The sequence below is a fragment of the Pseudomonas sp. FG47 genome (assembly GCF_057809115.1).
Map to the genome: position 1 here is coordinate 1 of NZ_JBMDJI010000016.1, position 55,664 is coordinate 55,664.

Annotated in this window: 54 protein-coding genes and 1 riboswitch (1 of these 55 running past the window's edge); of the genes, 26 read left to right on the forward strand and 28 right to left on the reverse strand. The window is 65.1% G+C overall.

What is annotated here, in order from left to right; genetic code table 11:
* Positions 1-248: 248 nt before the first annotated feature.
* Entirely contained in the window at positions 249-1,238 is a 990-nt protein-coding gene (locus ACODS5_RS13840; protein ID WP_489108944.1) for an asparaginase, read from the reverse strand.
* A 75-nt stretch (positions 1,239-1,313) separates the two neighbouring features.
* Positions 1,314-2,756, reverse strand: a complete 1,443-nt coding sequence (locus ACODS5_RS13845) for an alanine/glycine:cation symporter family protein (RefSeq protein ID WP_134692762.1) — start codon at positions 2,754-2,756, stop codon at positions 1,314-1,316.
* Positions 2,757-2,937: 181 nt separating this feature from the next.
* Between ACODS5_RS13845 and ACODS5_RS13850 the strand changes: the two genes are divergently transcribed.
* Positions 2,938-3,750: a helix-turn-helix domain-containing protein gene (locus ACODS5_RS13850; protein ID WP_134692765.1), complete on the forward strand. Its 813-nt coding sequence runs from the start codon at positions 2,938-2,940 to the stop codon at positions 3,748-3,750.
* A gap of 126 nt (positions 3,751-3,876) precedes the next feature.
* Here the strand turns inward: ACODS5_RS13850 and ACODS5_RS13855 are convergent, their stop codons facing one another.
* A complete protein-coding gene (locus tag ACODS5_RS13855) occupies positions 3,877-4,719 on the reverse strand; it encodes an alpha/beta hydrolase (protein ID WP_489108945.1) in 843 nt (280 codons plus the stop codon).
* A gap of 180 nt (positions 4,720-4,899) precedes the next feature.
* On the opposite strand from ACODS5_RS13855, the gene ACODS5_RS13860 reads away from it, so the two are divergent.
* Both ACODS5_RS13860 and ACODS5_RS13865 read left to right on the forward strand, forming a co-directional pair.
* Positions 4,900-5,784: a sugar nucleotide-binding protein gene (locus ACODS5_RS13860; RefSeq protein WP_134692760.1), complete on the forward strand. Its 885-nt coding sequence runs from the start codon at positions 4,900-4,902 to the stop codon at positions 5,782-5,784.
* The gene (locus ACODS5_RS13865; RefSeq protein WP_134692759.1) at positions 5,777-6,709 is read left to right on the forward strand and encodes an NAD-dependent epimerase/dehydratase family protein; all 933 of its coding nucleotides are present in this window, start codon (positions 5,777-5,779) and stop codon (positions 6,707-6,709) included. The genes ACODS5_RS13860 and ACODS5_RS13865 overlap by 8 nt, the downstream gene beginning before the upstream one ends.
* 36 nt (positions 6,710-6,745) lie before the next feature.
* Here ACODS5_RS13865 and ACODS5_RS13870 read toward each other — a convergent pair whose 3' ends face one another.
* A complete protein-coding gene (locus tag ACODS5_RS13870; RefSeq protein WP_489108946.1) occupies positions 6,746-7,186 on the reverse strand; it encodes a winged helix-turn-helix transcriptional regulator in 441 nt (146 codons plus the stop codon).
* A gap of 99 nt (positions 7,187-7,285) precedes the next feature.
* Here ACODS5_RS13870 and ACODS5_RS13875 point away from each other — a divergent pair, with 99 nt between their 5' ends.
* The gene (locus ACODS5_RS13875) at positions 7,286-8,503 is read left to right on the forward strand and encodes an MFS transporter (RefSeq protein WP_489108947.1); all 1,218 of its coding nucleotides are present in this window, start codon (positions 7,286-7,288) and stop codon (positions 8,501-8,503) included.
* Position 8,504: 1 nt separating this feature from the next.
* On the opposite strand, the gene ACODS5_RS13880 is transcribed toward ACODS5_RS13875, so the two are convergent.
* The 5 genes from ACODS5_RS13880 to ACODS5_RS13900 all read right to left on the reverse strand — a co-directional run bounded on the left by ACODS5_RS13880 (position 8,505) and on the right by ACODS5_RS13900 (position 12,373).
* Positions 8,505-9,188 (reverse strand): OmpW/AlkL family protein, encoded by a 684-nt coding sequence (locus tag ACODS5_RS13880; RefSeq protein WP_134692756.1) that lies wholly within the window; start codon positions 9,186-9,188, stop codon positions 8,505-8,507.
* A gap of 109 nt (positions 9,189-9,297) precedes the next feature.
* Positions 9,298-9,834 (reverse strand): DUF3299 domain-containing protein, encoded by a 537-nt coding sequence (locus ACODS5_RS13885; protein ID WP_489108948.1) that lies wholly within the window; start codon positions 9,832-9,834, stop codon positions 9,298-9,300.
* An 8-nt stretch (positions 9,835-9,842) separates the two neighbouring features.
* Complete coding sequence (locus ACODS5_RS13890) at positions 9,843-11,108, reverse strand: ABC transporter permease (protein ID WP_134692754.1); 1,266 nt, start codon at positions 11,106-11,108, stop codon at positions 9,843-9,845.
* Positions 11,108-11,818, reverse strand: a complete 711-nt coding sequence (locus ACODS5_RS13895; protein WP_134692753.1) for an ABC transporter ATP-binding protein — start codon at positions 11,816-11,818, stop codon at positions 11,108-11,110. Before ACODS5_RS13895 ends, ACODS5_RS13890 begins: the two co-directional genes overlap by 1 nt.
* Positions 11,819-12,373, reverse strand: coding sequence for a DUF2796 domain-containing protein (locus ACODS5_RS13900; RefSeq protein ID WP_489108949.1), 555 nt, complete (start codon positions 12,371-12,373; stop codon positions 11,819-11,821).
* 135 nt (positions 12,374-12,508) lie between these two features.
* Here ACODS5_RS13900 and ACODS5_RS13905 point away from each other — a divergent pair, with 135 nt between their 5' ends.
* Positions 12,509-12,853, forward strand: a complete 345-nt coding sequence (locus tag ACODS5_RS13905; RefSeq protein ID WP_489108950.1) for a hypothetical protein — start codon at positions 12,509-12,511, stop codon at positions 12,851-12,853.
* 26 nt (positions 12,854-12,879) lie between these two features.
* On the opposite strand, the gene trxA is transcribed toward ACODS5_RS13905, so the two are convergent.
* From trxA to ACODS5_RS13920, 3 genes are read right to left on the reverse strand one after another with little or no spacing between them, the layout of a single operon-like run.
* Positions 12,880-13,767 carry a thioredoxin gene (gene trxA / locus ACODS5_RS13910; RefSeq protein WP_134692750.1) on the reverse strand — a complete coding sequence of 296 codons (888 nt, stop codon included), beginning with the start codon at positions 13,765-13,767 and terminating at the stop codon, positions 12,880-12,882.
* Positions 13,768-13,796: 29 nt separating this feature from the next.
* Positions 13,797-14,456 carry a class I SAM-dependent methyltransferase gene (locus tag ACODS5_RS13915; protein ID WP_489108951.1) on the reverse strand — a complete coding sequence of 220 codons (660 nt, stop codon included), beginning with the start codon at positions 14,454-14,456 and terminating at the stop codon, positions 13,797-13,799.
* Entirely contained in the window at positions 14,457-14,909 is a 453-nt protein-coding gene (locus ACODS5_RS13920; protein ID WP_489108952.1) for a hypothetical protein, read from the reverse strand.
* A 105-nt stretch (positions 14,910-15,014) separates the two neighbouring features.
* Between ACODS5_RS13920 and nrdR the strand changes: the two genes are divergently transcribed.
* The 12 genes from nrdR to ACODS5_RS13980 all read left to right on the forward strand — a co-directional run bounded on the left by nrdR (position 15,015) and on the right by ACODS5_RS13980 (position 23,838).
* A complete protein-coding gene (gene nrdR, locus ACODS5_RS13925) occupies positions 15,015-15,479 on the forward strand; it encodes a transcriptional regulator NrdR (protein WP_009685710.1) in 465 nt (154 codons plus the stop codon).
* Between the two features lie 2 nt (positions 15,480-15,481).
* Positions 15,482-16,609, forward strand: a complete 1,128-nt coding sequence (gene ribD / locus ACODS5_RS13930; protein WP_134692747.1) for a bifunctional diaminohydroxyphosphoribosylaminopyrimidine deaminase/5-amino-6-(5-phosphoribosylamino)uracil reductase RibD — start codon at positions 15,482-15,484, stop codon at positions 16,607-16,609.
* Positions 16,610-16,663: 54 nt separating this feature from the next.
* The gene (locus ACODS5_RS13935) at positions 16,664-17,329 is read left to right on the forward strand and encodes a riboflavin synthase (protein WP_217850603.1); all 666 of its coding nucleotides are present in this window, start codon (positions 16,664-16,666) and stop codon (positions 17,327-17,329) included.
* 18 nt (positions 17,330-17,347) lie between these two features.
* Positions 17,348-18,439, forward strand: a complete 1,092-nt coding sequence (ribBA, locus tag ACODS5_RS13940; RefSeq protein ID WP_134692745.1) for a bifunctional 3,4-dihydroxy-2-butanone-4-phosphate synthase/GTP cyclohydrolase II — start codon at positions 17,348-17,350, stop codon at positions 18,437-18,439.
* 91 nt (positions 18,440-18,530) lie between these two features.
* A complete protein-coding gene (gene ribH, locus ACODS5_RS13945; protein ID WP_103448796.1) occupies positions 18,531-19,007 on the forward strand; it encodes a 6,7-dimethyl-8-ribityllumazine synthase in 477 nt (158 codons plus the stop codon).
* Entirely contained in the window at positions 19,004-19,504 is a 501-nt protein-coding gene (gene nusB, locus ACODS5_RS13950) for a transcription antitermination factor NusB (RefSeq protein WP_134692744.1), read from the forward strand. The genes ribH and nusB overlap by 4 nt, the downstream gene beginning before the upstream one ends.
* Before the next feature lie 18 nt (positions 19,505-19,522).
* Positions 19,523-20,479: a thiamine-phosphate kinase gene (gene thiL / locus ACODS5_RS13955; RefSeq protein WP_489108953.1), complete on the forward strand. Its 957-nt coding sequence runs from the start codon at positions 19,523-19,525 to the stop codon at positions 20,477-20,479.
* Positions 20,476-20,979 (forward strand): phosphatidylglycerophosphatase A family protein, encoded by a 504-nt coding sequence (locus ACODS5_RS13960; protein WP_023632630.1) that lies wholly within the window; start codon positions 20,476-20,478, stop codon positions 20,977-20,979. Before thiL ends, ACODS5_RS13960 begins: the two co-directional genes overlap by 4 nt.
* A 16-nt stretch (positions 20,980-20,995) precedes the next feature.
* Positions 20,996-21,739: a substrate-binding periplasmic protein gene (locus ACODS5_RS13965; protein ID WP_489108954.1), complete on the forward strand. Its 744-nt coding sequence runs from the start codon at positions 20,996-20,998 to the stop codon at positions 21,737-21,739.
* 249 nt (positions 21,740-21,988) lie between these two features.
* On the forward strand, positions 21,989-22,606 hold the full coding sequence (gene ribA / locus ACODS5_RS13970) for a GTP cyclohydrolase II (protein ID WP_167659496.1): 618 nt from the start codon (positions 21,989-21,991) through the stop codon (positions 22,604-22,606).
* Complete coding sequence (locus ACODS5_RS13975) at positions 22,603-23,022, forward strand: MFS transporter (protein ID WP_134692740.1); 420 nt, start codon at positions 22,603-22,605, stop codon at positions 23,020-23,022. Before ribA ends, ACODS5_RS13975 begins: the two co-directional genes overlap by 4 nt.
* Positions 23,023-23,025: 3 nt before the next feature.
* On the forward strand, positions 23,026-23,838 hold the full coding sequence (locus ACODS5_RS13980) for a cobalamin-binding protein (protein ID WP_489108955.1): 813 nt from the start codon (positions 23,026-23,028) through the stop codon (positions 23,836-23,838).
* Here the strand turns inward: ACODS5_RS13980 and ACODS5_RS13985 are convergent.
* The 4 genes from ACODS5_RS13985 to ACODS5_RS14000 all read right to left on the reverse strand — a co-directional run bounded on the left by ACODS5_RS13985 (position 23,816) and on the right by ACODS5_RS14000 (position 29,020).
* The gene (locus ACODS5_RS13985) at positions 23,816-25,705 is read right to left on the reverse strand and encodes a TonB-dependent receptor domain-containing protein (protein WP_489108956.1); all 1,890 of its coding nucleotides are present in this window, start codon (positions 25,703-25,705) and stop codon (positions 23,816-23,818) included. The two genes, ACODS5_RS13980 and ACODS5_RS13985, sit on opposite strands and share 23 nt — an antisense overlap.
* A gap of 58 nt (positions 25,706-25,763) precedes the next feature.
* Positions 25,764-27,659: a 1-deoxy-D-xylulose-5-phosphate synthase gene (gene dxs, locus ACODS5_RS13990; protein WP_489108957.1), complete on the reverse strand. Its 1,896-nt coding sequence runs from the start codon at positions 27,657-27,659 to the stop codon at positions 25,764-25,766.
* A 234-nt stretch (positions 27,660-27,893) separates the two neighbouring features.
* On the reverse strand, positions 27,894-28,781 hold the full coding sequence (ispA, locus tag ACODS5_RS13995; protein ID WP_134692736.1) for a (2E,6E)-farnesyl diphosphate synthase: 888 nt from the start codon (positions 28,779-28,781) through the stop codon (positions 27,894-27,896).
* Positions 28,778-29,020: an exodeoxyribonuclease VII small subunit gene (locus ACODS5_RS14000; RefSeq protein WP_011531978.1), complete on the reverse strand. Its 243-nt coding sequence runs from the start codon at positions 29,018-29,020 to the stop codon at positions 28,778-28,780. The genes ispA and ACODS5_RS14000 overlap by 4 nt, the downstream gene beginning before the upstream one ends.
* 226 nt (positions 29,021-29,246) lie before the next feature.
* Between ACODS5_RS14000 and ACODS5_RS14005 the strand changes: the two genes are divergently transcribed.
* From ACODS5_RS14005 to ACODS5_RS14015, 3 genes are read left to right on the forward strand one after another with little or no spacing between them, the layout of a single operon-like run.
* The gene (locus ACODS5_RS14005; protein ID WP_489108958.1) at positions 29,247-30,650 is read left to right on the forward strand and encodes an MBOAT family O-acyltransferase; all 1,404 of its coding nucleotides are present in this window, start codon (positions 29,247-29,249) and stop codon (positions 30,648-30,650) included.
* A complete protein-coding gene (locus ACODS5_RS14010) occupies positions 30,637-31,761 on the forward strand; it encodes an SGNH/GDSL hydrolase family protein (protein ID WP_489108959.1) in 1,125 nt (374 codons plus the stop codon). The genes ACODS5_RS14005 and ACODS5_RS14010 overlap by 14 nt, the downstream gene beginning before the upstream one ends.
* Before the next feature lies 1 nt (position 31,762).
* Entirely contained in the window at positions 31,763-32,956 is a 1,194-nt protein-coding gene (locus tag ACODS5_RS14015) for an SGNH/GDSL hydrolase family protein (protein WP_489108960.1), read from the forward strand.
* A 47-nt stretch (positions 32,957-33,003) separates the two neighbouring features.
* Here the strand turns inward: ACODS5_RS14015 and ribB are convergent, their stop codons facing one another.
* From ribB to ACODS5_RS14030, 3 genes are all read right to left on the reverse strand, one after another.
* Positions 33,004-33,654, reverse strand: a complete 651-nt coding sequence (gene ribB / locus ACODS5_RS14020; RefSeq protein ID WP_134692732.1) for a 3,4-dihydroxy-2-butanone-4-phosphate synthase — start codon at positions 33,652-33,654, stop codon at positions 33,004-33,006.
* A gap of 80 nt (positions 33,655-33,734) precedes the next feature.
* Positions 33,735-33,876: riboswitch (FMN riboswitch) on the reverse strand.
* Positions 33,877-34,001: 125 nt separating this feature from the next.
* Complete coding sequence (locus ACODS5_RS14025) at positions 34,002-34,922, reverse strand: FecR family protein (protein ID WP_134692731.1); 921 nt, start codon at positions 34,920-34,922, stop codon at positions 34,002-34,004.
* Complete coding sequence (locus ACODS5_RS14030) at positions 34,915-35,442, reverse strand: sigma-70 family RNA polymerase sigma factor (protein WP_489108984.1); 528 nt, start codon at positions 35,440-35,442, stop codon at positions 34,915-34,917. The genes ACODS5_RS14025 and ACODS5_RS14030 overlap by 8 nt, the downstream gene beginning before the upstream one ends.
* A 178-nt stretch (positions 35,443-35,620) precedes the next feature.
* Here ACODS5_RS14030 and ACODS5_RS14035 point away from each other — a divergent pair, with 178 nt between their 5' ends.
* The 5 genes from ACODS5_RS14035 to ACODS5_RS14055 all read left to right on the forward strand — a co-directional run bounded on the left by ACODS5_RS14035 (position 35,621) and on the right by ACODS5_RS14055 (position 44,541).
* Positions 35,621-38,548, forward strand: a complete 2,928-nt coding sequence (locus ACODS5_RS14035) for a TonB-dependent receptor (RefSeq protein WP_489108961.1) — start codon at positions 35,621-35,623, stop codon at positions 38,546-38,548.
* A 227-nt stretch (positions 38,549-38,775) separates the two neighbouring features.
* On the forward strand, positions 38,776-39,900 hold the full coding sequence (locus tag ACODS5_RS14040) for a LuxE/PaaK family acyltransferase (protein WP_134692729.1): 1,125 nt from the start codon (positions 38,776-38,778) through the stop codon (positions 39,898-39,900).
* 1 nt (position 39,901) lies between these two features.
* Complete coding sequence (locus tag ACODS5_RS14045) at positions 39,902-42,310, forward strand: aldehyde dehydrogenase family protein (RefSeq protein WP_489108962.1); 2,409 nt, start codon at positions 39,902-39,904, stop codon at positions 42,308-42,310.
* 27 nt (positions 42,311-42,337) lie between these two features.
* Complete coding sequence (locus ACODS5_RS14050; RefSeq protein WP_489108963.1) at positions 42,338-43,630, forward strand: phenylacetate--CoA ligase family protein; 1,293 nt, start codon at positions 42,338-42,340, stop codon at positions 43,628-43,630.
* On the forward strand, positions 43,627-44,541 hold the full coding sequence (locus ACODS5_RS14055; RefSeq protein ID WP_489108964.1) for a GNAT family N-acetyltransferase: 915 nt from the start codon (positions 43,627-43,629) through the stop codon (positions 44,539-44,541). The genes ACODS5_RS14050 and ACODS5_RS14055 overlap by 4 nt, the downstream gene beginning before the upstream one ends.
* Before the next feature lie 252 nt (positions 44,542-44,793).
* Here ACODS5_RS14055 and ACODS5_RS14060 read toward each other — a convergent pair whose 3' ends face one another.
* The 9 genes from ACODS5_RS14060 to exaC form a co-directional block, all read right to left on the reverse strand.
* On the reverse strand, positions 44,794-45,492 hold the full coding sequence (locus ACODS5_RS14060; RefSeq protein ID WP_134692725.1) for a LexA family transcriptional regulator: 699 nt from the start codon (positions 45,490-45,492) through the stop codon (positions 44,794-44,796).
* 206 nt (positions 45,493-45,698) lie between these two features.
* Positions 45,699-46,226: an inorganic diphosphatase gene (gene ppa, locus ACODS5_RS14065; RefSeq protein WP_003255365.1), complete on the reverse strand. Its 528-nt coding sequence runs from the start codon at positions 46,224-46,226 to the stop codon at positions 45,699-45,701.
* A 93-nt stretch (positions 46,227-46,319) separates the two neighbouring features.
* Positions 46,320-47,135: a M90 family metallopeptidase gene (locus ACODS5_RS14070; protein ID WP_489108965.1), complete on the reverse strand. Its 816-nt coding sequence runs from the start codon at positions 47,133-47,135 to the stop codon at positions 46,320-46,322.
* A 7-nt stretch (positions 47,136-47,142) separates the two neighbouring features.
* Positions 47,143-47,790, reverse strand: a complete 648-nt coding sequence (locus tag ACODS5_RS14075; protein ID WP_134692723.1) for a DedA family protein — start codon at positions 47,788-47,790, stop codon at positions 47,143-47,145.
* 331 nt (positions 47,791-48,121) lie between these two features.
* Positions 48,122-48,580 (reverse strand): GNAT family N-acetyltransferase, encoded by a 459-nt coding sequence (locus tag ACODS5_RS14080; protein ID WP_134692722.1) that lies wholly within the window; start codon positions 48,578-48,580, stop codon positions 48,122-48,124.
* A gap of 107 nt (positions 48,581-48,687) precedes the next feature.
* Complete coding sequence (eutC, locus tag ACODS5_RS14085; RefSeq protein WP_134692721.1) at positions 48,688-49,506, reverse strand: ethanolamine ammonia-lyase subunit EutC; 819 nt, start codon at positions 49,504-49,506, stop codon at positions 48,688-48,690.
* 8 nt (positions 49,507-49,514) lie between these two features.
* Positions 49,515-50,909 carry an ethanolamine ammonia-lyase subunit EutB gene (locus ACODS5_RS14090; protein WP_134692720.1) on the reverse strand — a complete coding sequence of 465 codons (1,395 nt, stop codon included), beginning with the start codon at positions 50,907-50,909 and terminating at the stop codon, positions 49,515-49,517.
* A gap of 49 nt (positions 50,910-50,958) precedes the next feature.
* Complete coding sequence (eat, locus tag ACODS5_RS14095; protein WP_134692719.1) at positions 50,959-52,407, reverse strand: ethanolamine permease; 1,449 nt, start codon at positions 52,405-52,407, stop codon at positions 50,959-50,961.
* Between the two features lie 198 nt (positions 52,408-52,605).
* Positions 52,606-54,126, reverse strand: a complete 1,521-nt coding sequence (exaC, locus tag ACODS5_RS14100) for an acetaldehyde dehydrogenase ExaC (RefSeq protein ID WP_134692718.1) — start codon at positions 54,124-54,126, stop codon at positions 52,606-52,608.
* Positions 54,127-54,391: 265 nt separating this feature from the next.
* On the opposite strand from exaC, the gene ACODS5_RS14105 reads away from it, so the two are divergent.
* A protein-coding gene (locus tag ACODS5_RS14105) for a sigma-54-dependent Fis family transcriptional regulator (RefSeq protein ID WP_489108966.1) crosses the window boundary here: on the forward strand, positions 54,392-55,664 show its 5' portion. Its footprint extends 692 nt past the window's final position; only the first 1,273 of its 1,965 coding nucleotides appear in the window; it begins with the start codon at positions 54,392-54,394; its stop codon lies beyond the right edge, outside the window.

Here is a 55,664-nt window from a genome sequence, read left to right on the forward strand (position 1 = left end):
GCCCGTCACCTCCCTTCGCAAGGCCTGCGTTCGGCCTCCTGAAGTCGCGAAGTTACGGGCGGCGCCTGCACGGGCGCAGCTGTCGCTCGCCGAGTTAGGGGGTAACCTTCTGATAGCTAGAAGCTAGAAGCTAGAAGCTAGAAGCTAGAAGCTAGAAGCTAGAAGCTAGAAGCCGTCACTCGTAATTGTAGATCTTGGCTCGTTCGGGGGCGCGTCACCTTGCGCTGATGCGCTGCCAGCCAACGCGCTCAAGCCCGCTCCCCGCAAAGGTCCAACGCAAACCAATGCTCAGCCGAATCAGCATCCAACCCCGCCCCCAGCAACGCGAACATCTTGCCCAGCGCCGCCTCGCGGGTCATGCCGCCACCGCTGACCAGCCCCGTGTCACGCAGGCGGCTGCCAGCAGCGTAGGTGTCGAACACCACCGCTCCCTCCGGGCACTGGCTGATCGCCGCGATCATCACGCCAGCCTGGCGGGCATCATGCAGCACGTCGAGCAGCGCCTGATCGTCGGACGGGCCGGTACCGCTGCCGTAGCACTCCAGCAGCAGGCCCTGGATACCACTGTCGAGCAGCCCACGCACCAGCCCCGCCGCAAGCCCCGGGAACACCGGCAGCACAGCCAGGCTCACAGGCTGGCGCGGCTGGCGGTAATCCAGGCGAGCCGGCAGCTCTGCTGCCCGTTCACCGTCGCGCTGGCGCGGTAGCGCCTTGAAGGCGTCGAACGCCTCGCTGCGCAACTTGGACGCACGGCAGCCATGCAGCAACTGGCCGTGGAAGAACAGATGGACGCCCGGCGCCAGGCCACTTTCGAACAGGTTCAGGGCGCCGACCAGGTTGTCCCAGGCGTCGCTGTCCGGCGCGCCGGCCGGCAGCATGGAACCGGTCAGCAGCACCGGCACCGGCAGGCCCAGCAGCAGGAACGACAACGCCGCGGCGCTGTAGGCCAAGGTATCGGTGCCATGCAGCACCAGCACCCCGTCATGGCCATCATGCTCGACCGCCTCGACGATGGCATCGCGCATCGCCAGCCAGTTGGCCTGCTGCATGTTGGCGCTGTCGATCAGCGGGTTCAGCTCACGCAGCGACCACTGCAGCTTTGGCGCATCGCCGCAGGCGGCGAAGTGTTCGCGCATGCGCGCTTCGAAGCCACCGGCTGGGGCCAGGCCCTCGGCGGTCTGCAGCATGCCGATGGTGCCACCGGTGTAAAGGACGAGAAGATTCTTGACTGCACGCATGGAAGCATTCCGTAGCGATGTAGCGAAGGAAGAGGCAGCCGCCCGCGAGCGGGGCGGCTGTGGCAGGGCAGGGTATCAGTGCTGCGCTGGCGCCGGGGCGGCGGCTTTGTCAGCAGCTGTTGCAGCCTGCGGGTTGGCCGGCCAGGCGGCGCGGTCCAGGTCCAGGTCGGCGAACTTGCTGGAATCGAACACCGGTTGCTTGATACCGGCCTTGCGCTGGTCGTCGTAGTCGCGCATCACCCGCAGGCCGACCTTGAACAGCAGGGCCAGGGCGATCAGGTTGACGAACGCCAGGCAGGTCATGGTGATGTCGGCGAAGGCGAACACGGTCGACAGGTTCTGCACCGAACCCCAGATCACCAGTGCCAGCACCAGGCCGCGGAAGATCATCAGCACGATACGGTTGCGGCTGAGGAACTGCAGGCTGTTCTCGCCCAGGTAGTAGTTGTAGAGGATGCAGGTGAAGACGAACAGCGACAGCGCGACGCTGACGAACAAGCGCCCCCAGTCACCGACCACGGCGGCCAGCGAGTTCTGGGTCAGGACGATGCCGTCACCTTCGAAGCCTGGGGTGTAGAAGCCCGACAGCAGGATCAGCAGCGCGGTGCAGGTGCAGATCACGAAGGTGTCGAGGAACACGCTGAAGGCCTGGACCACGCCTTGGGCGCCCGGGTGCTTCACGGCGGCCACTGCGGCGACGTTCGGCGCGCTGCCCAGGCCTGCTTCGTTGGCGAACACGCCACGCTTAACGCCCATGACGATGGCGCTGCCGAGCAGGCCGCCAAACGCTGGGTCGAGGCCGAAGGCGCTCTTGAAGATGGTTTCCAGCATGGCCGGCACGTGTTCGATCTGGGTGCCGATCACATACAGAGTCACGCCGATGTAGGCCAGGGTCTTGACCGGCACCAGCAGGTCGGACACCGCGGCGATGCGCTTGATGCCACCGATGAAGGTAATGGCCAGCAGGACCGCGAGGACGATACCGGTACGGCTCGGGTCAAAACCGAAGGCATTCTGCAGCGAGTGGGTCACGGTGTATGACTGCACGCCGATGAAGGCGAAGCCGTAGGTGACCAGCAGCAGGATCGAGAACACGATCGCCATGCTTCGCAGCTTCAGGCCGTGCAGGATGTAGTATGCCGGGCCGCCGCGGTACAGGCCATCGCCGTCGGCGCGCTTGTAGACCTGGGCCAGGGTGCATTCGAAGAAGCTGCTGGCCATGCCGACCAGGGCGGTGACCCACATCCAGAACACCGCGCCAGGGCCGCCGAGGGTAACGGCGATACCGACACCGGCAATGTTACCGGCGCCGACACGGCCGGCCAGGCTCAGCATCAGGGCCTGGAACGAGCTCAGTTGGCCTGCCTGGCCGCGAAGGGATTCCTTGAACACACCGAACATGTGGCCGAAGTGGCGGAACTGGACGAACCGAGAGCGGATGGTGAAGTAACCGCCGAGTCCGACGATCAGCACGATGAGGAGTTTCCCCGAAAGGAAATCGTTGAGTGCTTCGAGCATTGAAAAATGACCTCGATTCTTATTCTTCGCGTGGAAAGACCAGCGGACGGCAGGCGCACCGCTATTCATTGGGGGCGCATGGTTGGCCATGACAACTGTGGTTACAATTTCGCGGGTTGCTCCATTTTGGTGCGAGTTGATGCTAGACTGGCATCATTCGCATCATCTGGACCCGTGCATCATGGGCGATCAATTCGCTATCAACCTCAAATTGGCGTGCAGCCACTACCGCTCTATCTCCGAGGTTTGCCGGCAGCTGTCGATCAACCGGGCACAATTCAACAAATACCTGAGCGGCCAGAGCCGGCCGACGGCGTACAACCTCAAGCGCATCGGCGACTTCTTCGGCGTCGAGGATTACGAACTGGGGCTGCCGCCCGAACAGTTCGCCCGCCTGATCGGCGCGCGCAACCCCGAGCAGCGCGTCGGCCAGCAGGACGACCCGATCAGCGAACTGTTCAAGCCACTGCATAAAGAAGCGGGCAACCTGTCGCGCTATTGCGGTTACTACTTCGAGTACTCCAATTGCATGTCGGTGCCAGGGTCGATCCTGGTGTCGCTGGTACACCTGTGGGAAGAGCGCGGCAGTTTCCTGTTCGAGCGCCAGGAGCGCCAGGAGCGCGGCATTGGCAACGACCAGCAGGCCGAGGTGCGCTGCCGCTACCTGGGCGCGGCGTTCCAGTTGCAGGACCGGATGTTCCTGATCGACTACGAGTCGCTGACCCTGAACGAGATGAGCCAGACTATTCTCATACCCAGCTTCAAAAGCCGAATCAGCCGCCTTAATGGGCTCAAGACCGGCGTATCCAGCGGCGATCGGCGCAATCCAGCCTGTACCCGGGTGGTGTGGGAGTACCTTGGGGAAGAGATCAATCGCATCAATGCCTTCCGCCAGATAAAACTGTACCGGCCAGACGACCCACGGATCGATGATGACATCCGCGATCGCCTGAGCGCGGGGATGGTCAGCAACGGCCTGTTCGAAATCGAATAAACCCTGCGCACACCTTACTGTAGGAGCCAGCCTTGCTGGCGAAACAGGCGCCACGGTGCAGGATACGGCTACGCCGGTATCGCCAGGCAACCCCGCGCCCACGCCAGTGCCCCGGGTTGCCAGCAATCAGCGCTCGAGCATGAACCCCGCCACCTCCGCCGCCACCTGATCCGCCACCGCTGGCCGTTCGCGCAGGTGCGCGGCAATGCCGTGGTCGCAGTCGGTCAGCATCAAGCATTCGACGTGGGGCGCCGGTACCGAGCGCAACAGTGTATGAGTGACTTCTTCCGGGATAGGACTGTATCGCTCCACCCCTGCCAGCCGCCGGGTGCCCGCCGAGGTACCCGCGCCCTGGCCGTGCACTTTCGAGTTGAGCCCGTCGTATTCGCCGATCACCAGCAGCACCCGGCCCTGGAATTGGCGCAGGAATTCGTAGCTGTCGCATTCGAGAAAGGCGAATGGTTTGCGGATGGCCGCCGTGAACGCCGGGCCGAAGGGCTCGATGTGGGCCGCATCGGGGTAGACCGCCGGACAGATCAGTACCAGCTTGCGCACACTCGGGCGTTGCGCCGCCAGCTTCAGGGCGATGGCCGCGCCCAGGCTGTGGCCGATCAGGGTATCGCTGCGGGTGTCCAGCCGCTGGTGAAAGCGTAGGGCTTCATCGAGGTTGCGGGCCAGCGAGGCCTCCCGGGCACCGGGTTCGCTGGCCAGGCTGTGGCCGGACAGGTTGCCGGTCAGCGAGCCGATGCCCTGTTGCTGCAAACGGTACAGCAGCGGGTTGAGCCGGGTGAAGTCCGAACGCGCGCCGCCGATGACGAAGGCGGTTGGCGCCTGCTCATTCAGCGGCAGCAGCAGGCGCGCCTGCTGGCGGTAGCCGTCGAAACGTTCCTCGATGAACCGCTCGGTGCCGGGGGCAGCTTCATCGAATTGCCATTGGCTGCGCTGCGGGAGGATCGACTCGGTGTCCATGTGCGTCTCCTTGAACATGCATGGCGCAGTATAAGTAGCTGACGGCCAAGGCGGAACAGCGCGGCGGGGCGGACAAATCGACGCGCAACGGGCGCATGGCCGGGGCTGCGTTGGACTTCCCCTGTAGGAAACAGCAAAATGGCCGCTTCCTCCTTCGACCTGAGCGGACCTGTTGACTCTATGCGTATGCGCCTGATGCTGTTGGGTGGTGGCAATGCCCTCGGGCAAGCGCTGATTCGCCTCGGGGCCGAGGAAGACATCGCCTTCCTGGCGCCGCGTCCGCCGGAGCACGGCTGGGACCCGGCCAGCCTGACCCTGCTGCTCGACGAACAGCGCCCGGATGCTGTCATAAACCTGGCCTATTACTTCGACTGGTTCCAGGCCGAGGCCGTCAGCGAGCCGCGCCTGGCCCAGCAGGAGCGGGCGGTGGAGCGGCTTGCCGAGCTGTGCCAGCACCACGAGATGATCCTGGTGCAGCCGTCCAGCTACCGGGTGTTCGACGGCTCGCGGGCCACCGCCTACAGCGAGAAGGACGAACCGGTGCCGCTCGGCCTGCGCGGCCAGGCGCTATGGCGCATCGAGCAGAGCGTGCGCGCCACCTGCCCGCAGCATGTGCTGCTGCGCTTCGGCTGGCTGTTGGATGAAAGCCTTGATGGCGCCCTCGGGCGCTTCCTGACCCGCGCCGAGCAGCCCCAGGAACTGCTGCTGGCCGATGACCGGCGCGGCAATCCGACGCCGGTGGACGACGCCGCGCGGGTGATCCTCTCGGTGCTCAAGCAGCTCGACTGCCAGGCGCCGCTGTGGGGCACCTATCATTACGCAGGCAACGAGGCCACCACGCCGTTGGCACTGGGCCAGGCGATCCTTGCCGAGGCTGGGCAGTGGCGCAAGCTGGCTGTGCAGGCGCCGACCGCCCAGGCTCACGCCGCGCGCCCGGATGCCAGTGAAGAGCCGCAGCACGCGGTGCTGGCCTGCAAGAAGATCCTTCATACTTTCGGCATCAAGCCGCGTGCCTGGCGCGCCGGCTTGCCGCCCCTACTGGACCGTTTCTACCGACATGGCTGACGCCCCCATCCTGATCACCGGCGGTGCCGGCTTCATTGGCTCCCACCTGTGCGATGCGTTGCTGGAAAAAGGCTACGCGGTGCGCGTGCTCGACGACCTGTCGACCGGCAAGCGTGAAAACCTGCAATTGGGTCATCCGCGCCTGGAACTGCTCGAGGGCGATGTCGCCGACGCGGCCCTGGTGGCGCGTGCCGCCGTTGGTTGCCAGGCGGTGGTGCACCTGGCAGCGGTGGCCTCGGTGCAGGCCTCGGTGGAAGACCCGGTCAAGACTCACCAGAGCAACTTCATCGGTACCCTCAACGTCTGCGAAGCCATGCGCCTGAGCGGCGTACGGCGGGTGCTGTTTGCCTCCAGCGCGGCGGTGTACGGCAACAACGGCGAAGGCCAGTCGATCGCCGAGGACACGCCCAAGGCGCCCTTGACCCCCTATGCCGTGGACAAGCTGGCCAGCGAGCAGTACCTGGACTTCTACCGTCGCCAGCATGGCCTGGAGCCGGTGGTGTTCCGCTTCTTCAATATATTCGGGCCGCGCCAGGACCCGTCTTCGCCGTACTCCGGGGTGATCAGCATCTTCTGCGAGCGCGCCACCCGCGGCAAACCGATCATGGTGTTCGGCGACGGCGAGCAGACCCGTGACTTCCTGTATGTCGGTGACCTGGTGCAGGTGATGATCCAGGCGCTGGAGCTGCCGACGGTGGACGAGGGCGCGGTGAATATCGGCCTGAACCAGGCCACTTCGCTGAACCAGTTGCTCAAGGCGCTGGAGCAAGTGGTTGGCAGCCTGCCGGCGGTCAGTCATGGCCCGGCGCGCTCGGGTGATATCCGTCATTCACGGGCGGACAACACGCGGTTGCTGGCGCGCTTCGCGTTCCCCGAGCCGACCCCCTTCGTCCAAGGTTTGGCGCGACTGCTGGGCAAGGCCTGAGTCTCCAGCTCCTACAGGGGCGCGTAGGGCCGAGTATCACCCATGGCGGACCACTCGCCGTCGGCAATCCTCCGGTTTCAGCACCCGCCCATCCTTGGCCTTTACCTGCAGGGTCTCCAAGGGCTGTTCGCGATCATCCACCAGTTGCGAGCGTGTCTCGCCGGTCTCGAACATAAACCGCTCCCCCCACTGGCGTAGACCGACCACGAGCGGAAACACCGAGCGCCCCTTGTCGGTGAGCACGTATTCCTTGTAGGCGCTGCCATCGGAGGCAGGCTGCTGCGTCAGCAAACCAGCCTCCACCAGCAGCTTCAGTCGCCCGGCGAGGATGTTCTTCGCCAGCCCCAGGTTTTTTTGCAGCTCACTGAAGCGCCGTAACCCGTCGAAAGCGTCCCGCAGGATCATCAGTGCCCAGCGGTCGCCAAGCACTTCCAGCGCGCGGGCCACCGGGCATTGTTGATTGTGTTCATCGAGCATCGCGGACCTCCGTGGTATGTGGTTGCAGATTAAAACCGGATTTGCTAGAAATCCACTTTGTGGTTTTAATTTGAAACCAGATTGACCAAGGGATTCCTGATGACCAGCATCTGCACTGCACCTCAGGCGCTCAGTCGCGGCTTGACCCTGCTGCTGGCGACGGCCGGCGCGCTGGCTGTTGCCACTGTATACCTGGCCCAGCCGCTGCTGGAGTCGATGGCGGCCAGCTTCGGTATCAACCCCGCCCATGCGGGCCTGGTGGTGGGCATGACCCAGGCGGGTTACGCCCTGGGCCTGCTGCTGATCGTGCCGCTGGGCGATCGGCTCAACCGCCGTCGGTTGATCATTGCCCAGTTGCTGGTCGCGGCCGGGGCCTTGCTGGCGGTGGCGTTGGCCACGCGCTGGGCGATGTTGCTGGGGGCCGTGGCCCTGGTTGGGTTGGTGGCGGTGGTGGTGCAGGTGCTGGTGGCGCACGCCGCCACCCTGGCCAGCCCCGCGCAACAAGGGCAGGCGGTGGGCACTGTTACCAGCGGCGTGGTGCTGGGCATCCTGCTGGCTCGCCTGGTGTCGGGGCTGGTGGCTGATTGGATCGGCTGGCGCGGGGTCTACTTCGGCGCCGCGGGGCTCACGCTGCTGATGGCCGGGGTGCTGGCCTGGCGCTTACCCACCGCGCCGTCACAAGGCGCGCGCCAGGGGTATTGGGCGCTATTGGGGTCGGTATTTGGCTTGTACCGGCATGATCGCCTGCTACGCCAGCGCGGGCTGTTGGCGTTGTTGGTGTTCGCCGCCTTCAGCGTGCTCTGGAGCGCCATGGTATTGCCCTTGAGCGCGGCGCCACTGGCGCTCGATCACACCCAGGTCGGTCTGTTCGGCCTGGCTGGAATCGCCGGCGCCCTGGCGGCATCACGTGCCGGACGCCTGGCCGACCAGGGCCAGGGGCGGCGCATCAGCGGCTTGGCGCTGGGGTTGCTGACCTTGTCCTGGTTGCCCACGGCGTTGCTCGAGCAGTCGCTGGTGGCGCTGGTGATCGGGGTGGTGCTGCTCGATCTGGCGGTGCAGGCGGTGCATGTGACCAGCCAGAGCTTGCTGTTGGCTGGGCGCGGCGAGATCGCCAGCCGCCTGATCGGCGCCTACATGTGCTGCTATTCGTTGGGCAGTGGCCTGGGCGCCGTGGCGGCGACCTGGGTGTATGGCCAGTGGGGATGGTTGGCGGTATGCGGGTTGGGTGCGGGGATCAGCGCGTTGGCCGGGTGCTGCTGGTGGTTCCAGCAGCCTTGCGCAGGCGCCAGCAAGGCTGGCACCTGCGCAAGGCGTTGAATCAGAACTTGTAGCCGATACCGACCATGTAGACCCAAGGGTCGAGGTCGACGTCGACCTTGGTCTTGCCGACGCCCAGGGCAGTCGGGCCGTCGATGGTGGCTTTGGTGTCGATGTCGACGTACCAGACTGCGGCGTTGAACAGCAGGTTGTCGGTGATCATGTAGTCCATGCCCAGTTGGCCGGCGATACCGATCGAGTCTTGCAGCTTCATGTTGCTGAAGCCCTGGGCCTTGCGGTTGCTGCTCAGGTCTTCATCGAAGAACAGGGTGTAGTTGATGCCCACGCCAGCGTAAGGCTGGAACTTCGAGGAAGGTGCCATTGGGTAGTACTGCAGCGACAGCGTCGGTGGCAGTTGCTTGATGTCGGCCAGCTTGCCGTCCAGGCCGCCGCCCAGGCCTTTCACGCCAACGGTGTGCTTGAACGGCGTGGCAGCCAGCAGCTCGAGGCCGATATGGTCGGTGAGCATGTAGGCGAAGGCCAGGCCCAGCTGGGTGTCGCTGTCCACGGTTGCCTTGGTGCCCGAGACCTTGGCGCCGTTGAGTTTCAGTGCGCTGCTGTCTTCGTTGGGCGAGACGGTGGCGGCACCGGCGCGGACGATGAAATCGCCAGCCTTGTGGGCGTGGGCAACAGGGGCTGCAAGCGCCAACGCGACGAGCGAGGCACCGAGCAAGGACTTGTTCATGGAAGCTCCCAGAGGACGTGAGTAATCGAGTAGTCCAATGGTACGAAGCTGACTAAACAGAAAGTTTGACCCAGCTCAACGAAGGCACGTCATTGGCTGGCAACTGTGCTCACTTCAGCTCATATGCATAGATTTTCTCGGCTTCCATCTGGTAACCGGCATCGGCCAGCTCGCTGCTGCTTGCCTTGACGCTCAGGGTGCCCTCGATCCAGTACGGCTGGTAGAGGTCCTCGATTCGCACGCCCATTTCGCTGAAGATGTGCACGATCTGGTTCGATGGTGGCGGCGGCACATGGATGCAGGCGCCGTAGTAGGGCACCAGCAGGAACTCGGTGGTGCGGCCCTCGTCACTGACCTCCAGTGGCACGATGTAGCCGGGGATCTTCACCGCCTGGCCGTCCAGGGCTTTCACTACCGGGGCGTCGGGCGCCTGTTGGCGGGCCGCGGGGGCGGCCTCGGCGGACAGCGCGTCGCTGATCTGCGACAGGTCGTGCAGGGGCGTCAGTTGCGGCGGGATGATCGGCGCGCCCTCGGGGATCAGTGCGGGCCAGTCCAGTTCGCGAGGTTCCGCCGCCCAGCAGGCAACGGGCAGGCACAGTAGCGCGAGCAGTATCCAGGCTGGGTAGGCGCGGGCTTGCAGGGTCATGGGCATTCTCAAAGGTGGATCGACAGGCCATCGGCCAGCGACTGCCGGTAGGCGCGCCAGGCCGGCACGCTGCCCATCAGCAGCGCCGCGCCAAGGATGACAGCCAGCAGCGTCCACTCATGGGCGCTTGGCCAGGCCAATGGCAGGTACAGTCCGTAATTGGCCTGCACATGGCCCTGTGCCAGGGCAATGCCGGCATACAGCAAGCCAAGCCCGGCGGCGATGCCCGACAATGCCAGGGCCAGTGCCTCGAGCACCAGCAACCCGGCGATATGCCAGGGCCGCGCGCCTACCGAGCGCAGGATGGCCATTTCCCGGCGGCGCTCGTTGAGGCTGGTGAGGATGGCGGTGAGCATGCCGATCAAGCCGGTCAGCACGACGAACAGCGATATCACGAACAGCGCCTGCTCGGCGGTGCCCATCAGGCTCCACAGCTCCTGCAGGGCCACGCCGGGGAGAATCGCCAGCAGCGGCTCGCCGCGGAACTCGTTGATCTCGCGCTGCAGGCTGAAGGTGGCGATCTTGCTGTTGAGCCCGAGCATGAAGGCGGTGATGGCGCTGGGTTGCAAGTCCATGCCACGCGCCTGCTCGGCGCTGATGCGCCCGGCGCCACGGGCCGGCACGCCGTTGTGCCAGTCGATATGGATCGCCTCCATGCCGCCCAGGCTGATGTGCAGGGTGCGGTCCACTGGCGTGCCGGTGCGCTTGAGCACGCCGACCACGGTAAAGGGCTTGTCGTCGTGCTTGACCAGGCTGATGGCGGCGACGCCATGGGCCAGCACCAAGGTGTCGCCCAGTTTGTAGTGCAGCGCCTCGGCGACTTCGGCGCCGAGTACCACTTCGAATGGGTCGTCGGCGAATGGCCGGCCCTGGTCCAGCGCCAGGTGCTGGCGGCGACCGTACTGGTAATGGCTGAAATAGTCGGCGGTGGTGCCCATCACCCGGTAGCCCCGGTGCGAGTCGCCCAGCGAGATGGGGATCGCCCATTTAACCCGGGGATCCTGGGCGTAATGCTGGTAGCTGTCCCAGCGGATGTTGTTGGTGGCGTTGCCGATGCGAAACACCGAGTACAGCAGCAGGTTCACCGACCCCGAGCGCGCGCCGACGATCAAGTCGGTGCCGCTGATGGTGCTGGCGAAGCTGGCGCGGGCTTCGGTGCGTACCCGCTCCACCGCCAGCAGCAGGCACACCGACAAGGCGATGGCGAAGGCGGTGAGCAGGGCGGTGAAACGGCGGTTGGCCAGGCTGGCCAGGGCAAGGCGGAGCAGGTACATCAGGCCTCCCGGGGCGTGGCGGCGCGGTTGAGCTCGGCCAGCGACAGATGGCGGTCGAACAGTGGCGCCAGGCTCTGGTCGTGGCTGACGAACAGCAGGCTGGCTCCGGCCGCGCGACATTCGTCGAACAGCAGGCGGATAAAGGCCTCGCGGTTGTCGGCATCGAGCGCCGAGGTGGGTTCGTCGGCGATTACCAGTTCCGGCTGGCCGATCAGCGCGCGAGCGGCGGCCACCCGCTGCTGTTGGCCGATCGACAGGCTGTCGGCGCGGCGCGCGAGCAATGCTGGGTCGTCCAGGCCGAGGTGGGCCAGCAAATGGACGGCGGCCTGATCGATGCCACCATGGCGTTGGCAGGCCCGCGCCGCCCGGCTTTTCGAGAAGCGGCAGGGCAGCTCGACGTTCTCGCGCACCGAGAGAAACGGCAGCAGGTTGAACTGCTGGAAGATGTAGCCGGTATGATCGACCCGGAAGCGATCGCGGGCGCCCTGGCGCAAGCTCGCCAAGTCCTGGCCGAGTAGCTGGATGCTGCCCTGGCCTGGGCGGTTGACGCCGCCGAGCAGGCCCAGCAGGGTGGTCTTGCCACTGCCGCTGGGGCCCTTGAGGAACAGCGCCTCGCCAGCCTCCAGGCGCAATGCCGGGATATCCAGCAGCGGCGCCTGGCCGGGCCAGGCGAACAGCAGGTCACGCAGTTCGATCAGCGGCTGGCTCATTCAGAATTCGACCACGGCCTTGGCGGGCGTCGCATCCACGCCTTTCTGGCCGTGCGGGCCGATCAGCTGCACGGTGATCTTCTGGGTTTGCGGGAAGGTCTTGAACAGCGGCGCGAGGTCGATGCTGGTGAGCTTGTCGGGGTTGGCGCAGGTCAGTTGGTAGTGGGCGTCGACATCGGCGTGCTGGTGGCCGTGGGCCGGCTTGTCGCTGGCCTCGAACAGCGGGCTCTCCAGTTCCTGGTTTTCTTCCGCGCAACCGGCGCCTTGGGCCAGGCCGAACAGTTTCAGCGGTTGTTCCAGCTGCTGGCGGGCGGCGCTGACCTTGGCTTTGTCGGCATCGGTGCTGGCCGCGTGCTCGAAGCCCACCAGGTTCATCGCCGGGCTGTCCAGCCCCAGTTCGAGGGTGTTGCCGTCGACCACCACGTTGAGCTTGGCCACTCCATGCTCATGGGCGCCGAGGGAGCCATGGGCATGGTCGTGATCATGGTCGTCGTGGGCATGGGCCACGGCCAGGGGAAGCAGGGCAAAGGGCAGGGCGAGCAACAGACGACGCATGGAAGGCTCCACAGGCGGCTTGGAATAATTTAGTAATGTTATAACAATTTTTCTCCGCGCCGCCAGCCTGCCTGGCGCAGGTTTCATGTTCATGGGAGCATGGCGGCATTCAAGCCCGGGATCGAGGAAAACAGCGTGAGAATTCGTGGACAGATCGGTGATTGGCCGGTGGACCTGACTATCGAGCTGGCGCCTGAGGAGTGGGCTCAGCTTGGCCGTCGGCTGGCGGCGCCTGCCGTGGTCGAGACCGTCCAGGCCAGCGCCGGCCCAGCGCCGCGCCAGGATGACGGGCAGTGGCTGGCCGCGCGCGAGGTGCTGCGCGAAGCGGGGCAAATGAGTGGGCCGCAGTTGCTGGAGCGTCTGGAGGGGCTGGCTGGCAGCGTCGCCGCAGGCAAGCGATTGCTGGTGCGCTTGCGCCACAGCAGCGAGGTGAAGGTGGAAAGCGGCGCGGATGCACCGGTGTATCACTGGGTGGGGTGAGGGGCTGCAAAGCAGCCCCAACAACCTCAGAACAGCGCAGCGGACAGCTTGCGACGGTACACGCCGACCAGCGGATGCTCGTTGCCGAGCAGTTCGAACACCTGCAGCAAGGCTTTCTGCGGCAAGCCATTCTCATAAGCGCGATTGCGCTGGAACAGCTTCAGCAGGCCATCCAGCGCCGCTTCATATTGCTGGCGCGCCAGTTGCTGGATGCAAAGCTGGTAGCTGGCCTCGTCGTCCTGGGGGTTCTGCGCCAGGCGGCTCTTCAGCTCGGCGGCCTCCGGCAGCGTGGCGGCCTGGCGCAGGAAGGTCAGCTGGGCCTTGGCGCCGGCCAGGGCTGCCTTGTGCTCGTCGGTCTTGACCGCGTCGAGCACCACCTGGGCCTCGCCCAGCTCGCCGCGCTCGGCCAGGCAGCGGGCGTAGAGGATCAGCGCCTCGGCATTGCTGTTGTCTTCACCCAGCAGCACCTGCAGCAGGGCCTCGGCTTCGCTGAAGCGGCTTTCGGCGAACAGCGCCTTGGCTTGCTCCAGCGGCGCGGCGACAGGCGCGGCGGGCATCTGCACGTGGGGCTCGAGCATGGCACGGATGGCTGATTCGGGCTGGGCGCCGGCAAAACCGTCAACCGGCTGGCCATCCTTGAACAGCACCACGGTCGGCAGGCTGCGGATACCGAACTGGGCGACGACCTGCTGCTCGACGTCGCAGTTGATCTTGGCCAGCAGCAGCTCGCCCTGGTAGCCCTCGGTAATCTTCGCCAGCAGCGGCATCAGCGCCTTGCATGGCGCGCACCACTCGGCCCAGAAGTCGACCAGCACCGGCTTGTGGAAGGAGTTCTCGATGACCAACTGCTGGAAGGTGGCATCTGTGGCATCGAAGATGTACGGCAGGCTTGTGTTGACAGGAGCTTGGTTCATCGTGACTCTCGCAAACGTGAATGCCCCCACTATAAAGGCTCGCGGCTGGCGTGGTACAGGCTGACCCGGCGGAATTCGTGCGGCTCGGCCAGGTCTGGCAAAGTCAGCGCTTCGAGCACCCCGAGCGGGCGATACAGCCGGTGGCTGAAGTCGCGGACCCGCGAATCGGCGACCAGCGCCTCGCGGCCACGGCTGAGGAACGCATCCAGTAGCGGCAGGTTGGCGCGGTCGTACAGCACATCGGCTACCAGGATCAGGTCGAAGCGGTCGGCCTCGGCGAAAAAATCGCTGCTGTAGCCCAGTTCGACGCCATTGAGCGCGGCATTGGCCCGACAGGCGTCCAGGGCCAGTGGGTCGAGGTCGCAGGCCACCACCTCCCGCGCGCCGGCATGGGCGGCGGCGATCCCGGCAATGCCCGAGCCGGCGCCGAAATCCAGCACCCGCTTGCCGCGCACCCACTGCGGGTGCTGCGCCAGGTAGCGCGCCATGGCCAGGCCGCTGGCCCAGCAGAAGCTCCAGTAGGGCGGCTCTTCGAGGATGCGCCGGGTTTCCTCGCTGCTGAAGGCCCGGTCCATGTTCTGGTCGTCGATCAGCCAGAGCTTCAGCGCGCAGCCGGGCAGTTCGCTGATCACCAGCCGCGCTTCGCCGATCAGGCCGCTGAGGGCCTGTTGCAGGGCGTGCGGGGCCATTTATGGGGCCTTTTCGAAGCGTAGCGGGCCGGTGGCCTGGGTTTGTGCCTGGGCAATGCGTACCGGTTGCAGGTGCAGGATCAACTGGCCGGAGCGGCTGGCGCGGCCGCGCAGCTCGACACGGGCACCGGCCGGGAAGGCCTCGGGGTTGAACCGCAGTTGGTAGGGCAGGGCCTGGCCGGTGCCGGTCAGGTTGCTGCTGGCCAGCAGGCGTTGCGGGCGGCCGCGGTCATCGATGACCAGCAGGGCCAGTTCCACGTCGGCGCCGGCGGGAATATCCATCAGGGTGCCGCTGAGCTCGCGCTGGTAGGCTGGCAGTGGCCCCAACGGCTGGGCTTTCTTCGCCACCTTGGCCGGTGCTGGCGGTGGGGCCTGTTCGGGCTTGGGCCGGTCGCTGCCGCAGGCGGCGAGCAGGGCGGCGCAGCACAGCACGACGAGCGCTCGATAGTGCATGGGATGATCCTTCACGGGCAGATTTGCATGGATGGTAACCCCTTTGGCTTGTCTTGCCAGTGCAATGCGCTACCATGGCCCTCCCTTTTTTTGTTGCCTGCCACCATGCACTGTCCCTTTTGCGGTGCCAACGACACCAAGGTCATCGACTCGCGCCTGGTCGCCGAGGGCGAACAGGTGCGTCGCCGCCGTGAGTGCGTCGCCTGCGGCGAGCGCTTCACCACATTCGAAACCGCCGAGCTGGTTCTGCCTCGCTTGATCAAGCAGGACGGCACCCGCCAGCCCTTCGACGAAGACAAGTTGCGTGCCGGCATGCAGCGCGCGCTGGAAAAGCGTCCGGTCAGCGTCGAGCGCCTGGAAGCGGCGTTGGCGCATATCAAGAGCCGCCTGCGCGCTACCGGCGAGCGCGAGGTGAAGTCGCTGGTGGTCGGCGAGATGGTGATGGCCGAGCTGCGCAAGCTCGACGAAGTCGCCTACATTCGTTTCGCCTCGGTCTACCGGCGTTTCCAGGACCTCGACGAGTTCCGCGAAGAAATCGACCGCCTGGCCCGCGAGCCAGCCAAAGAGTAAGCATGTCCAGCCAAGCCATTCTCGACGCCCACTACATGGCCCGGGCCGTGGAACTGGCCCGCAAGGGCCTCTACAGCACCCACCCCAATCCGCGCGTAGGCTGTGTGATCGTGCGCGACGGCGAGGTGGTTGGCGAGGGCTGGCACGTGCGCGCCGGCGAACCGCACGCCGAGGTGCATGCGCTGCGCCAGGCCGGCGAGCGCGCCCAGGGCGCCTGCGCCTATGTGACCCTCGAACCCTGCAGCCACCATGGCCGCACGCCGCCGTGCGCCGAGGCGCTGGTCAAGGCAGGCGTGGCGCGGGTGGTGGCGGCCATGCAGGACCCCAACCCGCAAGTGGCCGGCAATGGCCTGCGCCGTCTGCGCGAGGCCGGCATCGAGGTCGCCAGCGGTGTGCTCGAAGCTGAAGCTCGCGCCCTCAACCCCGGTTTTCTCAAGCGCATGGAGCATGGCTTGCCGTTCGTGCGCGCCAAGCTGGCCATGAGCCTGGACGGTCGCACTGCCATGGCCAGTGGCGAGAGCCAGTGGATCACCGGTCCCGCCGCCCGTGCCGCGGTCCAGCGCCTGCGCGCCCGTTCCAGCGTGGTGCTGACCAGCGCCGAGAGCGTGCTGTGCGACAACGCGCGGATGACCGTGCGCGGCGCGGAACTGGGCCTGGATGATGAACTCACCGCCCTGGCCGTGTCGCGCCCGCCGCTGCGCGTGCTCATCGACGGGCGTTTGCGACTGCCGCTGGACGCGCCGTTCTTCCAGGCCGGCCCGGCGCTGGTGGTGACCGCTGCCGGCGAGGACCCTCGCTATGCCGCCGCCGGTCATGAGCTGTGCGACCTGCCCGGCAGCGACGGCCGCGTCGACTTGCCTGCCTTGCTGCGGGTGCTGGCCGGGCGTGGCGTCAACGAAATCCTCCTGGAAGCTGGCGCCGGCCTGGTCGGCGCCTTCGCTCGCCAGGGCCTGGTCGACGAGTACCAGTTGTTCGTTGCCGGTACCTTCCTCGGCTCCGATGCCCGTCCGCTGCTGGACTGGCCCTTGTCGAAAATGAGCGAGGCGCCGCGGCTGAAAATTACCGAAATGCGCGCGGTCGGCGATGACTGGCGGGTCACTGCCATCCCCCTGCCGGCCACCGGCGTATAATGCCTGGCTTGCGCCGTACTGATCGTGGCGCAGCCCGTACTTGAGGAGAACAGCATGTTCACCGGCATCATCGAATCCATCGGCACCATCCGCAGCCTCACCCCCAAGGGCGGTGACGTGCGCGTCTATGTCGAAACCGGCAAGCTCGACCTGGGCGACGTCAAGCTCGGCGACAGCATCGCCGTCAATGGTGTGTGCCTGACCGCCGTCGAGCTGCCCGGCAATGGCTTCTGGGCCGATGTCAGCGTCGAGACCCTCAAGCGCACCGCCATGGTCGACCTCAAGAGCGGCAGCCGGGTCAACCTGGAAAAGGCCCTGACCCCGACCACCCGCCTGGGCGGCCACCTGGTCAGCGGCCATGTCGACGGCGTCGGCGAGATCGTCTCGCGTGCCGATAACGCCCGCGCCATCCAGTTCCGCGTGCGGGCGCCGAAAGAGCTGGCCAAGTACATCGCCCACAAGGGCTCGATCACCGTCGACGGCACCAGCCTGACGGTCAACGAGGTCGATGGCGCCGAGTTCGAGTTGACCATCGTCCCGCACACCCTGTCCGAAACCATCATGGCCGACTACCGTCCAGGGCGTCGGGTGAACCTTGAGGTCGACCTGCTGGCCCGCTACCTGGAGCGTCTGCTGCTGGGCGACAAGGCCGCCGAACCGAGCAAGGGCAGTGGCATCACCGAAAGCTTCCTGGCCGCCAACGGCTTCTTGAAATCCTGATTGAGAAGGGGGTGCCGCGTGGCGCTCAACAGCATCGAAGAACTGGTCGAAGACATCCGCCAGGGCAAAATGGTCATCCTCATGGACGACGAGGACCGTGAGAACGAAGGCGACATCATCATGGCCGCCGAGTGCTGCCAGGCCGAGCACATCAACTTCATGGCCAAGCATGGCCGTGGCCTGATCTGCATGCCGATGACCCGCGAGCGCTGCGAAACCCTCAAGCTGCCGTTGATGGCACCGCGCAATGGTTCGGGCTTCGGCACCAAGTTCACCGTGTCGATCGAGGCCGCCGAAGGTGTCACCACCGGCATTTCCGCCGCGGACCGCGCGCGCACCGTGCAGGCCGCCGCAGCCAAGGACGCCAAGGCCGACGACATCGTCAGCCCCGGTCATATCTTCCCGCTGATGGCCCAGCCCGGCGGCACCCTGGCTCGCGCTGGCCACACCGAGGCGGCCTGCGACCTGGCGCGCATGGCCGGTTTCGAGCCGAGTGGGGTGATCTGCGAAGTGATGAACGACGATGGCACCATGTCGCGCCGCGCCGAGCTGGAAGTGTTCGCCGCCGAGCATGGCTTGAAGATCGGTACCATCGCCGACCTGATCCACTACCGCATGATCCACGAGCGCACCGTGCAGCGCGTCTCCGAGCAGCCGCTGGACAGCGAACTGGGCCAGTTCAACCTGGTTACCTACCGTGACGCGGTGGAAGGCGACGTGCACATGGCCCTGACCCTGGGCAAGATCTGCGCCGAGGAGCCAACCCTGGTGCGCGTGCACAACATGGACCCCCTGCGTGACCTGCTGATGGTCAAGCAGCCGGGCCGCTGGAGCTTGCGCGCGGCAATGAGCGCGGTGGCCGAGGCCGGCAGCGGCGTGGTCCTGCTGCTGGGCCACCCGCTGGACGGCGACGTGCTGCTGGCGCACATCCGCGAAAGCGCGGGCGACGCGCCAAGCAAGACGCCGACCACCTACAGTACCGTCGGTGCCGGTTCGCAGATCCTGCGCGACCTCGGTGTGCGCAAGATGCGCCTGATGAGTTCGCCAATGAAGTTCAATGCGATATCCGGATTCGATCTGGAAGTTGTAGAATACGTGCCCTCCGAGTGACTTGAGGCGGCCTGATCGCCCTCCCGCTCGAGTCCAAACCCTCCCGAGGCCGCCGCAGCGCGGCCTCGCTCTTGAAGATGAGAACATCGGAATGACCCTGAAGACCATCGAAGGTACCTTCATCGCCCCCAAAGGTCGCTATGCTTTGGTGGTTGGCCGCTTCAACAGCTTCGTCGTCGAAAGCCTGGTAAGCGGCGCCGTTGATACCCTGGTACGCCACGGTGTCAGCGAAAGCGACATCACCATCATCCGTGCCCCGGGCGCGTTCGAAATCCCGCTGGTGGCGCAGAAGGTCGCCCAGCAAGGCGAGTACAACGCGATCATCGCCCTGGGTGCCGTGATCCGTGGTGGTACCCCGCACTTCGAATACGTGGCGGGCGAATGCACCAAGGGCCTGGCCCAGGTGTCCATGGAGTTCGGTGTACCGGTGGCTTTCGGCGTGCTGACCGTCGACTCCATCGAGCAAGCCATCGAGCGTTCCGGCACCAAGGCTGGCAACAAAGGCGGTGAAGCTGCCCTGTCCGCCCTGGAAATGGTCAGCCTGCTGGCGCAGTTGGAGGCCAAGTGATTAGCGACGAAAGCGATCGTTTCAACCCGCGCGATCCAAAACCTGCGGATGCCGGCAAGCCGTCGAAGAGCGCCAAGCGTCGCGAAGCCCGCAAGCTCGCCACGCAAGCGCTGTATCAGTGGCACATGGCCAAGCACTCGCTGAACGAAGTGGAAGCGCAGTTCCGGGTCGATAACGATTTCTCCGACGTGGACGGTGCCTACTTCCGCGAGATCCTGCACGGGGTCCCGGCGAAGAAGGTCGAGATCGACGAAGCGCTCAAACCTTGCCTGGACACCCCGCTGGAAGAACTCGACCCGGTCGAGCTGTCCGTGCTGCGCCTGTCGGCCTGGGAGTTCATGATGCGCGTCGACGTGCCGTACCGCGTGGTCATCAACGAAGGTGTCGAACTGGCGAAAGTCTTCGGTGCCACCGATGGCCACAAGTTCGTCAACGGCGTGCTCGACAAGCTGGCTCCGCGTCTGCGTGAGGCGGAAGTCAAGGCGAACAAGCGCTGATCGCGGCGCTGAGCAGCCATGGGTGAGTTCGAGCTGATCCGTCATTACTTCGCCGCCGCGCCCTGTGCGCAGGGTGGCGAGGGCGTGGCCCTGGGGATCGGCGACGACTGTGCCCTGCTGGACCTGCCTGCCGGCGAGCAGCTGGCGATCTCCACCGACACGCTCGTGGCCGGTGTGCATTTTCCCGCAGTCTGCGACCCGTTGCTGCTCGGCCAGCGCTCGCTGGCCGTGGCGGTCAGCGACCTGGCGGCCATGGGCGCCACGGCGATCGGCTTCACCCTTGCCCTCACCTTGCCCCAGGTCGGCGCGCAATGGCTTGCCGGCTTTGCCGATGGCCTTGGCCGCATGGCCGCGCGCTGCGGCATCAGCCTGATCGGTGGCGACACCACCCGCGGCCCGTTGAGCATCACCGTGACCGTGTTCGGCCGGGTGCCGACCGGCCAGGCGCTGCGCCGCGGCGGCGCGCAGCCGGGCGACCTGCTGTGTGTCGGTGGCTTTTTGGGCAATGCGGCCGGGGCCTTGCCGTTGGTGCTGGGCGAGCGCGAGGCGGCTGCCGATGTGGCCGGGCCATTGCTCGAGCATTACTGGTCGCCCTTGCCGCAACTGCAACTGGGCGAGCGCCTGCGCGGCCTGGCCACGGCGGCGCTGGATATTTCCGACGGCCTGCTGGCCGACTGCGGGCATATCGCCAAGGCGTCCGGCGTTGCGCTGCAGGTGAACCTGGCGCAGGTCCCCGTGTCTGCTCCTTTACAGGCGTTGCTCGGCCGTGAAGCGGCGCTGCAGGCCGCGCTCACCGGTGGTGACGACTATGTGCTGGCGTTCACCATGCCGGAAAGCGCGCTGACCGCCTTGGCCCGTGAGGTGCACGTCATCGGCTGTGTACTGGAAGGCCAGGGAGTCACCTTGCGTGACCCGCAAGGCCAGGACATCACCCCGATGCAACGGGGCTATCAACATTTTAGGGAGACACCGTGACCGACCACCCCAACCAGGTGCCTGCGGAGTTCGTTCCGCCTTCGGTCTGGCGCAACCCATGGCACTTCATTGCCTTCGGCTTTGGCTCCGGCACCTTGCCCAAGGCGCCGGGCACCTGGGGCTCGCTGGTGGCGCTGCCGTTCATCCCGCTGTGGCAAATGCTCCCCGACTGGGGCTACTGGCTGCTGCTGGGCATCAGCATGCTGTTCGGCGTATGGTTGTGCGGCAAAGTGGCCAACGACTTGCGCGTGCACGACCATGAGGGCATCGTCTGGGACGAGATCGTCGGCATGTGGATCACCCTGTGGCTGGTGCCGGAGGGGTGGCAGTGGCTGTTGGCGGGGTTCCTGATGTTCCGCTTCTTCGACATCCTCAAGCCGTGGCCGATCCGCTGGGTCGACCGCCATGTGCATGGTGGTTTCGGAATCATGCTCGACGATATCCTGGCCGGTGTGTTCGCCTGGCTGGGCATGCAGGTGCTGGTGTGGGCGGTGGCCTGACACAGGGAGCGTTGCCATGGGCCTGAGGGCTGTACTACTGGCATTGGTGCTGTTGGTCGCGGGGCCGGGCGTGATGGCCCAGGAGGCGCCGGCGCAGGTGCGCCTGGTCAGCGAGGCCTGGATCGACTACACCAACGCCGACGGCACCGGGCTGGCCTGGGATGTGTTGCGCAAGGTGTTCGAACCGGCCGGGGTCAAGGTCGTGGCGCAAAGCGCGCCCTACAGCCGCGCCGTCGGGCTGGTGAAACGTGGCGAGGCGGATGCCTGGGTTGGTTCGTACAAGGACGAGAACGACGACAACCTCTACCCGCGCTGGTACTTCGACCAGGATCATATCTATGCCCTGGGCCTGGTGGGCAAGCCGGTGCCCACGCGCGAAACCCTGGGCCAGTACCGCCTGGCCTGGGTACGCGGCTATGACTACGCCAGCTACCTGCCCAATATCCACAACTTCCGTGAGATCCAGCGCCGCGAGGGCATCCTGCCGATGCTCGAGCATGATCGGGTCGACTTCTACATCGATGCGCTGGCCGAGGTCGACTATGTGCTCGGCCAGGCGCCCGACCCCGCGCGCTTGCGCCGTACCCATGTGGCCGAGTTGCCGTTGTACCTGGCGTTCGCCCGCAGCGAGCAGGGCAAGGCCCTGCGCGAGCTGTTCGACCAGCGCATGGAGGTGCTGGTGCGCAGCGGCGAACTGAAGCCGATCTTCGAGCGTTGGAAGCAGCCGTATCCGTTTACAGCGGATAGTCAGGCGCATTGAGGCTTGTGTCGCTGGTCCTGTAGGAGCGGCCTTGTGTCGCGACGGGCCGCACAAGGCCCCAGCGATGACTGACTTTTCGCTGAGTCTCGGGGCCGCTGTGCGGCCCATCGCGACACAAGGCCGCTCCTACACCTGCTCCATAGGCATCGAACTTTTCGATCTTAAACCGCGATATTCAGCCTGCGCACCTGTGCCGGGCTGCTGATACAATCGGTCGATCTGAATATTCCTACTTTCCAGGAGCACAACGTGCCCGTCGTCTTTGTTGCCGCCTCTAAACTCCCGACCCCCTTTGCGATCTTCACCATGCATGGTTTCCTCGACGAAGCCACTGGCCGCGAGCACGTGGTGCTCAGCCTGGGTGACATCGCCGACGGCGAGCCGGTGCTGGGGCGCCTGCATTCCGAGTGCCTGACCGGCGACGCGCTGTTCAGCCAGCGCTGCGATTGCGGTTCGCAGCTGGAAGCCGCGCTGCAGGCCATCGCCCGCGAAGGCCGTGGCGTGCTGCTGTACTTGCGCCAGGAAGGCCGTGGCATCGGCCTGTTGAACAAGATCCGTGCCTACGAGCTGCAGGACGGCGGTGCCGACACCGTCGAGGCCAACGAGCGCCTGGGCTTTGCCGCCGACCAGCGCGACTACGGCATGTGCCTGCCGATGCTCGAGCATCTGGGCGTGAAGTCGCTGCGGCTGATGACCAACAACCCGCGCAAGGTCAAGGCGCTCACCGACATGAACATCAAGGTGGCCGAGCGCGTGCCGCTGCACACCGGCCATAACCCGCACAACCGCCTGTACCTGGCCACCAAGGCCGACAAGCTTGGCCACATGATGGGCAACAAGCACCAGGGCGAGGTGCCCCAGGCGTGACCCGCGGCGAGGTGAAGCGTCGGCTGGCCCTGGCCTGGTGGCAGTACCTGGCCGTGGGCCTGGTGCCGTTGCCGGTGATGGCCTGGGCGTTCGGCGGCGGCGAGCCGTTGATCCCGGTGTTGGCCATGCCGCTGTTCATCGCCGGGGCTGCGACCATGTTCCTCAGCCTGCCGCGTTTCGGCGCCTACAAACGGACACTGATCGCCACCGACAAGCAACTGGGCACACCGGAAGAACCCGGTGCCTGGATCGAGCTGGCCCGGGTGCGACGCCTAGCCATGTTGTTCGCCTGCTTCCCGGCCTGGGTGGCGGCGTTGTCGGTGCTGGTGGGGCTGGAGGCGGTGCCGCAGATCTTGCTGGCGCTTGCCACCGTGGTGATCTTGTACCTCTACCGCATTCCGCGTCAGCTGGGCTGATTGATGCGGGCGCTTCTCGCCGCTGTCGCTTTACTGTGTTGCGGCGCCTTGGCCGAAGCCCAGCCGCGCGTGATCAGCCTGGCGCCGTCGATGACCGAGGTCATGCTCGAGCTTGCGGCCGGCGACCTGCTGGTCGGCGTGCTCGACGGCGGTGAACGACCGCAGGCACTGGCCAGCCTTCCCTCGGTCGGTCGCCATGGCCAGCTGGACATGGAGCGCCTGCTCAGCCTCAAGCCCGACCTGCTGCTGCTCTGGCCTGGAAGCGTGGCACCTGCGCAACGCGACCAGCTCAGACGCCTGGGCATTGCCACGTTCAGTGGCGAGCCCGGCGACCTGGACCAGTTGATCGAGCAGATCGAAGCCATCGCTCAGCGCATCGGACGTGACGCGCAAGGCCGCGCCTATGCCGCCAGCTTGCGCGAGCAGTTGCACAGGCTGCGTGAACACTACCGACGTGAAGTACCCCTGCGGGTGTTCTACCAAGTCTGGGACAAACCGCTGTACACCCTGGGTGGGCGTCAGGTGGTCAGTGACGCCTTGCGTGTCTGTGGGGCGCGCAATGTGTTCGATGACCTGACCCAGCCCGCACCGCAAGTCAGTGTGGAGTCGGTGCTGCTGCGCGATCCTGAGGTGATCCTGGCAGGAGATTCAGCGCAACTGGCCAGTTGGCGCAACTGGCCGCAGTTGAGCGCCGTGAAGGCTGAGCGCTTGCTGGTGGTGCCAGACAAGGGCCTGGAACGGCCCAGCGGGCAGATGATCGAGGCCACCGCCCGTCTGTGCGCGCTGCTCGAGGCTAGAGCGCCGGTGTCCAGGTGAGGCTCAGCAGCCAGGTGCGGCCTTCCTCGCGGTAGCCGTAGCTGTTGCTCTGGTAGCTGTAGAGCGTGCGGCTATAGCGCTTGTTCAGCAGGTTGTCGAGTTTCAGGTCGAGCTTCAATTCCCGGCTGGCTGCCCAGCCGCCACGCAGGCCCAGCAGGCCATAGCCGCCAATGGCGTCGTTGTTGGCCTCGTCGTTGTAGCTGCTGCTGACAGCCTGCCAGCTCGCACCGACGTTGAAGCGGTCGAATTGACGGTCCAGATCCAGGCTCAGGGTTCGCCGTGCACGACGGGACAGGGTATGGCCGGTTTCGCGGTCGCGCGGGTCGATCACTGCCAGGCCCAGTTGCGAGGTCCAACTGCCCCATTGCTGTTGCAGCGAAAGCTCCAGGCCGTTGATGCGAGCACTGTCGATGTTGCCAGGCCGACGGGCCTTGGCGTCGTAATTGATGGCGTCGCGCAGATCGGTGCGGTACAGGGAGGCTTCCAGGTGGCTACTGTCGGTCAGCTGGCTGCGCCATTGCAACTCATAGCTCTTCGAATGCTCCGGTTTGAGGTCTGGGTTGCCGTAGTCCGGAAAGTACAGATCGTTGAAAGTCGGTGCACGGAAGCCTTCGCTGTACGACAGCAGCAGGTCATTGCGCGTATCCAGCGGCACGCTCAGGCTACCGCTCCAGGTGGTTTGGCTGCCGAATTGCTGGTTGTCGTCGTGGCGTAGCCCAAGCTCACTGGAGAAGTGCTCGCCTTGGAAACGATGCTGGGCGAACACGGCGCGGTTCCAGCGGCTGTCCTCGTCGAATGTCTCGGTGCCGTGAAAACGGTCCTGATACCAGTCGCCGCCGAGCATCAGTTGATGTCGTTCGTTGAGCGTCAGTTCGTTCTGCCAGGTTGCCTGGTCGCGGTAGGTGTTATAGACGATGTGTTCGGTACTGAGCTTGTCACGCTTGTCATCGCGGTTTTCGCTGTGTCCCAGCTCCAGGCGGGAATGCCAGGCGTCGGTGAGCTGAGCGTCGAGCCAGGTGCCCAGGCTGCTGACGTTGAAGTCGGTATAAGGTTTTTGTGCAGAAAAAGCACCGGTCTTCAGGTCATAGCGGCCGTAGGGGCTGTCGTAGGCAGAGCGTCCATGGCTGTCGAGCAGGTTAAGGCCGGCTTCGAAGCGTTCGTTGAACGTATGGCTCAGGCTCAGGTTCAGCGAGCGGTTGCGATAGGTGTCATGGTCGCCGTCGCTGGCGTAAGAGGGGCCGGTCGCGTCGATACCGGCGGTCTCGTCCAGGCTGGCGCCCAGGTTGAAACGAGTCGCGCCATTGCCACCGGACAGCCCCAGGCTGCGTTGCCAGGTCTGGTTGCTGCCGGCGGCCAGGCGCAGGCGCGGTTGCAGGCCCAGGCCATCGCCACGGCGGGTGAAGATCTGGATAACCCCACCAATGGCGTCGCTGCCGTACATCGCCGAGCGCGAGCCGCGCAGCACCTCCACCCGCTCGATCTGGTCGACGTCGAGGAACTGCAGGCCGCTGTCGCCGGAGGTGGCGTTGGCGATGCGCACGCCGTCGACCAGTACCAGGGTCTGGGCCGCCTTGGTGCCGCGAATGAAGATGCCGGGCAGGCTGCCACGGCCACCGGTGGGGGCCACTTGTACGCCGGGGACGCGGGCCAGCAGGTCGGTAACGCCGCTTGGTTGCAGGCGGTCGATGTCGGCACGGGTGAACACCGTGTTGGCGGCGCTGGTGGCGGTGCGCGACTCGACCTGGCGACTGGCGCTGATCAGCACGTCGGGGAGCTTGAGGGCGTCATCGCGGGAGGGTTCGGCGGCCAGGGCGGCGGCGGGAAGGCAGAGCAGGGGGAGGGCGCGGATCTTCATGGGCAGTTCCATTGCAATCGCGGGGCAAGTCGCATCGGCGCACCGATGCGACTTGCCCCGCGATATGGCCTTACAGGCCGAGCTTGGCCATTCGGGCTTTGACGGAAGCTTCGATACCCGCGGCATCCAGTCCACATTCCGCCAGCATCTGCGCCGGCTTGGCATGCTCGACATAGATATCCGGCAGCCCCAGGTGCAGCAGCGGCTTGACCACCGCTTCGCGGGCGAGGAACTCGCCGACCGCTGCGCCGGCGCCACCCATGATGGCGTTCTCCTCGATGGTCACCAGCAGTTCATGATTGGCGGCCATCTCCAGCACCAGCGCCTCGTCCAGTGGCTTGACGAAACGCATGTCGACCACGCTGGCGTCGATCTGCTCGGCCACTTGCAGGGCTTCGGCCAGTTGCACGCCGAACACCAGCAGGGCGACCTTGCTGCCCTGGCGGCGCACCACGCCCTTGCCGATTTCCAGGGGCTCCAGGTCGCCGCTGATCGGCGCGTTGGGGCCAGTGCCGCGCGGGTAGCGCACTGCCGCCGGGCCCTTGTAGTGGTGGCCAGTGCTAAGCATCTTGCGCAGCTCGTTCTCGTCGCTCGGGGTCATCACCAGCATGCCGGGGATGCAGCGCAGGTACGACAGGTCGTAGGCCCCGGCGTGGGTCGGGCCGTCCTCGCCAACCAGGCCGGCGCGGTCGATGGCGAACAGCACGTCGAGATCCTGCACCGCCACATCGTGGATCAGTTGGTCATAGCCGCGCTGCAGGAAGGTGGAGTAGATCGCCACCACCGGCTTGGCGCCTTCGCAGGCCATGCCGGCGGCCAGGGTCACCGCGTGTTGCTCGGCAATGGCCACGTCGAAGTAGCGCTCGGGGTAGCGTTCGCTGAAGTCGATCAGGTCCGAGCCTTCCTTCATCGCCGGGGTGATGCCCACCAGGCGGTTGTCGGCGGCGGCCATGTCGCACAGCCATTGGCCGAACACCGAGGCGTACTTCGGCCCGCTGGGCTTTTTCGGCGCGACCGGCTTGTCGACCGGCTCCAGCTTGGTGATGGCGTGGTAGCCGATCGGGTCGATCTCGGCCGGGGCGAAGCCCTTGCCCTTCTTGGTCACCACGTGCAGGAACTGCGGGCCCTTGAGATCGCGCATGTTGCGCAGGGTGGCGATCAGGGTCGGCAGGTCGTGGCCGTCGATCGGGCCGATGTAGTTCCAGCCCAGTTCCTCGAACAGGGTGCCGGGAACCAGCATGCCCTTGGCGTATTCCTCGGTGCGGCGGGCGATTTCCCAGGCACCGGGCAGGCGCGACAGGACCTTCTTGCTGCCCTCGCGCATGCTGGCGTAGGTGCGGCTGGAGAGGATCTTGGCCAGGTAGTTGGACAGGCCGCCGACGTTGCGCGAAATCGACATGTCGTTGTCGTTGAGGATCACCAGCATGTCGGCGTCCACTTCCTGCGCGTGGTTCAACGCTTCGAAGGCCATGCCCGCGGTCAGTGCGCCGTCGCCGATCACCGCGATGGATTTGCGCGGGTCGTTTTGCAGGCGGGCGGCGATGGCCATGCCCAAGGCGGCGCTGATCGAGGTGCTGGAATGGCCGACGCCGAAGGTGTCGTACTCGCTCTCGCTGCGGCGCGGGAAGGCGGCGATGCCGTCCTTCTGGCGCAGGCTGAGCATGCGCTCACGGCGCCCGGTGAGGATCTTGTGCGGGTAGGCCTGGTGGCCGACGTCCCACACCAGTCGATCATCGGGGGTATCGAAGACGTAGTGCAGGGCGATCGTCAGCTCGATGACGCCCAGGCCAGCACCGAAATGCCCACCGGTCTGACCAACGGTATAGAGCAGTTCCTGGCGCAGCTCGTCGGCCAGGGTCTCCAGGTCGGCTTCGGCCAGCCGGCGCAGGCCGGCGGGCGTGTCGGCGCGGTCCAGCAACGGCGTGACCGGGCGTTCGCGGGGGATCTCTTGAAACGTCGTGGGCATCAGGCGTGTCGTTATAGGTGTGAAGACGCGGCAGTTTACCCCATTGTGGGAAAAGCTGCCCATTTGGACGGGGTGCGGAAAGCTCAATGCGACCCGGATCCTGTAGGAGCGGCCTTGTGTCGCGAAAGGGCTGCGTAGCGGCCCCAGGATTTCAGCCTTGACGCAAAGATTGCCGGGGCCGCTTTGCGGCCCTTTCGCGGCACGAGGCCGCTCCTACAGGGGGGCTCTCAGGCCTCAGTGGCGGCGCTCGACGATATAGCGGGCCAGGGCCCGCAGCGGCTCGGCGTTGTCGCCAAAGCCTTGCAGCGCCGCCAGGGCCTGGTCGCGCAGTTCAAGGGCATAGGCCTTGGCCGCGTCGAGGCCGAGCAAGGCCGGGTAGGTCGGCTTGTCGCGGGCGATGTCGGCGCCCTGGCGCTTGCCCAGCGTGGCGGTGTCGCTCTCGACGTCGAGAATGTCGTCCTGCACCTGGAAGGCCAGGCCTATGGCCTGTGCATAAGTCTGCAGGGCCTCGAGCTGGGCCTGGCTGGCGCGGGCGCTGGCCAGGGCGCCGAGGCGCACGCTGGCTTCGATCAGCGCGCCGGTCTTGTGCCGGTGCATGTACTCCAGGGCCTGCTGGTCGAGCTTGACCCCTACCGAACCCAGGTCAATGGCCTGGCCGCCGACCATGCCGGCGGGGCCGGCGGCCTTGGCCAGGGCCTGGACCATCTGCAGGCGGATGCCATCGGCCTGTGGGCTCAGTCGCGGGTCGAGCAGGGCGCTGAAGGCCAGGCTCTGCAAACCGTCACCGGCCAGAATCGCGCAGGCTTCGTCGAAGGCCTTGTGGGTGGTCGGCTGGCCGCGACGCAGGTCGTCGTCGTCCATCGCCGGCAGGTCGTCGTGCACCAGCGAGTAGGCGTGGATCAGCTCTACCGCGCAGGCCGCGCCGTTGGCCTGTGCGGCCGGGACGCCGAAGGCTTCGCAGGCGGCGTAGGCGAGCAGCGGGCGCACCCGCTTGCCGCCATTCATCACGCTGTAGCGCATGGCGGCGTAGAGCCGTTCGAGCTCTTTGGACGGGGCCTGGAACAACGGTTCGAGGGCGGCATCGACGCGGGCTTGGGCACTGGCCTGGTACGCGGCGATCATGCCTCTGGCTCCGCGTCGAAGGGCTGCGCGGCCAGCTCGCCGTCGCGCTCCAGCAGAATCTGCACCTTCTGCTCGGCCTGGGCCAGGGCGCCCTGGCAATCGCGGGTCAGGGCGATGCCTTGCTCGAAGGCGGCCAGCGACTCTTCCAGCGACAACTCGCCGTTCTCCAGGCGCTCGACCAGGGCTTGCAGGTCGGCGAGGGATTGTTCGAAATCGATGGAGGCTTTTTTGCGGGCCATGGCGACTGTCTCGGTGGTGTTCAGAACGGCGCGACACTAGCAGAGCGGGGCAGGGGGAGCAAATTAGCGGATGCCGTCATTCGTCTTATTTTGTTGCACTTATCCGGCTGCCGCCGTCTTGCATTCTGCGCAGCGCTCGGATTGTGGGGGGTAGAGCCCTCTGCCATAATCCGCGCGCTCTGGCCCGCGGGCCAGCCCTCCCCAACGTCATGTAATGGACTACGTTGTGAGCTTCCTCTCGATCGAATTCGGCCTGTGCTTCACGCTTTTCTTCGTTGTCTACTGGAGCCTGTGCTGGAGCGTGCGGCTGCAGAATGCCCTGCTGCTGGCGGCCAGCTATGGCCTGGTGGCCAGTTTCAGCCTGCAATCGCTGTACATCCTGCTTGGTTACAGCGTGCTGGTGTACTTGCTGGGGCTGCTGGCGGGGCGTTATCCGGGGCGCTGGTTCAGCCGTGCGCTGCTGCTGGCGCTGGTGCTGGGTTGCTTCTACCTGTTCAAGTACCAGGAATTTTTCGTCGGCGGGGTGCAGGGCGCCCTGGCGACGGCGGGGCTCGAGGTATCGTTGCCGCTGCTGGAAGTGCTGGTGCCGATCGGCCTGTCGTTCTATACCTTCCATTCGGTCAGCTACCTGGTGTCGATCAACCGCCGCGAACTGGCGCCGGCGGCGCCGCTGGACCTGGCCCTGTACCTGGCGTTCTTCCCCAGCCTGGTGGCCGGCCCGGTCAACCGCGCCCTGCACATGCTGGCGCAGATCCGCCCACCGGCCATGCGCCAGGTGCTGGAGCCGCAGCGGGCGCTGGGGTTGATCGCCATGGCGGTGGTCAAGCTGTTCTTCCTTAGTGCCTGGCTGGGCAGCGAGTGGGTCGACCCGGTGTTCGACACCCCGGGCAGCGCCACCCCCGAGCAGGTGTTGCTGAGCGTGTACGGCTACAGCTTCCTCATTTATTTCAACTTCAGCGGCTACACCAACCTGGTGACCGGCATCGCCTTGCTGCTGGGCTTTCGCCTGCCGGACAACTTCGATGCGCCCTATGCCGCGCACAACCTCAAGGAGTTCTGGGGGCGCTGGCATATCAGCCTGTCACGCTTCATCCGTGACTACGTGTATATCCCGCTGGGTGGCAACCGCAAGGGCGTGTGGCGCGGCAACCTGAACATGCTGCTGGCCATGCTGGTGTCGGGGCTGTGGCATGGCGCGAGTGTCAACTTCATCATCTGGGGCGCGTTGCATGGCGTCGGCCTGGCTCTCTCCAAGCTGTTCAGCCAATGGCTGCCGGGTTTTGCCCGGGTGCCGGGGGCCGGTTTGCTGGCGCGCCTGATGACCTTCCACTACGTGGCCTTCGCCTGGATCTTCTTCCGCAGCCCGACGCTGGACGGCGCTGTCGAGATGCTTGGCGACATCGCCGAGCTGAGCCTGGCCGGGTTGAACAGCGCCACTGGCCTGATGCTGTTGGCCTGCGTGCTGTTCGTGGCCAGTTATCCACAGTGGCTGGCGCTGCTGCGCGGCAGTGGCGCGGCGTTCCAGCGCTTGCCCTGGCAGTTGTATCCGATTCCGCTCGGGGTTGGCGTGTCGTTGGTGATTTTCGCTTCGCAGTCGGGCGTGCCGGGGTTCATCTATGCAAGCTTCTGATAGCAAACAGCTGTTCCAGGTGCAGGTGGGCGCGGCCCGCGCGTTGTATGCGCTGGTGGTGACCACGGCGTTACTGTTCTGGCTGAACCAGGACTCGATCAAGCTGTACTGCCAGCAGAAATACCATCAGGGCTGCGAGATCCCGTTGCTTGGCCAGGCGCCGGCCTGGCGCTTCGGCGCACAGTTGACCCTGGCGTTGGAACAGCAGCGCGACAGCCTGCTCGAGCGCCTGCAGCCGGCAGCGCAACTGGCCCAGGCGCCCGTGGTACTGCCTGAGCCGATGCCGGTGCTGGCGGTCAACCTGGAAACCCCGGCGGTACTGGCCAAGCCGCTGGCGGCCACAGCCCAACCGGTGCATCAGGCGCCCGCCGCGCAGCCGCTGCCGGTTCCGGCAGCGGTGACGCAATCGGTGCCGGCCGCCCCGGCGCCGGCACTGCTGCAGCCTGGTACCGTCGCGGCCCTGGCTGCGGGCGACGAAGTGTTCCTGGTGGGTGATTCGCTGATGCAGGGCGTCGCCCCGCACCTGGCCAACAGCCTGCGCAAGCGCTACCAGATCCGCACCGTCAACCTCAGCAAGCAAAGTACCGGGCTTGCTTATCCGGGCTTCTTCAACTGGCCGAGGACCGTGGCCGAAACCCTCGACCACGCGCCGAATATCCGCCTGATGGTGGTGTTCCTCGGCCCCAACGATCCCTGGGACATGCCCCAGGGCAAGGGCAAGCCGTTCCTGCGCTTCAAGTCGCCGGAATGGGAAGCGGCCTACCGTGCCCGCATCGACGCGATCCTCGAACAGGCCCGCAGGCACGATGTGCAGGTGCTCTGGGTTGGCCCGCCGAACATGGAGAAGGCGCGGCTTTCCAGCGCCATGGGCTATCTCAGTGGCCTTTACCAGGAGCAGACCGCGCTGTATGGCCAGCACTATGTGTCGGCCAACCCGATCCTCGGCTATACCGACGACGGCTTCTCGTATACCACCCAGACGCCGCAAGGCAAGCGGGTCAAGGTGCGGGTCGATGACGGCATCCATTTCACCATCACCGGGCAGAAGCTGATCGCCGAACAGGTATTGTCGCTGATCAGCTTCCCTGGCCTGACCGTTACAGGACATTAAGATGCGCCAATGGCATCACCTGCTGGGCCTGGCCCTGCTGATCAGCGCCGTGCCCGGTTGCAGCACCGGCGCCAACAGTGTGGTCACCCAGCCCACGGCGCGGCCCGTCGCCGCGCCGGCCATGGGCCAGGACGGCAATATCGCGCTGCTGGCCGGCAAGTTGCGCAATGCCAGCCGCGCGCCTGTCGCCATCGTTCAGCTGGGCGATTCGCACACTGCCGCCGACCTGTTCAGCGGTGAGTTGCGTCGCCTGTTGCAAGCGCGCTATGGCGATGGCGGCATTGGCCTGGTGCCGGCCTCGCCCGTACCGGGGATTCGCAACGACCGGGTGATCATCAAGAGCCAGCCGCGCCAGTGGCAACTGGTGTCGGCGCGCAACCAGCAGAGCCAGCAGTTTCCGCTAGGCGGCTACCTGTCGTTGCCGCAGGCCAGCCGTGCCAGCGTGCAGCTGCAGGCACGCGATGAGGATCGCCAGCGCTACAAGATCTCGGCGCTTTACCAAGCCAGCGGCAATGCCACCTTGCTGGCCGATGGCGGCCAGCGCCGCATGCTGCCGGCGAGCAATGGCCAATGGCGCTTCAGCCCGGCTTTCACCAGCGTCGGCTTACCGGTGCAATTGAGCGTGGAAGGGGGACGCGGTGTCGCCCTTGGCGGCTGGTACCTCCAAGGCCAGAAGAATGCCGGGGTGATCTATTCGACGCTGGGCATCAACGGCGCGCGTTTGGAGGTGGTGGACAAGTGGCAGGCCGGTTGGCGCGACAGCCTCAAGGGAGTGCGCCCGGACTTGGTGATCCTTGCCTATGGCACCAACGAGGCGTTCGACGACAAACTCGACCTGGCGCTGTACCAGGCGCAGCTGGATGCGACCCTCAGCGGGCTGCGCAAGGATTTGCCACGTGCGGCGATCCTGCTGGTCGGTCCGCCGGACTCGATCAAGCAGCGCAAGGCGCGCAGCTGCGCGGCCCGCCAACCGCAACCGTTGGCGGCGGTGATCCGGGTGCAGAAGCAGATGGCGCACAAGCACAGGGCGTTGTTCTGGGATTGGCAGGCCTTCATGGGCGGGCCCTGCGCGATTGCCGGCTGGCAGGCCAGCGGGCTGGCGCGGCCGGACCTGGTGCACTTGACGGCCGATGGCTATCGCAAGAGTGCGGCGGGGTTGTATGAGTTCTTGAAAGGGCCGCTGGGCTTGCGTTGACCGTCGCAGGAGCCGGCAAGGCCGGCGCCTACGGGCCTGGGGTCGGGTCAGGCCGGCTCGGCCTCGAGCTCGACCATCGCTTCGCGATAGCGCGCCAGTTCCTCGATGGTCAGCACCGGCAGGTTGTACTGGCGGGCATACACCGCCACCTGCTCGCCGCGGGCCATGCTGCCGTCGGGGTTCATCAGTTCGCACAGCACCGCCGCCGGGCGCAGGCCAGCCAGGCGCGCCAGATCGACCGAGCCTTCGGTGTGGCCGCGACGAGTCAGCACGCCGCCATCACGGGCACGCAGCGGGAACACGTGGCCAGGGCTGACGATGTGGCGCTCTTGCGCGGTGGAGCGCAGCGCGGCCTCGATGGTGGTGATGCGGTCCTGGGCCGACACGCCGGTGCTGACGCCTTGCGCCGCCTCGATGGTGACGGTGAAGCCGGTGCCGTGGCGGGCCTGGTTGTTTTGCACCATCGGTGCCAATTCCAGGGCGTCGACGGTGGCTTCGTCGAGGCACAGGCAGACGATGCCGCTGCAGTCGCGGATCATCATGGCCATGGTTTGCAGCGAGAGGTTTTCGGCGGCGGCGACGATGTCGGCTTCGTCCTCGCGGTCATCATCGTCGAGCAGCAGCACGGGACGCCCGGCCTGGTAGGCGGCGATGGCGGCGGCGACGTTGGGGAATTGCTTGTGCAGTGGGGTGGACATGAAACGCTCCTCGTGAATGATCGATGAACGTCTCGGGGCGAACAAAATGCGCGCGCAGAGGCGCCTTGTTGGCCCCTGCCTGACGCCTTCTTTCATCCGGACTATGACCGTCGGCCCTGGAATCTCACCAGGTCTGCTGACCCCCGGCATGGCCGGGGCGCTCGCGGGCTCATCTTTCGATTTACCGCCGGTGGGGACTTTCACCCCGCCCTGAAGACCCGGCAAGCATACAACACAGTGGCTGGATGCTGGCAACCCCCTACGACTTTGGTCGATGCCAGGCTGGCCCGAGTAACGCCGTAGGAGCCGGCCTTGCCGGCGAACACCGCCACCAGCAAGGCAGGCGCTCAGGGCCTGATAAATACCTGCCGCCCCTCGTGGCGCACTTGCACCCCGTAGGTCTGCGCCAGCATCGCCAATGCCAGCGCCAGGTCATCCAGCGGATAGGTGCCGGACACCGCCAGGTCAGCCAGCGAAGGATCGCACGCCAGGGCCTGGTCGGTGTGGCGCAGCAGTTCCTGTATCCATTGCCACAACGGCATGTCCTGGGCCAGCAGCAGGCCATTGCGCCAGGCCAGTTGGCCATCGCTGGCCGGCGCTGGCGAGCTGACCTGCGTCTGGCTGAAGCGCACTTGTTGGCCGGCATGGACGATGGTCGATGCCGGCCCTTGCACCTGCACGGCGCCCTCGTAGACCGCCAGCAAGGTTTCCTGCGCAAGCTGGCGCACGCTGAAGCGGGTACCCAGCGCCTGCATGAGCCCTTGTTCGGTACGGACCCTGAGAGGGCGAGGATCTGGCGCGGTGACGATGTAGACCTCGCCCTGTTCCAGGTGCAGCAGGCGCTGCTCGGCATCGAAGCGCAACGCCAGGGTGGTGGCGCTGTTGAGCGACACCTGGCTGCCATCGGCCAGCGCCACCTCGCGGCGCTCGCCTACGCCGGTCTGGTAGTCGGCGTGGTAGGCGCCGCGTCGCGACAGCCACCAGCCCAGCGGCGTGACCACGAGCAACAGCGCCAGGCCGCGCAGCACCGCGCGGCGGCTGTTGCCGGTCGGGCGCTCCAGGGTTTGCCTGGCGAGGGTAGGGGGCAGGCTGCCGAGGCGAGTCAGCAGACGCTGCGCGCGCTTCCAGGCGCGTTCATGCTGGGGGTCGCTGTTGCGCCAGTGCGCGAGCTCAAGGCGCTGGGCCGGGGTCAGCGGCCCTTCCTGCAGCAACAGCAACCATGCGGCGGCTTGGGCAAGCACCGCCTGGTCAATAGGCTGGTTATTCATCGGGCATCTGGCTCAGGCAGGCGAGGTAACCCTCGTGGATGTATTTCTTCACGGTGGGCAGGGCGATGTTCAGGGCCTGGGCGATGTCCTTCTGCTTCATGCCATCCAGGGTCGCCAGCAGAAATGCCTGGCGCACGCGTGGACGCAGGGTGTCGAGCACGGCGTCGATCTCGTGCAGGGTTTCAAGGATGACGCTCTGCAGTTCCGGCGACGGATGGGCGGCAGGCGGCAGCGCTGCCAGCGTCTCGAGCCAGGCCTGCTCCAGGGAATGGCGACGGCGCCAACTGATCAGCACGCACTTGGCGATGCGCGTGAGATACGCCCGTGGCTGGCGGATAGCCTCGGGTTGGACGGCTTCGCGGCTGGCCAGCACCCGCAGGAAGATGTCGTGGGCCAGGTCGTCGGCCACCCCGTGCCCCCATGAGCGCAGGCGATAGGCCAACCAGTTGCGCAGCCAGGCGTGGTTCTCGATGTACAGCGTGGTCACGGCGCAGCGAGGGGGTGTTTCAAGGATGGTCATGGGCGGTTGGGTCGGCAGGATCAGGTCGCAAATGAAAACCATTATCAACGGTTTTGCGTAGATCACAAGTTGATGTGAAAATACGAATCGATTGCATATACCTTTTTCGATCTCGAGCGACAGAGGCAATGACAGCCCGCCGCGAGTGCCGGGCGCCAACTCTACGAGCGAGAGAAGCATGCCTGCATCCCATCGGCTTTCCCCTGTTTCGCGCCCCTTGTCGCGTTTGTCCCCGCTGCGCCTGGCCGTGCATTGCACGCTGGTCGGCTGTCTGATCGGCGCTGCCGTCGACCTGGCCCAGGCTGCCAGCTCGGTGCCCGGCGCGGCCACTCGGCTGGATGACGCCACGCTGCGCGACTACGACATCGCCCAAGGTGGGCTGGGCACCTCACTGGGGTTATTTGCCAACCAGTCCGGGCTGTTGCTGTCCTACGATTCCGAGCTTACCCGTGGGCGCAGCGCGCCCGCGCTCAAGGGGCGCTACACGGTGCTCGAGGCGGCGCGGCTGCTGCTGGCGAACACTGGCCTGCAGTTGTTGCCCAGTACGCGCGGTGCCTACATCCTGGCCCCGCAGGGCAAGGCTTCCACCGCGACCGAGCTGTCGGCCACCGTGGTCGGCGCTGCCGTGTTGGACGATCCGCAGCGTGACACCTACCGGGCGCCGCGCTCCACCGTGCACCTCACCCGCGCGGACCTCGACCGTTTCGCCACGGTCTCGGTGGGCGACATGCTCAAGGGCGTGGCCGGGGTCCAGGTGGGCGACAGCCGCAACGGTGGTGCGCTGGACGTGAACATTCGCGGCATCCAGGGCCAGAGCCGGGTGGCGGTGCGGGTCGATGGCTCCGAGCAGGCGGTGGATGTCTACCGCGGCTATGGCGGTACCCAGCAGCGCAGCTATATCGACCCTGACCTGCTCAGCAGCGTGACCGTGAACAAGGGGCCCAGCACCCGTTCCGGGGCGATCGGCGGCTCGGTGGAGATGAAGACCCTGGGTGTCGACGACATCCTGGTGGATGGCAACAGCGTGGGCGTGCGCCTGACCGGCAACCTGTGGAACAACGGTGTCGAACCGGCCCACCGCAGCCGCCATTCCAAGGACGAGGACCTGAGCAGCGTGCCGCGCGACAGCCGCGCGGGCCTGTTCGGTTCGCAGGCCGAGGCGGGCAGTGCCGCCTTCGCCTACAGTAATGAGCGCTTCGACCTGGTGGCCGCCTATGCGCAGCGTAACCAGGGCAATTATTTTTCTGGCAAGAAAGGCCAGGAGCGCTATCGCCTGTACGACCGTTGGGGCTATGAGCAACCCAGCGTGGCCAACACCTACAACGCCGGCGAAGAGGTGCTCAACTCCTCGTCGCAAACCGACTCCTACCTGTTCAAGACCACCTGGCGCCTGGCCGACGCGCACACTCTGGACCTGGGCTACCGTCGCTTCGACGGCCACATGGGCGAGATCATGCCGTCGGATATCTTCCGCTACGCAACCGCCGGGATCTACCAGTACCCCACGAGCGAGGTGCGGCTCGATGCCTACACCGCCCGTTATCACTACCTGCCCGAGGGTAACCCGCTGGTGGACCTGACCAGCACCCTGTGGCTGACCGACACCCAGACCAGCACCCTGACCGCGGCCTGGATGGCGCCCAAGTCGCAGCTGTTTCGCACCGACCGCGGCTGGACCCGGCAGGACAACCGCCGCATCGGTGGTGACCTGAACAACGTGTCGCGCTTCAGTACCGCCCACGGCGACTTCAAGCTCGACCTTGGCGGCGCCTTCCAGCTCGAAGACTTGCAGCCGCAGAAAAGCGTGCTGACCACCCAGCACGACATCAACGCCAACCGCATGCTGCGGGATGCTTCGCGCCAGGAGTTCAGTGTCAACGGCAACCTGGAGTACCAGCCCATCGAGCAGGTGACCCTGTGGGGCGGCGGGCGCTATGCCCACTATCGGACCAAGGACAACACGGTGCTTGCCGAGGCCCGGCGCGAGGACCGCAAGCTGCGCTGGATCACTGCCAGCAGCCCGGGAAACTGGGGCAGCATGACCTGGTTCCCGGATCAGAACGGGCAATACACCGACGCCACCGACCCGCGCCTGAACAATGGCATCGTCTTCGCCAACAGCAACGAGCCGTTCAACGGCGTGCCGTTCAACGAGGCTGGCGCGACCAACGTGACGGTGCATCCGGAAAGCACCAGCAGTGTGGTCACCGGCTACGACTACACGCCCCAGGGCAAGAGCAGCGGCGCTGGCTTCTCGCCGGCGTTCGGCATCAATGTCGAGTTCCTGCCCGACACGTTCGTGTACGCCTCCTATACCCAGGGCCTGCGCCTGCCATCGCTGTTCGAAACCAGCCAGGGCACCCAGCAGGTTACTCCGGGCAAGCACCTCAAGCCCGAGCGTTCACGCAGTTGGGAGTTCGGGGTCAGCGCCTTGCGCGACAACCTGTTGCGCACGGGTGACGAGGCGTCGATCAAGCTGGCGTACTTCGACAACCAGATCAAGCACTACATCACCCGCTACTACGACCCCAGCCCCGGCCGGTGGGGGCAGATGACCTTCAGCAACACCGACAGCTTCAGCACCCGTGGCCTGGAGTTGCAGTCGCACTATGACGCCAGGCGGGTGTTCGCCGACCTGTCGGCCACCTACTACCTGAAAACCGAAACCTGCGACGCGGCATTCGCCAGCACGCTGCGCAGCACCGCCAATAGTTACCAGCGTACCCAGGACACCCCCGACTGCACCTCGGGCAGCTACATGGGCTCGTACACCAACACGCAGAACCCACCGCGTTTCTCGGCCAACCTCGTCAGCGGCCTGCGCTTTTTCGACGAGGCGTTGACCGTTGGCGGGCGCATGACCTACACCTCAGGCCCGACCGCGCAGATGGACAAGCCCTGGCAGACCGGCGCCACCACCCCGCAGATCGATTACCGCTCGGTGGCGTTGTTCGATCTGTTCGCCCGCTACAAGCTGCTGGAACACACCGAACTGAATGTATCGGTGCAGAACCTGACCGATCGCTACTACCTGGATCCCTTGGCTCAGAGCTTCATGCCCGCGCCGGGGCGCACCTGGCGGGTGGGGATGCAGACGCGGTTCTAGTGCGGCGTTGCGCAATCCACACGGGGTTGACGCTAGTGGGGCGACGACAACCTTGACAGGCCCCGAGGCTGCAATGGCATCGGGGCCAGCGCGCTGCATGATTGCCTGATGCCCTACGAGGGGGAACGAAAGCACCCGTATGAGTGTGGGATTCTTCCTATCAAGTTTCGACGTGCATCGGCATAGAGTTTTCCTCCGCAAGGTTCAGAACCTAATCGAGGTGCTCTATGACGCTTATCCATGTCGATGCACTCTGCGCGCTTGCTGATCCCTATCGCGCCGATGCGCGCGCCGACCATCTATTCGATGCGGCGATGCGCGAAATTACTGCCTTTCACCAGCAACACACGCCGGGCTATGCGAACTGGCTACGTCAGCAGCATTGCGATCCCGCCGCCCTGGATATGCACAGTTGGGGGCAGTTGCCACCGATATTCGCCAACTACCTGAAGAAGCGCCTGCTGTTCAGCGAGTCCGGGCGCGATGCCCTGGAGCTGACGTCTTCGGGGACCACAGGGCAAAAAAGCCGGATGCGCTACGATGCGCGCAGCATGGGGGCTGCCCAGGGCATGGTCGACAGGATATTCCAGCGTTACGGCTGGGATACGCCGCAGACGCCCTGCAACTACCTGCTCTTGGGGTATGAGCCCAGCGAGCATCGCACGCTCGGAACGGCTTTTACCGATAATTTCCTGTGCAAGTACGCACCAGTCAAACAGTCGTTCCATGCCCTGCGCCACAACGGCAGGGGCACAGAGTTCGACCCCTTTGGCGTGATCAGCGCGCTGCAACGTTTTGCCGAGGACGGCGCGCCGCTGCGTATTCTGGGCTTTCCGGCATTCATGTGGTTCGTGCTCGAGCGCATGCGTGAAATGAAGTTGCCTGCGTTGTCGTTCGACACGCGCTCGCTGGTGCTGTTTGGCGGTGGCTGGAAAACCCATGCCGACCAGCAAGTGCCCAAGGCGCGGCTGTATGCCCGCGTGGCCGAGCAGCTCGGCATCCCCCTGCCACGTTGCCGGGACGGTTATGGCGCTGTCGAACATTGCGTGCCGTATGTCGAGTGCGCACACCACCATCTGCATGTCCCGACCTATGCCAGGGCGTTCACCCGCGACCCGCGCAGCTTTGCCTTGCAGGAGCATGGGCTGCCGGGGCTGCTCCAGTTCGTTTCTCCCTACATCACCTCGAGCCCGGCCCACAGCATCGTGATGAGCGACCTGGCCGTGCTGCATCGCGCCAGCGAGTGCGGATGCGGCCTTGCCACCGACTGGTTCGAGATTCTCGGACGGGCGGGCACGGGTAAAAGCCGCAGTTGCGCAATGGCCGCTTCCGAACTGATAAAGGACGCCTGATATGTACCTCATTCACGGACAACACCGCGCCGAGCTGAGCTTGGACCAGGCACTGCAACAGCTGACCGATGGGTTGGCTGGCACGCTACGCCAGCCTTGTAACGTAGAGGTCGTAATGGCCTGCGCCGAGCGCTTCGCGGGGAAACTGCTGGCCGACGATTTTCTGACCGAACTCGATAGCGCCGCCCGTGCTGAAGTTCGCGCGTTCTGTCAGCCTGGCGCGTTACGTGGCAAGTTGCAGGGTGAACTCGGGAACCAGCCGTTTTCCCTGCGGCGTATCGACTACCGGAGCGCTCGCTTCGAGAGCTGGCGGCCATTGGGCGTCGTTCTGCACATTACCCCGGCCAATGCACCGCTCCTGCCGTTTTTTGCCATCCTCGAAAGCCTGCTGGTGGGCAATATCAATTGGTTACGGCCCAGCGAGCGCGAACGGGGTTTGAATACCCGGCTGCTACAGGCATTCCTCGCTTGTGACGAGTCGGGCGAGCTTGCCCGGCATGTCGCCGTGCTGCCTGTGGCCAAAGATGAGCTACCGCGCTTGATGGCGCATGCCGATGGCGTGTCGGCATGGGGCTCGAGCGAGACGCTGAAGGCCATTCGCGATCAACTCCCCGACGGTTGTCGCTGGATACCCTGGGGGCACAAGATCAGCTTTGCCTGGCTGGTGCCGGACGCCTTGGACAGCGCGGCGTTGGAGGCCCTGGTCGATGAGGTTTGCCGCCTGGATCAACAGGCCTGTTCCAGCCCACAAGTGGTGTTCGTCGATAGCGAGGACCCGGCCACCCTGCATGCCATCGGCGAGCAGTTGGCCGCGACGCTGCAACGGCGCCAGGGCCGCTGGCCTGCCTTGCGCCCCAACTTGCAGGAGGCCGCGCAGATCACCACCACCCTGGCTTTGGCCGAACTAGGCCAGGCCTTTGCCCAGACCGCAGGGCAGATCTGGAGAGGCGAGGGCTGGCAAATCATTCTTGAACACAGGATGGCCATCGAGCCCTCGCCGTTGTTCCGTACCCTACTGTTGCGACCACTGCCGCGCGATGCCGTGGTTGAGACCTTGCGCCCTTGGCGTACGCGTCTGCAAACCTGTGGATTGGTCTGCGGCGCAGCGGAGGTAGCGCCGCTGAGCCAGTTGCTGCTGGTTGCCGGTGTCGATCGAGTGACATCCGTGCAACAGATGCATGGCGGCTACGGCGGCGAACCTCACGATGGGGTCTACGCCCTGAGCATGCTGTCCCGGCGGGTCGGCGTGAGCCTGGAAGAAGGCTGTCTGCCTGGACGGGCGAGCCTCGATCCACCAGGTGGACAGCCGGCGGGTCTGAGCCAGTCGCCGGTCATGGATAGAAACGCGTTTGTGCAGGGGGCGAGCACCGACAGCGCCCAATTGTTTTTCCGCTCCGGGGGGACCACCGGCACGCCCAAGCTTGTGGGCTATTCCTACCGTGACTTCCATCGACAAATGCAAGCTGCGGCTGACGGCCTGTTCGCTGCTGGCTTGGATCCGGCCAAGGACAGCGTGCTGAACCTGATGTATGGCGGCAACCTCTACGGGGGGTTGCTCAGTTTCTTCACGGTCCTCGACAAGCTGGGTGCCAGGCAATACCCCATGGCTGGTCCGCAAAGTGATGACTACAGCGAAATCGCGCGTTTCATCGTCAGTCAGGGTATCGACACACTGGTCGGCATGCCGACCACCGTGCATCAGTTGTTCTACCGTGAGGCGCCTACCCTGCGGGCCTATGGTGGTATTCGCAAGATACTGCTGGGTGGCGAGCATATTGGCGAGCCTCAGCGTGCCTATCTGCAGAGTTTTGGTGTACAGAGCATTCGCTCGGTGCTCTACGGCTCTGTCGATGCCGGGCCGCTGGGGCACGCGTGCGCCGCCAGCCCTGATGGCGTGTTCCATCTGATGAGCGATATCCAGTGCATGGAGATCGTGGCCCTTGAGTGCGATGAACCGGTTGCCCAGGGGCAGGTTGGACGTTTGTTGATCACCTCCAAGGCCCGCGAGGGACAGCGCGTGATTCGCTATGAGATTGGCGATACCGGGCGCTGGGTTGACGCTCCCTGCGCCTGTGGCTCGCCACAGCCAAGGTTTGAATTGTTAGGGCGTCATGGCGGGTTGGTGCGTATCGGATCCTTGTTCCTCCAGCCGCAACAGTTGGCCACCTTGGCCGAGGCACCGATGCAGTTGCATCTGGAGCACAACCTCAGCAACGGTCTGGAACGCATTCGTATGTACGTCGACGCGCGGCCCGAGGCGGTCAGGGCCAAGCTTTGCGCCGACACCGAGCTGCACAAAGCATTGGAGCTGGGATTGTTGGAGCTTGAGGTGTATCAGCTGGCCCAAGGTCAATTCGAGCGCCATTCGCAATCGGGCAAGACCCCCCTGGTCATCGACAAGCGCCGCTAGCCACAGGCACGCAGAAGGATGTTAAGCATGCATCATCATTGCTACGCTCCCCTGGAGTTAACACGGCTGGTTGACCATGTCCGTGCGCATTCACCTTACTACGCCCGCCTCTGGCGAGACGTCCCGCAAACAGGATGGACGCTCGCCGACCTGCCCCTGGTCGATCTTCGCCACTATTGGGCAACGGCGACCTTCCTGGAGGATTGGTCGGTTTTGACCGGTCCGGTCACCGATGCGATCGTCTACAAAACCGGAGGGACGACCGGCGGCGCCAAGTATTCGCTGTTCACGCAGGCCGAGTGGCAGCAGTTTGTCAGCACCTTCGGGCAGAGCCTTGGTGGTTGGTTCGAACCGGGGGATCGGGTGGCCAACCTGTTTTTCGCCGGCGATCTTTATGCCAGCTTCTTGTTCATCCAGGGCGCGTTGGGGCATGTGCCGGTGCCTTTGTGCGTGTTTCCCTTTACCGGTACGGTCGACTCACAGGCGTTGACCGTGCAACTTGAGCAACACCACATCAATGTACTGGCCGGGGTTCCGGGAAAACTGTTGCAGTACGCGGCGGTGCTTGAGCAGCAGGGCGTGCAATTGCCGCAAATCAAGACGGTGCTGTATGGCGGCGAAAGTGTCTTCGTCGAGCAGCTTCAGCTGTTCAAGGCAATATTTCCCAATGCGCGGGTGGTCTCGATCGGCTGTGCCAGCGTGGATGCTGGCCTGATCGGCGCCAGCGCACCGGATTGCCAGCCTGGAGAGCATCGAGCCTTCGAGCCCGAAACCATCGTCGAGATCCTCGACGAGGATTCCGGGGCGCCGGTCATCGAGCAGCATCGCCCGGGTCTGTTGGTGGTGACCAACCTGACGCGCAGGTTGATGCCGATCATACGCTACCCAGTTGGCGACCTGGCCGAGTGGACGGAGGCACCCGGGACTCCGGGGCGGAGGTTCAGGTTGATGGGCCGCAGCAGCTTGGGTAATCGGCTACGGGTAGGCTATGCCACCTTGTTCCCGGATGAGCTGGCGGTGACCATCCAGGCACGCCTGGGCAATTGCCGGTGGCAGCTGATCCTCGATCAGGAAAACGGTGTCGACGATATCGTGCTCAGGGTCGCTCATGCGCGTGACCCGGCGGCGGCCAGCGAGTTGCTACAAGCGATCATTGGCAAGGATCCGGCAGTGGCGGATTTGATCGCGCAAGGTGCCCTGGATATCGCCGTCGATTGGTGCCAACCAGCGGAACTGCAGACCCATCAGCGTACTGGAAAACTGCAGCGAGTCGTTGACCGGCGCAATTACCGTGCCCCTGCTGGACGGTCGCGATCATGATCGTCGTGCGGGGGTTCGAGGCCCGGGATGCGAAGCCGATCAGTGGGTTGTTCACCCGGGTTTACGAGGAACGATACTTCTATCCGCAGATCTACTTGCCGTCGGTCATTCGCCACTACAACCGTACCCAGCAATGGCAGTCCGTGGTGGCGCTGCACGAGGAGCGTCTTGTCGGACATGCCCTGTTGTGGCGTTCACCCGAGGATGCCAGTTGCGCCGAGTTGGCGATGATCGTGGTCGATCCGCAGTTCAGGGGGCGGGGCATCGCGGGCCGAATGAGTCGCTACCTGTGTGACCACGCCCGGCGCCAGGGCATGTCGGTACTGACGATCAAGATGGTAGCCAGCCATTTATGGACACAACGGTTGGGCATGTCGCTGGGCTTTCAGGTGACCGGGCTGCTACTTGACTACGTTGCGTCGGGGTTGTGCCCGCGCTCCCGGGAAAGCGCCATTCTCGGGGTGCTGCCGTTGCAGCCCCAGCCCATACCGCTCTTGTATGCCGATGGTGGCCAGCCTGAGTGGCTCTGTGCGTTGCTCGAGCGCTTCGGTACGGTTGCTCCATGCCGAAGCCGTCATTCTGAGGAGCCCGCGAGGATCTCCATCCAGGATAATCGCCTGGACCTCATCCTCGACCATCCTACGGGGGCCGATGCCCTCGAGATCATACGCCTGTCGACCCGTCGTGTGATGCACCTGCGGCTATTGATCGATGCCAACCTGGCCAGTGTTTTTCCCGTGCTGCACCGGGCCGGATTCGTTGACACCGGGCTTGCGTTGGGCGGGAACAGGCAGTGGTATTGGTTGTTGCAACGCGGATTCTCCGACCATCTGTTGCACCTGCACTGCCCGACTGCACGGGACTTGCATAGTGGTACACGTAAAGACATGGCGCTGGCGCAGCATTATTGAGCGCAATGCAACGTAGTGGCGGGAATTAAAAAGCCGGCTTGTGGCCGGCTTCTTGGGGACGGTCTTGGTTTATTTTTGATAAACCGCAATCGCCTTAAACGGTTGGCAACATGGCCTGGAAAAGATGGCTAACGGCTGTGTCGGACGTTGCCAGGCCCTCTGGGATGCGGCTTGCATCCGCTTGGGCGGTATGTGCGGGGTAGCATACTAGGGCCAGTTGGCGATGCCCAGCAAAAAATGGTGCGAGTTGCTTCAGCCAGGACGCGCCATACGCAGGCATGACCACCAGAACACCCAGCCGAGGATGTCCAGGCCCTGAACTCGGCGCTGGTAAGTGGTGTAGCGTTCATTGGGATGATTGAGTCGGTCATGACTATGCAGGCACAGGGTGCCATTGTGGCCCAGGCTGAGGTAATGCACCCGTAACCTGCCATTGTGCAGCAAGGCATAGCACTCGCCGTCGACCACGTGGGTGACGCTACGGTCGATGGCCAACAGGCTACCCCGAGGGAGCAACGGCGCCATGTTGTTGGCCGGCATGCTCATGCAGATTGCGGCCTGGAGGGGAACCTGCAAGGCGTCCATGGCCCGGCGCGGGATGGCCTGGCAATGCCCGGGCAGCGCTTGTAGCGTGTTGTTCTGGATGCGGTGGAACGGCAGGCTGACGTGCTCCGTGTCTTGCGCCAGCAAGGGCGATAGCGAGTCGCCGGAAGGCACGGGGGGGAGAACGGCGGCTAGGGGGGCAGGGTGCTTCGAGCCCTCGCCGCTGCGCAGCCAACGCCTGTTCACGCAGAACAGATCGGCGAGCTCGTCCAGGCGTGACAGGGGAACCCCGCGCTTGAACCAGTTGTTGACATGCTGGGGCGTAACGTTGCGTTGGGCAGCGAAATCCGAAGGGGTCAGGTTGCACTCCAGCAGGAGGGCTTTGAGGCGGTCACCGGAAGTGTTCATTGGGCGAGTCTATCGGCCCGTGATTTGTGTGGGTATCAACAGGATGTAGATACGTCTTGTAGGCAACAGTGTTTTTTGTGGGTGGTGGGCTAAGGAGTGCGTGGGAAAAGTTCTCGCTGTAGGTGCCTGGTGCTGAGGCGCGCGCTCGCTTCTTTTCCTGTTTCCATAAAAAACCCCGCCGAAGCGGGGTTTTTTGGTGTCTGGTATCAGCCCTTGTAGGCCGCGACCGACTTGGTGATCGCGGCGCGGGCGGCGTCGGCGCCTTCCCAGCCTTCGATCTTGACCCACTTGCCCTTCTCCAGATCCTTGTAGTTCGCGAAGAAGTGCTCGATCTGCTGGATCAGCAACGCTGGCAGATCGGTGTATTCCTTCACGTCAACGTACAGTTGCGACAGCTTGTCGTGAGGAACCGCGATGACCTTGGCGTCGCCGCCGCCGTCGTCGGTCATGTTCAGCACGCCAACCGGACGGGCGCGGATGACCGAGCCTGGAGCGACCGGGTACGGGGTCACGACCAGCACGTCCAGCGGATCACCGTCGTCGGCCAGGGTGTTGGGGATGAAGCCGTAGTTGGCCGGGTAGAACATCGGGGTGGCCATGAAGCGGTCGACGAACAGGGTGTCGCTGTCCTTGTCGATCTCGTATTTGATCGGCGCGTGGTTGGCCGGGATCTCGATAGCGACGTAGATGTCGTTCGGCAGGTCTTTGCCAGCCGGAATCTTGCTGTAGCTCATTGGGCAATGCCCCCGTGTTTGATCAAAAAAGTGGCGGCGATTATAGGCACATTCCCACGCTGCATGCCACGCTCGGCCTGATGTGCGGGCGCTTCAGGCGTGGCTTTGACGGTAATCCGGATGCTCGGCTTGCAGGCGGCTCAGACGGGCCAGCGGGTCCTGGCGGTAGAACAATGCCAGTTGCTGGTACACCTTGGGGTAGGCCTGCTTTAGCAGGTCGGGGCCGCTGAAGAAGTATTCGCTGGTAACCGCGAAGAACTCCGCCGGATTTTCCGCGGCGTAGGGGTCGATGGCCGTTTCGGCGTCGGGGTCGGCATCGAGTTGGCGGTTCAGGTCGTCGTAGGCCTGCTGCATGGCGCTGGCCCAATCCTCGACACGCATGCCGCTGTGCAGCGGCGGCAGGCCGTTGGCGTCGCCGTTGAGCATGTCGAGCTTGTGTGCCAGTTCGTGGATCACCAGGTTGTAGGCTTCCCAACCACCGCTGGCCAGCACCCCAGGCCAGGCCAGGATCACCGGGCCTTGTTGCCAGGCTTCACCGCTGTGCTCGGCATCCCACACGTGTTCCACGCCGCTGGCGTCGCGGTGGCGCTGGGGGCTGACGAAATCGTCGGGGTAGAGGATCAGCTCATGAAAGCCCTGGTACCAGTTGAGCGCGCCCAGGTGCAGCAGCGGCAACTGGGCCTGGGCGGCGAGGAACAGGCGCTGTTCGTCGTCCAGCTCGACCCCGGGTAGGGTGGTCAGGTGCTTGTCGTGCAGGAACAGCACGCTGGCTTCACGCAGCCAGCGGTCTTCCTCGGCGCTGATGCCGTCGAGCAGGGGCAGGCGATCGCGGATCACCTGCCACAGGGCCGCGTCAACCGGGTAGCGGGCCAGGGTGCGCCGGCGGCGCCAGGCGCTGAACGACCACATGCCGAGGTCAGTGGGCTTTGGCCGCGCGGCCGAAACGGCCGCGCAACAGGCCGAGAATCATCGGCACCAGCGACAGCAGGATGATGCCCACCACCATCAGCGACAGGTGTTGCTTGATGAACGGCACATTGCCGAAGAAGTAGCCCAGGGTCACCAGGCCACCGACCCACAGCAGCGAGCCGGCCACGCTGAAGGCGAGAAAGCGTGGGTAGTGCATGTGCGCGATGCCTGCGACGAACGGCGCGAAGGTGCGCAGGATCGGCAGGAAGCGCGCCAGTGTGACGGTCTTGCCGCCGTGGCGTTCATAGAACTCGTGAGTGCGCTGCAGGTAATCCTTGCGGAAAATCTTCGAGTTGGGGTTGCGGAACAGGCGTTCGCCCGCAGTGCGTCCGATCACGTAATTGGTGCTGTCGCCGAGAATGGCGGCGACCATCAGCAGGCCGGCCAGCAGCCCCGGGTCCATCCCACCACCGGCGGCCACGGCGCCAGCGATGAACAGCAGCGAGTCACCCGGCAGGAACGGCATGACCACCAGGCCGGTTTCGCAGAAGATCACGGCGAAGAGGATGGCGTAGATCCACGGACCGTAATTGTTGACCAGCAGGTCGAGGTAGGCATCGAGATGCAGGATAAGGTCCAGCGGGTTGAAATCCATGTACAGCACCTGTGTTCTTGACCCGCGTCTACGGGCGCGCAATGACGGACAGCGCCATGGGCTAAGGAAGATTTACCGGCAAGGGGTAATTATTCGCACATGACAGGAGCAAGGATTATACGGCGAAGTGACGAAGATGCCTGGACAGTTTGTAGCGGCGGGTTACGACAGGGTAATTGGGCTTTCAGAGGGGACGTCTCGGTGTGGGAGCGGCCTTGTGTCGCGATGGGGCGCTCGGTTGCCTCCAGCATTTCGACATCATGCAAAAATGTCGGGGCCGCTGTGCGGCCCTTCGCGACACAAGGCCGCTCCTACAGAGAGCTGCCTGGCATCACTCCTGGCTGATCGGCAGGATGTAGTTCTCGAACTCGGTGTCCTTGCGAAAGCCCATGGACTCATAGGTCTTGCGCGCCACCTCGTTGTCGCTGCTGGTGGATACGCGCATGCGCACGGCGTTGGATTCCTTGGCCATCTTCTTGGCTTCGCGCATCAGGTGGTCGGCCACCAGCATGCGCCGGGAGTCTTCGGCCACATAGATGTCGTTGAGGATCCACACACGCTTGAGCGACAGCGACGAGAAGCTCGGGTAGAGCTGGCAGAAGCCCATCAGGCGGTCATCGCCATCATCCGGCAGGGCCAGGTAGATGATCGATTCCTTGCGCTTGAGGCGTTTCTCGAGGAAGGCTCGCGAACTGTCCGGGTAAGGCAGTTGCCCATAGAACTCGCGGTATTTCACGAACAGTGGGGTGAGCAGGTCAAGGTGGTCCAAGGTTGCCTGGATGATGCGCATGGGCGGGCCTCTGAGTCCATTGGGGATACGGCGGATTGCCAGCAGCGTCCTCTGGCATGCTGCCTAAAGCAGGCTAGAAGCGCAATCCGCCTTCCGTGACATGTTTTTTACTCCTCGCCGAGTAGGAAGTTTCCGGTTCTGCCAAGAGAGCCTTCGCTGTCGATGCTATGGACCTCGGCTTCGTCCTTCAAATTCACCCCGGACAGCTGGCGCCGACAGGCTTCGCGCATCAGGTACAGCAAGCGATGCGCGGCCATGCCGTAGCTCAGGCCCTCGAGGCGCACGTTGGAGATGCAGTTGCGGTAGGCGTCGGTCAGGCCGACCTTGGGCGCGTAGGTGAAGTACAGGCCGAGGCTGTCCGGTGAGCTGAGCCCGGGGCGTTCGCCGATCAGCATCACGGTCATGCGCGCGCCGAGCAGTTCGCCTACCTCGTCGGCCACCGCCACCCGGCCTTGCTCCACCAGCACCACCGGGGCGCTGGTCCAGCCGTCGGCGGCGGCCTGCTCCTCGAAGCGGGTCAGAAACGGCAGGGTGTGACGGTGCACGGCCAGCGCCGAAAGGCCATCGGCGACGACGATCGCCAGGTCGACCCCGCCGGGGTTGGCCTGGGCGTGTTCGCGCAGGCACTGGGCCGACTCCTCGTGCAGGCGCCGGCCCAGGTCCGGGCGTTGCAGGTACTGGTGGCGGTCGCTGGCGGCGCTGTGCAGCAGCAGGCTGTCGCGCCCGCGGTCGCTGAGCTGCTGGCGCAGGCCGGCATGGTCGAAGGGCAGGTGCACGGCATCGCGGGCCTGGGCGTGGGCGTACTGGAAGTCCAGTTGGGCGCCGGTGGGCAGGCTGATGCCGGTGCGGCCCAGGGCTATGCGCGCGGGGGTCAGGTTGCGCAAGGCCAGCCAGGGGTTGTCCGGGGTCGGGGTGTGCTGTGCCATGGTCACCTCTAGGCCAGTTGCCGCAAAGCCTGGCGGAAGGCCGGCGGCAGGTTGTCGCCGAAGCGGATGCGGCCATCGGCCTGGGTGAAGATGCCGGTGCGCGCAAGCCAGGCCTCGAATTCCGGCCCGGGCTTCAGGCCAAGGGTCTGGCGCGCGTAAAGCGCGTCGTGGAACGAGGTGGTCTGGTAGTTGAGCATGATGTCGTCGGAGCCGGGGATGCCCATGATGAAGTTGATCCCGGCCACCCCCAGTAGGGTCAGCAGGGTGTCCATGTCGTCCTGGTCGGCTTCGGCGTGGTTGGTGTAGCAGATGTCGCAGCCCATCGGCACGCCCAGCAGCTTGCCGCAGAAGTGGTCCTCAAGGCCCGCGCGGATGATCTGCTTGCCGTTGTACAGGTACTCCGGGCCGATGAAACCGACCACGGTGTTGACCAGGAACGGCTTGAAGTGCCGGGCCACGGCGTAGGCGCGGGTTTCGCAGGTTTGTTGGTCGACGCCGTGGTGGGCGTTGGCCGAAAGGGCGCTGCCCTGGCCGGTCTCGAAGTACATCAGGTTCTGCCCGACCGTGCCGCGCTTGAGTGATAGGCCTGCCTCGTATCCCTCCTGCAGCACGTTGAGGTTGATGCCGAAGCCGGCGTTGGCCGCTTCGGTGCCGGCGATGGACTGGAACACCAGGTCCAGCGGCACGCCCCGGTTGATCGCCTCGATCGAGGTGGTGACGTGGGTCAGCACGCAGGACTGGGTGGGGATGTCGTAGCGCTGGATGATCGCGTCGAGCATCTCCAGCAGCGCGCAGATCGAGGCGATGCTGTCGGTGGCTGGGTTGATGCCGATCATGGCGTCGCCGTTGCCGTACAGCAGGCCGTCGAGGATGCTGGCGGCGATGCCGGCCGGCTCGTCGGTGGGGTGGTTGGGTTGCAGGCGCGTCGACAAGCGCCCGCGCAGGCCCATGGTGCCGCGGAACGCGGTGACCACGCGGATCTTCTGCGCCACCAGCACCAGGTCCTGGACGCGCATGATCTTCGACACCGCGGCGGCCATTTCCGGGGTCAGGCCCGGGGCCAGGGCGCGCAGGCTGTGTTCGTCGGCGTGCTCGCCGAGCAGCCAGTCGCGCAGGCCGCCAACGGTCAGGTGGCTGACCGCGGCGAAGGCCTCTTTGTCGTGGCTGTCGATGATCAGCCGGGTGACTTCGTCGCTTTCATAGGGGATCAGCGCCTCGTCGAGGAAGTGCTTGAGCGGGATGTTGGCCAGGGCCATCTGCGCCGCCACCCGTTCGCCGTCGTTGCTGGCGGCGACGCCGGCCAGGTAGTCGCCGGAGCGCGCCGGGCTGGCCTTGGCCATTACCTCTTTGAGGCTGTCGAAGCGGTAGACCTGGTGGCCTACGGTGTGGGTGAAACTTGCCATACAGAATCTCCAAAGCGCCGCAGGGCTGGCCTGCTGCGTAAGTCGGCGATCAGTGCAGGGCCTCTTCGGCCTTCTGGATCGCGGCGAATTCCTCTTCCGGCGTCCCGGCCACCAGGTGGTGGCGGCTATAGAAAGCAAAGTAGGCAATTAATACCGCATAGATCACCGCGGCGCCAATCACCACCCGTGGGTCGACCAGGAACCCGGCGACCACGGCGATGCAGGCCAGCACCAGGGCCAGGCCCGAGGTGAAGATGCCGCCAGGTGTGCGGTATGGGCGCTCCATCTTCGGCCGGCGAATGCGCAGGGTGATGTGCGCGGCCATCATCAGCACGTAGGACAGCGTGGCGCCGAACACCGCCACCAGGATCAGCAGGTCGCCCTGGCCGGTCAGCGACAGGGCGAAGCCGATGATCCCGGGGATCACCAGGGCCAGTACCGGGGCCTTGCTCTTGTTGGTCTCGGACAGTTTGCGTGGCAGGTAGCCGGCGCGGGACAAGGCGAAGATCTGCCGCGAATAGGCGTAGATGATCGAGAAGAAGCTGGCGATCAGCCCGGCCAGGCCGACCAGGTTGACGAAACCGCCCATCCAGGTGGAGCCGCCGTAGGCCTTGGCCAGTGCCTCGACCAGCGGGTTGCCCGAGGCCTTGAGGGCTTCGGAACCGGCGCCGCCGGGGCCGACCACCAGGATCAACAAGGCGAAGGCGAGCAGTACCAGCATCGCGCCGATCAGGCCGCGGGGCAGGTCGCGCTTGGGGTTCTTGGTTTCTTCGGCGGCCAGCGGCACGCCTTCGACGGCAAGGAAGAACCAGATCGCGTAGGGGATCGCCGCCCACACGCCGACATAGCCGAACGGCAGGAAACTGCTGGCGCCGGCGGCGTCGGTCTGGGCGATGTCGAACAGGTTGGCTGCATCGAAGTGGGGCACCATGCCCACCAGGAACACCGCCAGGGCCAGGGCGGCGATGGCGGTGATGATGAACATCAACTTGAGTGCCTCGCCCACGCCAAAGATGTGGATACCGATGAACACCACGTAGAACGCCAGGTAGATCATCCAGCCGCCGATGCCGAACAGCGACTGGCAATAGGCGCCGATGAAGGTGGCGATGGCCGCTGGGGCGATGGCGTATTCGATGAGGATGGCGGTGCCGGTGAGAAAGCCGCCCCAGGGGCCGAAGGCGCTGCGGGCGAAGCCGTAGCCGCCACCGGCGGTGGGGATCATCGAGGACAGTTCGGCCAGCGAGAAGCACATGCACAGGTACATGGTGGCCATCAGCAGGGTGGCGAGGAACATGCCGCCCCAGCCGCCCTGGGCCAGGCCGAAGTTCCAGCCGGCATAGTCGCCGGAAATCACGTAGGCAACGCCCAGGCCCACCAGCAGGACCCAGCCGGCGGCGCCTTTTTTCAGTTCACGTTGCTGGAAATAGTCCGAGCCGACTTTTTCGAAGTCGACGGTGGAGCTCGCCGGCGCGCCGACGGTGTGATCGCTTGGCATGGTGTTCACCTGTTGTTTTTCTTAGGTTGCCGGAGGGACTGCCGGCGCTTGGTGATTTTAGTTGCAGGAAGCGAGCCAGGGCCTTTGGGGCCGCTTTACGGCCCTTTCGCCGGCAAGCCGGCTCCTACAAGGCAGAGGTGAAACCTGTAGGCGCCGATTTGCCGGCCAAAGGGCTGCACAGCAGCCCCAGTGGCCTGTTTAGAAGAAGCCCAGCGGATTGATGTCGTAGCTCACCAGCAGGTTCTTGGTCTGCTGGTAGTGGTCGAGCATCATCTTGTGGGTTTCCCGGCCGACACCGGACTTCTTGTAACCACCGAACGCGGCATGCGCCGGGTACAGGTGGTAGCAGTTGGTCCACACGCGACCGGCCTTGATGCCGCGGCCCATGCGATAGGCGCGGTTGATGTCGCGGGTCCACACGCCGGCACCCAGGCCGAACTCGGTGTCGTTGGCAATCGCCAGGGCCTCGGCTTCGTCCTTGAAGGTGGTGACGCTGACCACCGGGCCGAAGATCTCTTCCTGGAACACGCGCATCTTGTTGTTGCCCTTGAGCAGGGTCGGCTGGATGTAGTAGCCGGTGGCCAGCGCGCCTTCGAGTTGCTCCACCTTGCCGCCGGTCAGCAGCTCGGCGCCCTCTTCCTGGGCGATCTTGAGGTAGGACTGGATCTTCTCGAACTGCTGCTGCGAGGCCTGGGCGCCGACCATGGTGTCGGTGTCCAGCGGGTCGCCGCGCTTGATCTGCAGCACCTTCTTCATCACCACTTCCATGAACTGCGGGTAGATCGACTCTTGCACCAGGGCGCGGGAAGGGCAGGTGCACACTTCGCCCTGGTTGAAGAACGCCAGGACCATGCCTTCGGCGGCCTTGTCGATGAACGCCGGCTCCGCCTGCATGATGTCTTCGAAATACACGTTGGGCGACTTGCCGCCCAGCTCGACGGTGGACGGGATGATGTTCTCGGCGGCGCACTTCATGATGTGCGAGCCCACCGGGGTGGAGCCGGTGAAGGCGATCTTGGCGATGCGCTTGCTGGTGGCCAATGCCTCGCCGGCTTCGCGACCGAAGCCCTGCACCACGTTGAGCACGCCCTTGGGCAGCAGGTCGCCGATCAGCTCCAGCAGCACGGTGATGCCCAGCGGGGTCTGCTCGGCGGGCTTGAGCACCACGCAGTTGCCGGCAGCCAGGGCCGGGGCGAGTTTCCAGGCGGCCATCAGCAGCGGGAAGTTCCAGGGGATGATTTGCCCGACCACACCCAGCGGTTCGTGCAGGTGGTAGGCCACGGTGGTTTCGTTGATCTCGGCGGCGCCGCCTTCCTGGGCGCGGATGCAGCCGGCGAAGTAGCGGAAATGATCGACCGCCAGCGGGATGTCGGCGTTGAGGGTCTCGCGGATCGGCTTGCCGTTGTCCCAGGTTTCGGTGATGGCCAGCAGTTCGAGGTTCTGCTCGATGCGATCGGCGATGCGCAGCAGCACGTTGGAGCGGTCCTGCACCGAGGTGCGGCCCCAGGCGTCGGCGGCGGCATGGGCGGCGTCGAGGGCCTTGTCGATGTCCTCGGCAGTGGAGCGGGGGAATTCGGCAATCAGTTTGCCGTTAACTGGAGAGGTGTTCTCGAAATATTGCCCTTTCACCGGAGCTACAAACTCACCACCGATGTAGTTGCCGTAGCGGCTCTTGAAGGAAACCTTCGCGCCGTCGGTGCCGGGATGTGCGTAACGCATGGGGTATCTCCTGATCGTTGTGATTGTTGCGGAGTTTCCAAGCGTAGAGCAAAGGTCGGGCCAGTGCTCTGAGGCCCTTGTGAATCAATGACTTGGGTTAATCCGTAGATGCGGTGTGGAGGGTCTTGTACCTCAGTTGACACGGTCTGGGTGACACTTTGTACCGGTTATGGCACAGGCATGACTCAAGGGTCAGCGCGCCATTGCAAAGCATTCGCCGCTGGAGGATGCTGGCGGGACGCTCTACCTGCGGAGAACAACAAAAATGCAGAGCAACCCGTTCAGCCGCCATGCCCAGCAAGTGCTCACGGTGGCCCACGGCCAGCCCAGCGGGCCGGGCAGTGACCCGTCCATCGCCCGCTCCTGGCTGCGCTGCCTGGAGGATTACCACCTCGACCCGGCACGAGCCCAGGCGCCAGTGGTGCTCGAGCACGGCCGCCTGCTGGAGAGCCGCGAACGCCTGCACCAGGTGCTGCAGATCGCCGACACCGAGATGAACAGCCTGCACCAGCAGTTGTCCGGCACTGGGCATGCGGTGTTGCTGACCGATGCCCGCGGGGTGATCCTCAATTGCGTCACCGCGCCCAATGAGCGGCGCATCTTCGAGCGTGCCGGGCTATGGCTGGGCGCCGACTGGAGCGAGGCCCGCGAGGGCACCAACGGCATCGGCACCTGCCTGGTCGAGCGCCAGGCCCTGACCATTCACCAGGATGAGCACTTCCGTGGCCGGCACACCGGCCTGACCTGCTCGGCCAGCCCGGTGTTCGATCCACACGGCGAATTGCTCGCGGTGCTCGATGTGTCCTCGGCGCGGCCTGATGTCTCGCGCCAGAGCCAGTTCCATACCATGGCACTGGTCAACCTCTCGGCAAAGATGATCGAAAGCTGTTATTTCCTGCGCCATTTCGAGCAGCAGTGGCTGTTGCGCTTCCACTTGCAGGCCGAGTCGGTGGGCCTGTTCAGCGAGGGCTTGCTGGCCTTCGACGGCGACGGGCGGATCTGCGCCGCCAATCAAAGCGCCTTGAACCTGCTGGGCAGCATTCGCGGCGGCGTGCTGGGCAAGCCGCTGGAGCGGTTCTTTGCCTGCAGCCACGACGAACTGTTCAGCCGTGCCACTCCCCAGGGCAGCAGCGCTTGGCCGCTGCATACCCGCGACGGTCGCCAGGTGTTCGCCAGTCTGCGGGGGCAGGCCCGTGCACCGGTGTGGTCGGTGCCAGCGGCCTTGCCCCAGGCGCGGCCTGTGGTCGAGCCGGCGATCTGCCTGCTCGATCCGGCCTTGCAGGAGGATTTTCGCCGCGCCGTGCGGGTGTTCGAGCGCGACGTGCCGCTGTTGCTGCGCGGCGAGACCGGCTGTGGCAAGGAGGCCTTTGCCCAGGCGGTACACCAGGCCGGTGCCCGTCGGCACAAGCCGTTCGTGGCGATCAATTGCGCCTCGATTCCCGAGAGCCTGATCGAGAGCGAGCTGTTCGGTTATCGCGGCGGCAGCTTCACCGGCTCACGCAAGGAAGGCATGCGCGGCAAGCTGTTGCAGGCTGACG

Coding starts and splice junctions, on each gene's coding strand:
- exaC (WP_134692718.1), bottom strand. CDS start 54,126: ATGCGTTACGCACATCCCGGCACCGACGGCGCGAAGGTTTCCTTCAAG.
- ACODS5_RS14075 (WP_134692723.1), bottom strand. CDS start 47,790: ATGGATTTCAACCCGCTGGACCTTATCCTGCATCTCGATGCCTACCTC.
- ACODS5_RS13935 (WP_217850603.1), top strand. CDS start 16,664: ATGTTCACCGGCATCATCGAATCCATCGGCACCATCCGCAGCCTCACC.
- ACODS5_RS14045 (WP_489108962.1), top strand. CDS start 39,902: ATGTACCTCATTCACGGACAACACCGCGCCGAGCTGAGCTTGGACCAG.
- ACODS5_RS14080 (WP_134692722.1), bottom strand. CDS start 48,580: ATGCGCATCATCCAGGCAACCTTGGACCACCTTGACCTGCTCACCCCA.
- ACODS5_RS14090 (WP_134692720.1), bottom strand. CDS start 50,909: ATGGCAAGTTTCACCCACACCGTAGGCCACCAGGTCTACCGCTTCGAC.
- ACODS5_RS14040 (WP_134692729.1), top strand. CDS start 38,776: ATGACGCTTATCCATGTCGATGCACTCTGCGCGCTTGCTGATCCCTAT.
- nrdR (WP_009685710.1), top strand. CDS start 15,015: ATGCACTGTCCCTTTTGCGGTGCCAACGACACCAAGGTCATCGACTCG.
- ribB (WP_134692732.1), bottom strand. CDS start 33,654: ATGTCCACCCCACTGCACAAGCAATTCCCCAACGTCGCCGCCGCCATC.
- ACODS5_RS13895 (WP_134692753.1), bottom strand. CDS start 11,818: ATGAGCCAGCCGCTGATCGAACTGCGTGACCTGCTGTTCGCCTGGCCC.
- ACODS5_RS13845 (WP_134692762.1), bottom strand. CDS start 2,756: ATGCTCGAAGCACTCAACGATTTCCTTTCGGGGAAACTCCTCATCGTG.
- ACODS5_RS13885 (WP_489108948.1), bottom strand. CDS start 9,834: ATGACCCTGCAAGCCCGCGCCTACCCAGCCTGGATACTGCTCGCGCTA.
- ACODS5_RS14070 (WP_489108965.1), bottom strand. CDS start 47,135: ATGTGGTCGTTCAGCGCCTGGCGCCGCCGGCGCACCCTGGCCCGCTAC.
- ribH (WP_103448796.1), top strand. CDS start 18,531: ATGACCCTGAAGACCATCGAAGGTACCTTCATCGCCCCCAAAGGTCGC.
- ACODS5_RS14015 (WP_489108960.1), top strand. CDS start 31,763: ATGCGCCAATGGCATCACCTGCTGGGCCTGGCCCTGCTGATCAGCGCC.
- ACODS5_RS14060 (WP_134692725.1), bottom strand. CDS start 45,492: ATGAACACTTCCGGTGACCGCCTCAAAGCCCTCCTGCTGGAGTGCAAC.
- ACODS5_RS13890 (WP_134692754.1), bottom strand. CDS start 11,108: ATGTACCTGCTCCGCCTTGCCCTGGCCAGCCTGGCCAACCGCCGTTTC.
- ACODS5_RS14000 (WP_011531978.1), bottom strand. CDS start 29,020: ATGGCCCGCAAAAAAGCCTCCATCGATTTCGAACAATCCCTCGCCGAC.
- ACODS5_RS13915 (WP_489108951.1), bottom strand. CDS start 14,456: ATGGCCCCGCACGCCCTGCAACAGGCCCTCAGCGGCCTGATCGGCGAA.
- ACODS5_RS13850 (WP_134692765.1), top strand. CDS start 2,938: ATGGGCGATCAATTCGCTATCAACCTCAAATTGGCGTGCAGCCACTAC.
- ACODS5_RS13870 (WP_489108946.1), bottom strand. CDS start 7,186: ATGCTCGATGAACACAATCAACAATGCCCGGTGGCCCGCGCGCTGGAA.
- ACODS5_RS14030 (WP_489108984.1), bottom strand. CDS start 35,442: ATGACCATCCTTGAAACACCCCCTCGCTGCGCCGTGACCACGCTGTAC.
- ACODS5_RS13855 (WP_489108945.1), bottom strand. CDS start 4,719: ATGGACACCGAGTCGATCCTCCCGCAGCGCAGCCAATGGCAATTCGAT.
- thiL (WP_489108953.1), top strand. CDS start 19,523: ATGGGTGAGTTCGAGCTGATCCGTCATTACTTCGCCGCCGCGCCCTGT.
- ACODS5_RS13880 (WP_134692756.1), bottom strand. CDS start 9,188: ATGAACAAGTCCTTGCTCGGTGCCTCGCTCGTCGCGTTGGCGCTTGCA.
- ispA (WP_134692736.1), bottom strand. CDS start 28,781: ATGATCGCCGCGTACCAGGCCAGTGCCCAAGCCCGCGTCGATGCCGCC.
- ACODS5_RS13965 (WP_489108954.1), top strand. CDS start 20,996: ATGGGCCTGAGGGCTGTACTACTGGCATTGGTGCTGTTGGTCGCGGGG.
- eat (WP_134692719.1), bottom strand. CDS start 52,407: ATGCCAAGCGATCACACCGTCGGCGCGCCGGCGAGCTCCACCGTCGAC.
- ACODS5_RS13840 (WP_489108944.1), bottom strand. CDS start 1,238: ATGCGTGCAGTCAAGAATCTTCTCGTCCTTTACACCGGTGGCACCATC.
- trxA (WP_134692750.1), bottom strand. CDS start 13,767: ATGAACCAAGCTCCTGTCAACACAAGCCTGCCGTACATCTTCGATGCC.
- ppa (WP_003255365.1), bottom strand. CDS start 46,226: ATGAGCTACAGCAAGATTCCGGCTGGCAAAGACCTGCCGAACGACATC.
- eutC (WP_134692721.1), bottom strand. CDS start 49,506: ATGGCACAGCACACCCCGACCCCGGACAACCCCTGGCTGGCCTTGCGC.
- ACODS5_RS14050 (WP_489108963.1), top strand. CDS start 42,338: ATGCATCATCATTGCTACGCTCCCCTGGAGTTAACACGGCTGGTTGAC.
- ACODS5_RS13900 (WP_489108949.1), bottom strand. CDS start 12,373: ATGCGTCGTCTGTTGCTCGCCCTGCCCTTTGCCCTGCTTCCCCTGGCC.
- ACODS5_RS14010 (WP_489108959.1), top strand. CDS start 30,637: ATGCAAGCTTCTGATAGCAAACAGCTGTTCCAGGTGCAGGTGGGCGCG.
- ACODS5_RS13865 (WP_134692759.1), top strand. CDS start 5,777: ATGGCTGACGCCCCCATCCTGATCACCGGCGGTGCCGGCTTCATTGGC.
- ACODS5_RS13980 (WP_489108955.1), top strand. CDS start 23,026: ATGCGGGCGCTTCTCGCCGCTGTCGCTTTACTGTGTTGCGGCGCCTTG.
- dxs (WP_489108957.1), bottom strand. CDS start 27,659: ATGCCCACGACGTTTCAAGAGATCCCCCGCGAACGCCCGGTCACGCCG.
- ACODS5_RS13860 (WP_134692760.1), top strand. CDS start 4,900: ATGCGTATGCGCCTGATGCTGTTGGGTGGTGGCAATGCCCTCGGGCAA.
- ACODS5_RS13875 (WP_489108947.1), top strand. CDS start 7,286: ATGACCAGCATCTGCACTGCACCTCAGGCGCTCAGTCGCGGCTTGACC.
- ACODS5_RS13985 (WP_489108956.1), bottom strand. CDS start 25,705: ATGGAACTGCCCATGAAGATCCGCGCCCTCCCCCTGCTCTGCCTTCCC.
- ACODS5_RS14055 (WP_489108964.1), top strand. CDS start 43,627: ATGATCGTCGTGCGGGGGTTCGAGGCCCGGGATGCGAAGCCGATCAGT.
- ACODS5_RS14035 (WP_489108961.1), top strand. CDS start 35,621: ATGCCTGCATCCCATCGGCTTTCCCCTGTTTCGCGCCCCTTGTCGCGT.
- ribD (WP_134692747.1), top strand. CDS start 15,482: ATGTCCAGCCAAGCCATTCTCGACGCCCACTACATGGCCCGGGCCGTG.
- ACODS5_RS13920 (WP_489108952.1), bottom strand. CDS start 14,909: ATGCACTATCGAGCGCTCGTCGTGCTGTGCTGCGCCGCCCTGCTCGCC.
- ACODS5_RS14025 (WP_134692731.1), bottom strand. CDS start 34,922: ATGAATAACCAGCCTATTGACCAGGCGGTGCTTGCCCAAGCCGCCGCA.